Origin of the sequence: Planobispora rosea (genome assembly GCF_014648175.1) — a bacterium.
In the GTDB taxonomy this organism is placed as follows: Bacteria; Actinomycetota; Actinomycetes; order Streptosporangiales; family Streptosporangiaceae; genus Planobispora; species Planobispora rosea.
On sequence record NZ_BMQP01000051.1, the window covers coordinates 1 to 56,726 of the forward strand.

A 56,726-nucleotide genomic window follows, 5' to 3' on the forward strand; every position below is an offset into this window, starting at 1 on the left:
CGCGGTCGCCGTGCCGGAAGGCGACGGCCTCCAGCTCCAGGTCATGGCCCACCGGCCGGATCGGTTCACGCGCTTCCGGCAGCGGCTCGGTGCGCAGCACCGCGTCGAGCCGGTCCAGCTCGGAGCGCGCGCTGCGGAGTTTGCCGCCGATGTCCGCCAGCGACAGGACCGGATCGGCGCAGCGGGCGGCCAGCACCAGGATCGTCAGCACCTCCGCCGCGCCGATGTCCCCGCCGAGCGCGAGGTAGGCGCCCAGAACCAGCAGCGCGGTGAACATCGCCTGCACCACCAGTGCCAGACCGATCATGCCGGGCAGCGCCGACAACACGGTACGGCGGGAGGCGCGCTGAAGTTCCCGCAGCGCGTCGTCGAGCAACGCGAAACGTTCACCGGTCCGTCCACCGGCGCGCAGCACCGGCTGGGCCTGGAGGTACTCGACGACCCGGTCGGTGGCCTCGGTGTCGCGTTCGTGGCGGTCGGCGTCGGTGACCGCCGCCGACCGCGCCGTCCAGATCTGGACGGCCGCCACGACGGGCAGGGCGGTCAGCGCGGCCAGCCCCAGCTGCCAGTTGAACGCGAGCATCACCGCGACGATCGTCAGCGGGGTGACGCAGGCGGAGACGAACGGCGCCATCAGGTGCGCCGCCACCCCCATCGCCTGCAGGAGTCCCTGACCTGCCATGACGGACACCTCACCGACCCGGCCGGGGCCGTACCAGCCCAGGGGCAGCCGGGCCAGGTGCTCGCCGAGCCGGTGGTACATGCTGCGCAACATCGTGGTCCCGACCCGCATGCCGGACAGGTCGCTGACATAGCGCAGCACCGCGTAGGCCGCGACCGCGGCCCCGAACGCCGCCAGCCACAGCCCGGCCTCCCCGGGACGGTTCCCCAGCAGCGCCCGCAGCACCGGGACCAGCAGCGCGTAGGACAGGCCCTCGGCCACCGCGGTCATCGTCATCAAGGCCACGATGCGGCGCATGGCCCGGGCGTACTCGGGACCCAGCACGCGCAGCAGCATCCGGATCATCGGGGCTCGTCTCCTCGCTGAACACCTGCGGGGGTCTCGATCCGCCCGCCGGTCTCCTCGCCGGTCTGCTCGGTGCTCTCCTGGCAGGTCCCCCCGGCGGCCGCCGGCCGGTGGGATCCCCACTGGGATCGCCACAGCGCGGCGAACCTCCCGCCGCGCGCCAGCAGTTCGGCGGGCCCGCCGCGCTCGGTGATCACTCCGTCCTCCAGCACCACGACGGTGTCGGCGTCGGAGACGGTCTCCAGGCGATGGGCGATGACCAGGATCGTGCGACCGCCCTTCAACGCCGCCAATGCCCGCCGTACCGCCCGCTCGGTCTGCGGGTCGGCGAAGGAGGTCGCCTCGTCGAGCACCAGAACGGGCGTGTCGGCCAGCAGCGCGCGGGCGAGCGAGATCCGCTGCGCCTCACCGCCCGACAGGCCGGCCTCCTCGCCGATGACCGTGTCGTATCCGCGCGGAAGCTCAAGGATCCGGTCGTGGATGTGCGCCAGCCGGGCGGCGCGGACCACGTCGTCGCGGTCGGCGTGGGGGACCGCGAGCGCGATGTTGTCGGCGACCGACGCGCGCAGCAGGTGGACGTCCTGCAAGACGAAGGAGACCTTCCGGTAGAGCTCCCGGCTGCCGATCTCACGCAGGTCGACGCCGCCCAGCACGACCGACCCGCACGTCGGGTCGGAGAATCTGGGCAGCAGCCGCACCAGGGTGGACTTGCCGCTTCCCGACGGCCCGACCAGCGCGGTCACCGTCCCCGGCTCGAGCACCAGGTCGACGCCGCGCAGTACCTCGTGACCGGCGTCGTAGCCGAACCGCACACCGCGCAGCTCCACCCGGTGTCCCCGCGGCGCGACCGGGTGCGCCGGCTCCGGCAGCGGCGGCACCGCGAGCACCTCCCGGGTCCGGCCGAGCGCGCGCCGGGCGGCCTGCATGTCGTCGAAACCGTGGCCGAGGGCCGCCACCGGAGCGGTCAGGCCCAGCCCCAGCAGCAGGAAGGGCAGCAGGTCCGCCGGGGCCATGCCACCGGACCCGATCAGGGCCGTACCGCCGGCCAGCACGACCAGCAGCACGAACGGCGGTGACAGCGCCAGCTGCATCCCGGCGGCGACCAGGGACACGCCCCGCACCCACCGCACGAAGACACCGACGAAATCATCCGCCGCCGCAAGGAACCTGCGGTGGGCGCGCCCGGCCCCGCCGAACGCCTTGACCACCGCGATGCCCTGCACGAACTCGACGACCGAACTCGCGATCCGCCCCATGGCCGCATCGAACTCCTCCTGCTCGCGCAGCCGGGCGGGGAGCATCAGCAGCGGCACCAACGACACCGCCGCGACCACCGGGATCAGCGTGATCAGCGTGAGCCGCCAGTCGACGGTGAACAGGTAGACCAGCGACACCAGCGGCACCACGAACGCGGAGACGAGCTCCCCGGGAGCGTGGGCGATGAACGGGTGCACCGCGCTGACGTCCTGCCCCACCACCTTCGCCAGCTCACCGGTCCGGCGCCGGGAGAACCAGCCGATCGGCACCCGGCCCAGCCGCGCGGCCAGCCGCCGCCGCAAGGCCAGCTGCACCCGGGCGTCGAGCAGATGCCCGATCCCGGCCGACGCCGCCGTGAACAGCAGCCGGACGAACAGGCCGCCCGCACCCGCCGTCACCACCGCCCAGACGTGACCGTGATCGGCCGGGCCCGGTGCCAGCAGCGCGCGCCCCAGTTCGACCACGGCCAGCAACGGCGCCAGGCCCGCGACAGCACCGATCACCTGCAGGACGACGACGACGGCGAACCTCCGCGCGTGCGGGCGCAGCAGCCCCGCCACCCCGGGGTCCGCATCCTCGCCGCGCACCGCGGCAGACCTCATCCGGCCAGCGCCCGGCGCAGCACCGCGCCGAGCTCGGCGATCTGCCGCTGCGACACCTCGGCCGACAGGATCGCCTGCGAACCGTGGAAGGTGCCGGGCCACTGGTGCAGCTCGACCGGCACGCCCGCCTGCAACAGCCGCAGCGCGTAGCCGATGCCCTCGTCGCGGTTGGGGTCGAACTCCGCGGTGGCGACATAGGCGGGCGGCAGTCCGGACAGGTCGGCGGCGCGCGCCGGGGCGGCGTACGGCGTCGCGGGCGCGGAGCCCAGGTAGTGCCCCCACGATGCGGTGACCTTGTCGCGATTCATCCAGGGGGTGTCGGTGAAGTTCCGCTGCGACCACGTCTGCTGCCGGTCGTCGAGCCCGGGCTGGTTGAGCAGCTGGAAGCGGATCGGCGGCCCCTGCTCGTCGCGCGCCCGCAGCGCCACCGCGGCCGCGAGGCTCCCGCCGGCGCTGTGACCCCCGACCGCGATCCGCTCCGGATCGACGCCGAGCCCGGCCGCGTTCCCGGCGACCCAGGCCAGCGCGGCGTAGACGTCGTCGAGGGCGGCCGGGAACGGGTTCTCGGGGGCCAGGCGATAACCCACCGAGACCACCACCGCGCCGGAGCCGTCCGCGAGACGCGCGGCCCACGGATGCTCGGTGTCCAGGTCGCCCATGACGAACCCGCCGCCGTGCAGCCAGACGACGGCGCCCTGCGCCAGTTGGGGGCGGTAGATGCGCACCGGCACCGGCGGATCGGCGGGCACCGTACGGTCCTCGATCTCCATTCCCGCGACGTCCGGTAACGGAACCGCGGTGGCCAGCTCGGCGAGACCCTTGCGCGAGGTGACGGGATCGGTCAGATCAGCCCGGGGGAACAACGGGACGAATGCTTCCAGTTCGGGATCCATGCCGGCCATCCTCCCGGCCGTCACCACCGAGATCATCCGCCATTCGTCGGGCATCCCGCACCGATCACGCACCGATCGGCGCGATCTCCTGGCCCGGAAAGCCCTAACCTGGGGCCATGGAGGCTCTGGCCGCACGGTTGTCACGCCTGGACTCGCAAGCCGGGGGAGTGATCCGCGTCGTCATGTTCTACGACACGCTGATGCGCCGGCGAGTGGACCTGCCGGCCCTGGTCCGGGCCTCGGCCGGGCTGGCCGAATGCGTGGCCGGGATCCGGCTGTCCGGCACGGGCCGGACCATGCGGTTCTCACCCGACGGCCGGCAGCTCACCGACCCGCCGGCCGCAACCCCCGCGACCGCCGCGGCGTTCCCGGCCTCCAGTACGGCGCCGATCGTCCTGGACGACGAAGAGATCGGCACGGTGTGGCTGGAGCGCCCCGGCCCGCCCAACACGCTTGACGAGGTACTGCTGGACCGCCTGGCGATCGCCGCCGCCGCGGTCGTCGAGCGCTACGGCCCCGCCCGCACCACCATGGCCGACCCCGCGCTCGTCGAACTGGTGATCAGCCCCGGCAGCGACGAGGCCGCCCGGGCCCGGGCGCTGCGGCTGCTGGGCTTCGCCGCCGACCTGCCGGTCCGCGTCGTGGCCGTGCGCTCCGCGCTGCCGCTGGATCGCATCGGCGCGCTGATCTGCCCGGCCCGCCCGGTCAAGGCCGCCCCGCTGGCCGACGCCGGAGTCCTGCTGGCCACCACCGTGGATGCGGCCCGCTTCCCCGCGGGCGTGCACGCCGGCCTGGGCGCAGCCGACAGCCCCGACCGTTCCTGGCACCAGGCCCGCACCGCGCTGCGCTTCACCACCGCCCGCCGGCCCGTCGTCTCCTACGACGCTCTGGGCGCGCTGGCGCTGCTGGCCCAGCTGCCCCGGCAGGCCGCACACGACAACGCCGACGTGACCGCCATCGCCCGCCTGGCCGACAACGCCGAGGAACTGCAGACGCTGGAGGCCTACTGCGAGAGCGGCTCCCTGCGCCGCGCCGCCGACCTGCTTCACCTGCACCACAGCAGCGTCGCCCGCCGCATCGAACAGATCGGCAAGACCCTGGGCATCGAGCTGACCGAACCCACCGGACTGGTCCGGGCCTCGATCGCCCTGACCGCGTGGCGGCTGCTCGACGACTGACGCCGGGTTCATCGCCCCGTCCAGCGCCGACCGGCCCGTCGTCGTCAACCGGCCCTTCGCCCTCCGGCCCCGGCCATGCCCGACGGCACCCGGCGGCCCGTACCGGGCGATGGGGGAGAAGGGGAGAGGTTCGAAGGTTCAGCGTTCAGCGTTCAGCGCGAGGTATGCACGGAGTTCGCCAGCCGCACCACATCCTGGGCGCCGTCCTCCAGAAGCCTGGCCGACAGGTCGGACAGGGCCCGTCCCGCCGCGAGTTCGTCGCCGATGTCCGGGACGGCGCTGTCACCGGGGTTGCGGCGGGCATGCGCCACGCTCTCATGGCGGGTGCCGTCGTCGGCGAGCAGGGTCGCCCTCGCCGTGGTGACGGTGTCGGAGTCGTCCTCGGTGATGGATATCTCCACGTTCCACTGCTTGGTCTGCATCACGAACACCTCCTATCTCCCAGGGTCCCCTCCGGCCTCGGACAGAGAAACCCCCTTGAACCCGACACAGTTCGACTTTTCATTACTTTTCACCTTCAGTCCGGCGCCCCGAAGCCCATTCGAAACACAACGGCACACCGGACCCCCGCCCCCGCCGCAGACACCCCGCAGACACCCGGCGAACTCAGTCCTGATCAGTGAGCGCCGCCACGACATGCCGGTGAACACGATCCGCCGCCGACGCAGACACATCCCGGAACCGCAAACCCACCTCGGCGCTGTCCTCGTGCACCTTGCGATGAACGACGTCGGCACCGAGCGTCAGAGGACCCTCACCCGGCAGCGGAATGCCGACCTCGACGACATCACCCTGACCCAGCGGCGTACCACGGCCAATGGAGAAATGCGCCCCGGACTCACTCAGGTCAAGCATCTGAGCCGGATACTCACGACCACCCGAACGGATCCACGTCCTGCCACCGATCGCCGCACGCGGAGCATTACGCCTTTCGAGCTGCTCGGTCAGATGCGCCATCGTCGAAATCCGGTCGATCGCCCGATCCAGATACTCCTTGAGCAGATCGACACTCGAATGCTGCCGCCGCGTCATCACCCCCACCTGCGACGTCGCCTCACCCAGATCACCGACACCACCGGTCATCTCGGTGAGCGACCTGGCCATCGCCAGAGCGTTCTCCTCCAGAGAATGAACGATCGCAGTGATCTCAGCAGTCGACCGGGTCGTAGCCGAGGCCAACTCCTTGACCTCGTTGGCCACCACACTGAAACCCCGACCCGCCTCACCCGCCCGGACCGCCTCAATGGTGGCATTGAGCGCCAGAAGATGAGTCTGCGCAGCCACCTCCGAGATGAGCCGGGCGATCCCGTCCACCCTGGACAGGCTCACCTCAAGCTGCTCGACCGTGTCATTGGCCCTGCGCGCCTGCTCGGTCACGCAACCGGTGACGGCATCGGTCACACCGACCCGCTCCTCGATCGTCTCAGCGGCGCTGCGCAACTCCTCAGTCCTGTCAGCCACCACCCGCAACTCACCCATGATGATCGCCACACTGTCATTGATCATCTCCTGGGCACGCTGATGCGCCTGCTGCTCGTTGAGCCGCCGCTCAGCGTAGAGGGCACGCAACTGCTCCTCCCTCGCATCGGCGGCACGCTCCAGCTCCGCCCCCTGAGCGGCGATCATGTCGAGCAAGCCGTCGACGACCCGCCCCAGCGCACCGATCTCACCCCGCCCACCGGACCCCACACGCAACGTACGGTCACCCGACGCCACGGCAGCCTCAACGACCCGCAACAGGGACCCGATCCGGCGCCGGTCCCGCCGCCGCACCAGCAGCAGCACCACGACAGACGACAGCACCGCCCCGAACAGGAACACCGCCCCGAACAGGACACCGGGTACCGCGCCGGCGAACTGCCCCCGGGCCACCAAGCCCGACGGCACCACAACAAGAACGACCAGCCCCACCAGGAGGGAACCGGCACACAGACGACCAAGCTTCACGCCAGCTCTATCGGACGATCCCGACCGGCCCTGAGCCAAACCCACCGCAACCACCCAGGCCCGCCCGGCTCCACCGCCACCGGCCGGGGGAGAGGACCGGCGACCTCCCTCCAGGCGGCGGCATCGGCGGCATCGGCGGCATCGGTCGTGACCGCGATGTTCACCCACCTGCTGACCGCGTCGTGACGAGCGATCACGCAGCCCTCGCCGGGGGAGCACGCCGGGGAAGGCTGCACTGCCTCCCAGCCCGCACTCAAGGGGAAGCCTGCGCACAGAGAAAATCCATCCGAGAGCGATACCGGACAGAATTCACCTTCTGTCTGGTATCGGATGTAATGTCGCTTTTGTCAGATGTCAGAGTCTGCGGACGAGACGGGACGCGGCCCGCTGGCTCATACCGGTCTCACCCCGGATCAGGAAGACCGCGTCGTCGAACTGACCGGAGACCTTCAGCTCCCGCGCCTGGCTCACCAACTCGGGCCCCAGAGCGCCGCCGAGGAGACTGTTGCGGGGCCGGTGAGCCAGCCGTACCGCGAGCCAGATCAAAGCGATGATCAGGATGAGGACGACAGCGGACACTATGACGATCCTGATCGTGTCTGACATGCCTTGAGGATAGCCTCGTCGATCGTCCGGTGTCTGCAGTCCCAGGAGTCTGTCCGGCGGGGTCGGCGGCGCGCGTGTCGTAGGCAGCCCGCGTGGAGGGCATGGAGGGCGCGGGGTGTGCGGGTGCGGTTTTCTCCGGCGTGTCGTGACCCCTCTTCCCGGATCCCCACACGGCTTTGATGCATAATCGCACTTATGCATCATTCAGGATCCGCCCTCCCCGCCCACCCAGGAGACCCCGATGGAGCGTGACCCGCTGGTACTCATGCGCCTGCCCGAAGCCCTGGCGGACTTCCTGTCGTCCCTGCGCACCAAGAAGCTCTCCCCGCACACCGTCGCCGGATACGAGCGCGACCTCAGGACCGTCACCGAGATCGTCGCCTCGGCCGCGGGTGTCCCGCCCGCCGAGCTCGAGGTGCGCCGGCTCACCGGGCGGGCCGTCCGTACGGCGTTCGCGGAGTTCTCCGGACCGCGCTCGGCGGCCAGCGTCAACCGCGCCTGGAGCGCCTGGAACCAGTTCCTGACCTTCTGCGTCGCCGAAGGGCTGCTGGAGGGCAACCCGATGGCCGCGGTGCCCCGGCCCCGCCAGCCCGCCAAGGCGCCCAAGCCGCTGCTCGGCGACGGGACCGCCTCGCTGACGTTGCTGGAGCGGATCGCGGCGGGTGCGCGCGAGGCCCGGGATCCGTGGGTGGAGCGGGATCTCGTGGTTCTGGCGTTGGCGCTGGTGACGGGGATGCGTTCGGCGGAGTTGCTGAGCTTGACCGTCGGGTCGATCGGCGGCTCCCCCGGCGATCGGCGGATTCAGGTGGTCGGCAAGGGTGGCAGGACCCGGTCGTTGCCGATCGAGGCGCCGGTTGAGCGGCTCGTCGAGCGCTATCTGCGCAGCCGGTGTGAGCGGTTCGGGCTGGCGGACCTCCCCCGGTCGGCGGCGTTGCTGGTGGACACGCGCAATGAGCCGTTGCGGCGGGGCGGGCTGCAGTATCTGGTGCGTCAGTGTTACCGGTACGCCGGTGTTCATGATCGGGTGCAGCGGGGGACGTTGGTGCACGCGTTGCGGCATGAGTTCGCGACGCGGCTGGCCGAGCGCGGTGCGTCGGCGCATGAGCTGATGGAGCTACTGGGCCACTCCTCCATCGTCACGGGCCAGGCCTATGTGGCGTCGACGGCGCGGGAGGTGCGGCGGGCCGCGCAGGGCAATCCCGCCTACGGGGTTCTGGCGGAGTACGCGCGGGAGGATGGCGGTGGTGCGGTGGGTGATGCGTCTGCGGGGTGAGCGTGTCGTCGGGTGTCCGTACTGCGGTGCGTGCTGCGGTGGGCTCTTCGCGCTGACCACTCCCCTCCCCCGGCTGCGGCGGGCTTTCGGCCGGTAATCTTCAATCGTTGTCGGCTCCGGGGTGTCCTGGTGCGGGAGGCGGGAGGAGGGTGTTCGATGAGCCGCCGGGAGGCGGGGCTTCGTCCCATCGATCTGGCGCGGATGGCGGGTGTCTCGACGCAGCAGATCCGTAACTACGGTGAGGTGGGTGTCCTGCCTCCGGCTCCGCGGACGCCGGCCGGTTACCGCAGGTTCGACGCCCGGCACCGCCAGGCTTTGATCACTTATCAGGCTCTGGTGAGGGGGTACGGCACGGACACCGCTCGGGCGATCATGCAGGCCGTTCACGCCGGGGATGTCCCCCGGGCGGTGACGCTGGTGGACGCGGGACACGCGGCGCTGCATGAGCAGAGGTTGTCGCTTCAGGCGGTCAGTGAGGCGCTGGAGGTGGTCGCGCGGCAGGACCCCGAGGCGGAGGGGCCGGTGCGGTCGGGTATGCGTGTCGGTGATGTCGCGGCTCACCTGGGTGTGCGTGCTTCGGCTCTGCGGGTGTGGGAGGCGGCCGGGTTGCTGCGGCCGGGGCGGGAGCGGGCTACGGGGTATCGCTGTTTCAGTCCGTCGGATGTGCGGGATGCGCGGATGGTCAGCATGTTGCGGCAGGGACGCTACTCTCTGGCGCAGATTCTGCCGATTCTCGAGGGGCTGCGCCGTACGGGGAGCAGCGAGGCGTTGCGGGAGGCTGTGGCGCGGCGTCAGGCTGGGTTGACGGAGCGGGCGGTGGCGATGCTGGAGGGTTCGGGTCGTCTGCACTGTTATCTCGAGGGTGGGGAGGGTGTGGTGTGACCTGCGGGCGGGTCGGCTGCTCCCCCGTCGTCGATTTTGTTCTTTTTAGGTGTTTTTCCTAAGTGATTGCCTTTACAACGTAGATTAATTTTGTCTCTTCTGTGATTTCCCGCCGCGGTGAGGGAAAGGCTCACATGGGACCCTCTTCACCGGGCAGAGGATTCGCCATGAGGAACTTCTTCAAGGTCGTACTGGTGCGGTGGTTGTCGCGCACTCCCCTGGGCCTGGCCCTGCTGGGCGTCGGCTGGTGGTTCCGGCGCAGGAAGCGGCGCGGGCAGGCGACCCTCTCCCCCGAGGGCGCCGCTGCCCGCAACCGCCGGGGCCGGGGCCGCATCCGGGTCCGCAGCCGGACGCGGTAGGCGGCAGGACGCGGCGGGCGACGCGACGCGATAAATCGTTTGCGGGATTGTCAGAGGCGTCTGTTACGGTCGCGGGCGTGTCCGAACAATCCCCGCACTCTCTCATCCATGCGCGTGGCCTGGTCAAGCGTTTCGGTGACTTCACCGCGGTCGACGGCATCGACCTGGACGTGGCGCCCGGCGAGGCGTTCGGTTTCCTGGGGCCGAACGGTGCCGGGAAGTCCTCCACGATGCGGATGATCGGCTGTGTGTCCATGCCGACAGCCGGTGAGCTGCGGATTCTGGGAATGGATCCGGTGCGCGACGGTTCCCGGATCCGGGCGCGGCTGGGGGTGTGCCCGCAGCTGGACAACCTGGACCCGGATCTGAACGTTCGGGAGAACCTGACGACGTACGCCCGTTACTTCGGGCTGTCGAAGGCGGAGGCCCGGCGCCGGGCCGAGGAGCTGCTGGACTTCGCGCAGCTGCGGGACCGGGCCACCAGCAAGGTCGAGCCGCTGTCGGGCGGGATGAAGCGCCGGCTGACGATCGCGCGGGCGCTGGTGAACGAGCCGGATCTGGTGCTGCTGGACGAGCCGACGACGGGGCTGGACCCGCAGGCGCGGCACCTGCTGTGGGAGCGGCTGTTCCGGCTCAAGCAGCGGGGCACCACGCTGGTGCTGACAACGCACTACATGGACGAGGCCGAGCAGTTGTGCGACCGCCTCGTGGTGATGGACGGCGGGCGGATCGTGGCCGAGGGGTCGCCGCGCTCGCTGATCGAGACGTATTCCACGGCCGAGGTGGTGGAGCTGCGTTTCCCCGACGAGGTCGACTACACGGGCAAGCTCGAGGGCATCGGGCGGGTCGACCCGCTGCCGGACCGCATCCTGCTGTACGCCGATGACGGGGACGCGGCGGTGGCCGAGGTGCACCGGCGGGGGCTGACGCCCTCGAGCGTGCTGGTTCGCAGGTCCTCGCTGGAGGATGTGTTCCTGCACCTGACCGGCCGGACGCTGGTGGACTGACGGTGGCGCATCCGACGGTGGCCGTGCTGGAGCGGCACCTTCACCTGTACCGGCGGCTCTGGCGTGCCTCGGTGTTCTCCTCCTTCATCCTGCCGGTGCTGTTTCTGGTGAGCATCGGGGTCGGGGTCGGCAACTACGTCGGCGAGATCGGCGGTGTGAGCTACCTGGCGTGGATCGTGCCGGGCGTGATGGCCTCCACGGCGTTCCAGATGGCGATCGGTGAGTCGACCTACTCGGTGCTGGGCGACTTCAAGTGGGTGCGGGCCTATCACGCGATGCGCGCCACGCCGGTCGGGGTCCGTGACATGGTGGCCGGCTGGATGTTGTACATCCTGCTCCGGGTGGAGATCGCTGCGGTGGTGTTCCTGGGGGTCACCGGCCTGTTCGGGGCGTTGCGTTCCCCGTGGGCGGTGGTGACCCCGCTGGTGGCGGCGCTGGTGGCGGTCGCCGCCGCGGCTCCGGTGACGGCGTTCGCGGCGAGCATCGACAACGACAGTTACTTCGCGCTGCTGTTCCGGTTCGTGATGATCCCCTCGACGTTGTTCGCGGGGGTGTTCTTCCCGGTCGACCAGCTTCCGGAGATGGTCCGGCCGCTGGCGTACGTCTCGCCGCTGTGGCACGGGGTGGAGCTGAGCCGGGCGGCGACGCTGGGGGCCGCTCCCCCGTGGCCGGTCGCGGTGCATGCGGGCTGCCTGCTGCTGTTCGCCGCCGCGGGGCTGGCCTGGGCGGTCTCCGCCTTCGGTAAGCGACTTCAGGATTAGGGGGCCGGGGCATGGTGACGGTGATGCTGGCGGTGGCCCGGGTCTCCCCCTCCCGGGTGGGCGCGGTGATCAACCGCAATGTGGGGGCGTTGCGCAGCGGCCCGTCGTACTGGCTGGTCCTGCTGTCGGGGTTCTTCGAGCCGGTGCTGTACCTGCTGTCGATCGGTGTCGGGGTGGGGGCGCTGGTCGGCGACCTGGCGCTGCCGGGCGGGCGGGTGGTGGAGTACGCCGTGTTCGTGGCTCCGGCGATGCTGGCGGTCTCGGCGATGTCGGGTGCGCTGGCGGAGACCACGTTCAACTTCTTCTTCAAGATGAAGTACTCCAAGACCTTCGAGGCGATCCTGGCGACGCCGGTGAAGCCGTTCGAGATCGCGGTGGGCGAGCTGGCGTGGGCGCTGGTGCGCAGCGCGGCCTACACCGGGGCGTTCCTGGTGGTGATGGTGGCGCTGGGGCTGACCAGCCCCGGGTGGGCGCTGGCGGCTCTTCCGGCGACGTTGCTGGTGGGGATGGCGTTCGGCGGGGTGGGCATGGCGATCAGCACGCTGATGCGCGGCTGGCAGGATTTCGACATGCTCACGACCGGGCAGTTCGCGTTGTTCCTGTTCTCGGGGACGTTCTCGCCGGTGCGGGACTACCCGGCCGTGTTCGAGGCGGTGGTGGCGGTGACGCCGCTGTTCCACGCGGTGGAGCTGGTGCGGGGGCTGGCCATCGGGGAGCTGGGCTGGGGCCTGCTGGGGCATGCGGCGTATCTGGTGGTGATGGGCGCGGCGGGCCTGGCGTTCGCGGCGCGGCGGATCCAGCGGACGTTGTGCGTGTAGGCCGCCGGTTGCGCGGGTGTGCCGCCGCCCGCCGGGAGGGGCGGCGACCGGTTCTCACGCGCCGGTTCTCACGCCGCGTGGACTGGGGTCGAGTACCCGGCCGGGTCCTTTAAGGGGGCTCAGCCGTCCGAGCTCGCAGGCGACGGCGGTACCTCGGCGACGAAGAACAGGAAGCTGATCTTGGTTGAGAAGGCGTGGAAGTCGTCGGGGAACAGCTCGCGGGCGGCCGGGTCGGGCTGCGGCTCGCTGATGACGGCCAGGCGGAGGCCGGCGGCGGTGAAGGCGTCGGTCATCGCGTGCAACGGCCGGCGCCAGAAGGTCATCGGGAAGGACTGCCCGTTGAACGTCCACAGGTCGGTATAGCTGGTGGTCGCGTGGTAGTCGGGCCGGGGGTCCTGGAGCGCGTAGTCCGCGAACGGGTGGTTCACCGAGGCGATCAGCCGGCCGCCGGGCCGCAGCACGCGCCGCATCTCGGCCAGCGCCGGTCCCCAGTCCTGCAGGTAGTGCAGCACCAGTGAGGCGATGACGTCGTCGAAGGCGCCGTCGGCGAACGGCAGGGGGGCGTTCAGGTCGGCCACGTGCAGGTCGGCGTCCGCACCGAGGCGCTTCCTGGCCAGCGCCAGCATCCCGGCGCTGGCGTCGATGCCGGTGACGGCCGCACCGCGCTCGCGTAGCGCGGCGGTCAGGGGGCCCGAGCCGCAGCCGGCGTCCAGGATCCGGCGGCCGGCCACGTCTCCGGCCAGGGCCAGGATCGCGGGCCGCGTCAGGTACGCGTTGATGAAGCTGTTCTCGGTCTCCGCCGCGTACGCCTCGGCGAAGCCGTCGTAGTCGTTCACCTGGGCCGCCGGATCGACCGGCCGGGGCGCGGTCGAACCCCAGAAGGGCCTCGGTGGTACGGGATTGCCGGGTCCGTCGGTTACGTGTTCCATCGCCGCAGCCTAACGATCTTCGGTCGCGCTTGCGGATGTTTCATGGGATTTTTCCCGATGCCCGGACGCGTCGCACGCCGACACCATCACCGGGAAACCGTCTCCATGGCGCGGGCAGGCTCCACCTCGATGGTCGCCGCCCTCGGCGACGCTGCCGAGGACCCCTTCACGGCGGCAGGGTGAAGGGCTCCGCCGACACCACGGCGGAGACGGGGACGGGGCCGTAGATGTGCGGGAAGGTCTCCGCGCCGTCCCGGATGTGCCGGTCGTCCCGGGGGCCGGGCGGCGCCTCGAAGCGGACGTCGAGACCGGTGGGGTCGATGGTCAGCAGGGTGAGCGGGTCGGTGACGCCGCGGTAGTAGCGGCGGGCGACGCCGTCGAGCTGGGCGTGGTCGGCGCAGGCGTGGATGAAGCCCTCTTCCTCCAGGGTGCGTCCCCGTGTGGAGACGCGGTACTCCCCCGTTGCGCGCGCGGCGTCCCAGTCCGCGGTCAGGGCCAGGTGAAGGACGGTCATGCGCCCCGCTGTGCCCGGGGGTGTGCCCGTCCCCTGTACGGCTCGCCTGACCAGATCACCGATCAGGAGGAAGAAGGAGAGGGCCAGGCAGAAGAACCCCACCCTCAGGGAGGTCGTGAAATTGTGCGGGCTGACCGTGATGGACGGGCCCAGCAGGCGGGCCGTTGCGATGATCGCATAGGCCGGGAAGGCGACGCCGATGAACAGGAAGGGCGTCACCAGGATCCGCAGGACTTCTCGGGGCCTGCGTCCCACCTGGATCACGGCTCTGAGCAGCAGAAGGATCATCAAGGCGATCAGGATCCAGTCCACGGCGTTCATCGCGTGATCGTAGAACATCCGCGCACGCGCCTCACCGGCTGCTCCGGGCGGGGCGCTACCGCGGTCGCGGGGTCCGGCCCGGCCGCGGCGCCGTTCACCGCCAGAGGGCGGTGATGAACAGCGCAGCGCGGTCTTCATGGATGCTCACCCGGGCCATGCGGTGGGGCGGTGTGGGCGCACGGGCCGGCGGAGAGGACGCCCGGCGGGAGGTCCCTGCCTGCTGGCTGTCGTGCGGCTGTCGGTGCACGGCGTGCACCGGGACGGCGGGCACGCGGAGGCCCTGGCCCGCTCGATCGCCCAGCCGCAGTGGCGGGCCCGGGCGCTGGTCGTCCTGGTGCGGGCATACGCCCGAGATGCTGAGCGACGAGATGCTGAGCCGGCGGCGTGCTGTACCGTCGGGCCGATGAGGTTCGCGACCTTCAACGTGCTGCACGGCCGGCCGACCGAGAACGGGCGGCCGCTGCCCTTCCCCGCAGCGGCCGCAGAGCCGCTCGCCGAGGCCGTCGCGTCGACGGACGCCGACGTCCTGGCGCTGCAGGAGGTCGACCGTTTCCAGGAGCGGTCAGGACAGGCCGACCAGGCGGCGATCGCCGCCCGGAGGGTGGGCGCACGGGATTGGCGCTACGCCTCGGCCCTGCACGGCCGCTCGGTGCCGGACCGCGGGTGGGTGCTCGACCTGGCCCAGCCCGGGTTGCGCGTGTACGGGCCGCAGGAGGCCGCGGCCCGCAGCGGCGGCCCGTCGCACGGGATCGCCTTGCTCAGCCGGGTCCCGGTGCTCGCCTGGCGGGCGCGGCGGCTGCCGGCCGCCCCCGTGCGCCTGCCGCTGCGGGTGGTCGGGCGGCCGGGGCTCACCATGGTGCCCGATCAGCCGCGTGCCGTACTGGCCGCGGTCCTGCAGGGCCCGCGCGGTCCTTTCACCGCGGTGGCGGCGCACCTGTCGTTCGTCCCGGGCTGGAACGCGGTCCAGCTGAGCGCGATCCGCCGCTGGATCGCCGGCCTGCCGGTGCCCCACGTGCTGCTGGGCGACCTGAACCTGGTGGGTCCCCTGCCCCGGATGGTGCTCAGCGCGGCCGCCCGGCTGGAGGACCCCGTCGGCAGGAGGCGGCCGGAGGGCCGCCGCTGGCGTGCTCTCGCCCGTACGCCGACCTACCCCGCGCACCGTCCGCGGGTGCAGTTCGACCACGTCCTGGCGACGGGTCTGTCCCCGGACGCGGTGCGCGGGACGGGCACGCCGTCCACGCCCGTCTCCGATCATCGGCCGCTCGTCATCGAGCTGGCGTTGTGACCGGGTGAACCGGCCGGGACCGGCCGGTGGTGCGGCCGGTTCCGGCCGCACGGGGATCAGCGGCGGTTGCGCCATTCGTGGTGCAGGATCGCGTAGATCAGCTCGTCGGTCCATTCGCCTTTGACCCACTCGTTCTGCACGAGGTGGGCTTCGCGGCGCATGCCCAGGCGTTGCAGGACCCGCGCGGAGGCGGTGTTGCGGGCGTCGAGGCGGCCGGTGATGCGGTGCAGGCCCAGGCCGTCGAAGCCGAGCTCCAGCAGGGCGCGGCCGACCTCGGTGGCGTAGCCCTTGCCGTGGTGGCCGGGATGCAGGACGTAGCCGATCTCTCCGGCGCGGTGGGTGCGGCTGTGCCAGAACAGCAGACCGTCGCCGATGACCTCGCCGGTGTCGGCGATCTCCACGGCGAGGGACAGGGCCTGGCCCTCGTCCAGCAGCGCCACCTGAGTGATCTTGGTTTCCAGGGCCTCGCGGGCCTGCTCGCGGTCGCGGGGCTCCCAGTACAGGTAGCGGGTGACCTCGGGCAGCGACTGCATGGCGTACACGGCGTCCAGGTCGCCGGGGGTGAAGGGACGCAGGATGAGCCGGTCGGTCCGGATCGGGTAGGAGGGTTTCAGCACGCGGCCAGCCTAGAACAGGGCAAAAGCGGCCGGCGATGCAATAAATTCCGTGCCGGGCGGGGCCCGGTCCGGTCGTCGGCCGGGCGGGACGCGGGTCGCGTGCGGCGGACCGGAGGGGTGTCGGACTCAGGGGCGGGGACGGGCCTGGGCCCGGTAGCGGCCGGGGGACTGTCCGTGGGCGCGGCGGAAGGCGCGGGCGAACGCGAACTCTGATTCGTAGCCGACGCGGCCGGCGATGACCGACAGGGGTTCGGCGCCCTCCTTCAGGAGGACCGCGGCGGTGATCATGCGCCAGCGGGTCAGGTATGCCAGGGGCGGCTCGCCGGCGAGGGTGACGAAGCGGCGTGCGAACGCCGCCCGGGACAGCCCGGTCGCGGCGGCGAGCCGTGCCACGGTCCAGCGGTGCCCGGGAGCCTGGTGCATGAGCGTCAGGGCGCGCCCGATGCGGGGATCGCGCAGTGCGCCGAACCAGCCCGAGGCCGGGGGGCCGTGCTGTTCCTGCCAGGCGCGCAGGATGTAGACCAGCAGGACGTCCACGAGCCTGGCGGTGACGCCCCGCGCCCCGGGGCCGGGCCGGTCGAGTTCGGCGGCGAGCAGCCGGACGGCGGAGCCGAGGGGGCCGCCGTAGGTCGCGTGCGGCGCGGGCAGGTGCAGCAGCCTGGGGAGCGCGGAGAGCAGGGGGTGGGTCAGGCCGGCGCCGAAGTCGTAGACCCCGCAGATGATCACTGTTTCCGCGCCGGCGCCGCCCACCGAGGCGGTGTTCGGGTGGTCGTGGGCGGCCAGGACGCCGGTGAAGGGCACCGCGGCTCGTCCGGGCCGGTCGGCGGCGCAGTAGGGGGCTCCGTCGGGCAGCAGCGTCACATCGCCTTCCCGCAGGTGTACGGGCTCGGTGTCGCCGTCCAGCCGCAGCCAGCACTCCCCGCGGACGACGATGTGGAAGTTGGCGGCGCCGCCGCCGTCGAAGTGCAGGCCCCACGGCGCGCGGGCGGTCAGGCGGCCGGAGACGCCGCCGCCGATCCGGGTCATCGTGAGCACGTCGTCGAGCACGTCCACGGGGTAACGGTAGCCCAGGGAAGTGAGACGATCTGCTAGGAATCTGAGCGTTCTCGTCATGGATCGTCGCAGGGCCGCTCCGTAGCCTCGACACCGGATGCCGCGCCGGCACAGGCGCGGCCGGGTGTGGGAGGAAACGCATGAGTGGATCGCCGGTTCCCGTCCGGACTCCGTTGCCGCACGTCCTGGAGGGCAGGACCGTCGTGCTGGTCGGCGGCAGTTCCGGGATCGGCCTCGCGGCCGGGCTGCTGCTGCGCGCCGTGGGCGCCCGGATGGTCGTGGTCGCCCGTGACGAGGCGCGGCTGGCCGCCGCGGCCGCGGCCATCCGCGCGGCGGCGCCCGGCCCGGGCGGCCCGGGCGATCCGGGCGCCGCCGTCCTCACCCGGGCGGCCGACGCCTGCGACGAGGAGGCGTTGCGGCGCGCGCTGGACCCGGTCGATTCGATCGACCATGTGCTGGTCACGGCCGGGACGCTGGTGATGGGCCCGCTGGCGGAGCTCGACCGCGGGGCCGGGTCGGTCGTGGTGGACAGCCGGTTGTGGGCCGCCTACTCCGCGGCCCGCGTCACCGAGTCGCGGCTTCCGGCCGGCGGGTCACTCACCTTCGTCTCCGGTGACTTCGTCCGGCGCCCGCTGCCGGGGACCGCGCTGGCCGCCGCCGGGCTGGGCGCGGTCGAGGCCCTGACCCGGGGTCTGGCCGTGGAGCTGGCGCCGCGGCGGATCCGCGTCAACACGGTCCGCGCGGGCGGCACCGACACACCGCTGACCCGCTCCTTCTTCGGCCGCGGCGCCGATCCGGACTCCGGGGCCGCGGCGGCGGCGATCGCGGCCGCCGGTGCGGCGACGCCGCTGGGGCGGCTGGCCGGCCCGCAGGAGGTGGCCGCCGCGGCCCTGTTCCTGATGGCCAACCCGTACGTGACCGGTAGCGTCCTGACCGTCGACGGCGGCCAGACCCTCGGATGAGGTCAGCTCGGATGAGGTCAGCTCGGATGAGGTCACTCGGATGAGGTCACTCGGATGAGGTCAGTGGACGCCGCCGGCGAGGTTGAGGACGAGCACGCCGCCGATGATGAGGGCGATACCGGCGATCTTGGCGAGGTTGAGGCTCTCGCCGAGGAACAGCACACCGATCGCGGCGATGGCGGCGGTGCCCGCGCCGGACCAGACGGCGTAGGCGGTGCCGACCTCCATCTGGAGTTTCAGGGCCTGGGCGAGCAGGTAGAACGCGGTGCCGTAGCCGGCCACTACGAGCAGCGACCAGCCCTTGTGGGAGAAACCGTCGCTGAGCTTGAGCGCGGTGGTGGCCAGGATCTCCGCGATGATCGCACCTGCCAGCATCAACCAGGCCATATGTGAAGTTCTCCCCCGAAAGTTCTCTTATCGCTGTCCAGTGTAGGAGTCAGGGCATTCCACAGGCGGGATGCCCCGACCCGCCGTACTCCCCCGGATCGCGCGAGCGGGGCCCGGCAAGCGCACCGGGGTCGGTACGCTGACGAATGGCGGTCCGGCGCCCGCTCCTGCGAAACGGCCCGGAAAACAGGCAAGCCCTTGCGGGCCGAGTCGAAAGCGTGTTCCACTGATCGGCATGGGATGGCACTCCCCCGCGCTGCTGCCCGAGGTCCCCGACACCCGGCCGCGGATCGAGCGCACCGCGGTGACCCGGGTGCACGGCGCGTTGACCTGCTACGAGGTGCGCGCGCGCAAGGCGCTGGAGGCGGTCCCCGGCGGCTGGGCGGTGAGCCCGTACCGGGGCTGCGCCCACGCGTGCCGTTACTGCACGGCCCGGCGCGGCCACCGCTACCTGGGCCTGGACGCCGGGACCGACTTCGACTCGCGGATCGTCGTGCGCACCGACATCGTCCGGCGGCTGCGCACCGAACTGAGCCGCACCTGGGACGGCCGGCCGGTGGCGGTCGGCCTGACCGGTGACTGCTACCAGCACGCCGAGGAGATCTACCGGTTGATGCCGCCCCTGGTGACCGCGCTGGGCGAGGCGGGGGCGGCCTTCACCGTGCACACCAAGAGTCCGCTGGTGCTGCGCGACGCCGACCTGCTGGCCGCGACCGGCGGGGCGAGCGTGATGGTGTCGGTGGCGTTCGTCGACGACCAGGTCCGCCGCATGGTCGAGCCGGGGGCGCCGAGCGCGCAGAAACGCCTGGAACTGGTGGCCGCCCTGGCCGAGCGTGGAGTGGCGTGCGGGGTGGCGATGGCGCCGATCCTGCCGCTGCTCACCGACTCCCCCGACCAGCTGACCGCCACCGTGCGCCGCATCGCCGGCGCGGGGGCGACCGGCCTGCTCCCACGGGTGCTGCGGCTGCCGCCCGGCGCGCGCGAGTGGTACCTGGCCTGGCTCGCCGAGCGCCACCCGGGGCTCGTCGCCCGCTACGAGGAGCTGTACGGCAAGAGCCCCGACGCCGACACCGGCTACGTGACCCGCGTCACCGAGCAGGTGCGGGCCCTGGCCGCCCGCTACGGCCTGCACTGCGGCCCGCCGGAGACGGCCCCCGCCACGGCCGCCTCCCGGCAGCTGTCGCTGCTGTAGAGCGACCCCGCAGCCCCCGCGCGCGGGAGAACCGGCCGGAAAACCGGTCGACAGGTTGATCTTCAGCCGCCTACCGTACGGCCCATGCATAAGTTCGGCAACGACGAGATGGTCGAGCGGTTCCTCTCCGACGGCTTCGTCAGAATCGAAGAGGCGTTCCCGCGCGAACTCGCCGAGCGGGGCCGCGAGATCCTGTGGCGGCAGATCGGGCTGAGCCCCGACGACCCGTCAGGGTGGACGAAACAGGTGGTGTGGGCCTACGACGAGAGCTTCGACCCGGTCTTCGACCAGGCGGCCAACACCCCCCGGCTGCACGAGGCCTTCGACGCGCTGGTGGGGCCCGGCCGGTGGGCGCCGCGCCGCGAGGTGGGCATGTTCCCCATCCGCTTCCCCGTCGACCCGCCGGACGACGACCGGGGCTGGCACATCGACGGCAGCATCGACCGCGGCGACGGCACCTACGCCGTCAACCTGCGCTCACAGGATCGGGCGCTGCTGATGCTCTTCCTGTTCTCCGACGTCGGCCCGGACGACGCGCCGACCCGCATCAGGGTCGGCTCGCACCTGGACGTGCCCCGGGTGCTGGAGCCGTTCGGCGAGCAGGGCGCGGAGTTCTTCACGCTGAGCCCGCTGGTGGACGCCGCCAGCGCGCACCGCCCGGTGGCGCACGCCACGGGACGGGCCGGGGACGTGTTCCTGTGCCACCCGTTCCTGGTGCACGCCGCCCGGGAGCACACCGGCACCAGCCCCCGGTTCATGTCGCAGCCCGCCCTTCCGCTGAAGGAGCCGCTGGTGCTCGACCGCGCCGGCGGCGACTACTCGCCGCTGGAGCAGGCCGTACGGTTCGGCCTGCAGACCAGCGGCGGACAGGATCGCCAGGCGGAGTGAAGCAGGGCCGGGACCCCGGGGCCTACCTGAGCCCAGGGTCCGCCCGAGTCCGGCCGGGCGCTGCGAGCGCGAACCAGATCCCCGCCGCCCCGCACACCGCCGCCGCCACGAGCAGCGCGAGCGCCGACCCGCCGGTCGTGCCCATGCCCACGGCGGCGCCCATGGCGGCGACGATGCTGGACTGGTCGCGCCGCCTGCTGGAGCAGGCCGAGCAGGCACACCGCGAGGTCACCGGGCAGGCGCAGCGGCTGCGGCTGGGCGCGCTGGAGACCCTGGCCGCCGTCTACGTCCCGCAGGTGCTGGCCCGGCTCGCCGGGCGCCGGCCCGGCATCGAGGTCCAGGTCCATCCCACCGCCCGGCGGGACGACCTGCTCGCCGACGTGGCCGCCGGACGGCTGGAGGCCGCGCTGCTGCTGGACACCGGAGAGGTCCTGGGAACCCTGGGGTTTTCTGCGCCGCCCGCGCCCCTGGCCTTCCTGGACATCGGCACCGTCCCGCTGGTCCTGGTCGCCGCCCCGGGCCACCGGCTGAGCGGGCGCCCCGCCCTGTCCGCCGAAGACCTGGCCGGTGAGAGGCTCCTGGTCAACGCGCCCGGATGCTCCTTTCACATGGCCGCCGACAAAGTCTTCGCTCCCACCCTGCAGCGCATCCCGGCCGGCGGCGTCCAGGTGATGCGGGCGTGGGCGGAGCAGGGCCTGGGCATCGCGCTGCTTCCGGAGTTCGCGGCATCGGCCGCGCTGCGTTCCGGCACGCTCACCGAACTCGGCCTGCCCGTGCCCGCCCTGAGCCTGCGGCTGGTCTGGCGAGGCGACCGCGAAGCCCTGCCCGGCCTGCGGGACCTCCTCTACGCCGCCGTCCCGTGACCGGGATCACCGGAGGCGAAAGCCCGGCGCGGGAGAAGCTCCCGCCTCAGCCCTGGCCAGGCACCCCAGAGGGTCAGGCATCGTTCAGGGCGCTGCCCTTCTTCCACTCGTTGAACGACAGCTGCCAGTAGCTCCAGCCGTTGTTCCACTCCACCTCGCGATCGGTCCCCTTGATGATGATCACATCGCCGCGCTGGACGGTGTCGTAGAACCACTTGGCCTGGTCGGGGCGGGCGTTGATGCAGCCGTGGCTGACGTTGCGGCGCCCCTGGGCCCAGACGTTGTTCTTGGCGTGGACGTACTCGCCGCTGTTGGAGAACCGTACGGCGTGGTTGATCATCACGTCGTAGTACTCCGGGTGGCCCTTCGGGAAGCCAGGGGAGATCATCCGCTCGGGGTTGGATTTGCCCATGGCCAGGTGGACGCCGCTGGTGGTGGTGTAGGCGCGGGTGGTGGCCATGCCGGCGCTGATGAGCATCTTCTTGACCACCTTTCCGTCCCGCTTGACGATCATGGTGTGCTTGCGGGTGTCGACGGTGGAGATCTGGGCCGCGCCGATGCGGATGGTCTTGGTGAAGTCCTCGACCCCGTACATGTTCCTGGCGCCCTGCACCCCTTCGAGGCGGGCGGTGAAAGTGACCTTCTGGTGGGCCTTCCAGAACTTGGCGGTCCGGTAGATGACGGTCTTGTCGTCGATCCACCGCCACGCGCCCTCGGCGGGCTTGTCGGAGGTGACCTCCAGGGCGCGCTCGACGTTGGCCTTGCCCGCCTTGGAGGGGATCGGGTTGTTGAAGGTGACGATGATCGGCGCCCCCACCCCGACCTTCTCCCCCTTGACCGCCGGGGTCACGTCCGCCACGGCCAGCTCGACCTCAGGCTTGAGCGTGGTGAAGGAGCTGCTGGCGGTGGTGCCGCCGGCCGCGCGCGCCGAGACGGTGTAGTCGCTGGCGGGCTTGAGCGGAGCCTTGGAGACCCACTTGGTACGGCCCGCGTCGAACTCCCCCTCCAGCTGCTCGCCATCGCTCTCCACGGTGACCTGCTCCAGCGGCCCGCCCGCGGCGGTGACCACGACCTTCTTGTCCGGGCGGACGGTGGAGCTGCCCTCCGCCGGGCTGATCTTTATGACCGGGGCGGCGGGAGTCGCCTGGGCGTCCTTCCCGCCGTCCCCGGTCGCGGCAGAGGGCGCGCCCGCCGGTTCGTCGGAGCAGGAGGCGGTCAACATGACGGCGGTCACGACGGCGAGACCGGCGACCGGCACCCTCAAGCGTCGGCTCTCAACGTTCAGCACGAACCTCTCCCCCACTGTGCAAACTCATCCAAAAACACTAATAGGAGATGCGTATGCACTGCCCGGGGTTCAGCCCAGTTATGTCACGTTTGTATAACTTCTCCTGGTCAGCCTCGTGCCGACACCGAGTGAACCTGGTAATGGCGCGCGGCCACGACAACGGCGACCCGCCACCGCCTCACCCCTCCCGCAGCCGGTGCGTCAGGCTCGTGTGCCGCCGCCCCGCACCACGCGTACGCACCGCCTGCCCCAGCGCCCGGCGCGAACCGACGATGACGACCAGCTTCTTGGCCCGCGTGACGGCGGTGTACAGCAGATTGCGCTGAAGCATCATCCACGCGCTCGTCGCCAGCGGGATCACCACCGCCGGATACTCGCTGCCCTGGGAACGATGGATCGACACCGCGTAAGCATGCGCCAGCTCATCCAGCTCATCGAAGGAGTACTCGACGTCCTCGTCCTCATCGGTGCGCACCGTCAACTTGTGATCATCAGGCCGGACGTCGACCACCACACCCACCGTGCCGTTGAACACCCCCGCCGCACCCTTGTCATAGTTGTTGCGCAACTGCGTGACCTTGTCACCGATCCGGAACACCCGCCCGCCGTAACGCCGCTCCGCCAGCCCCTCCCGCGAAGGAGTCAGCGCCTCCTGCAACAGGAGGTTGAGATTGCCCGCCCCCGCCGCACCCCGGTGCATCGGCGCCAGCACCTGCACATCACGACGCGCGTCGAGCCCGAACTTGCGGGGAATGCGCCGCGCCACCACATCCACCGTCAACGCCGCGATCTCCTCCGGCTCCTCGCACGGGAACAGGAAGAAGTCCTTCATGCCCTCCAGCACCGGCGGCAGCCCCGTGTTCACCCGGTGGGCGTTGGTCACCACCCCCGACTCCTGCGCCTGCCGGAAGATGTGCGTCAGCCGCACCCGGGGGATCTCCTCCTCCGCGGCCAGCAGATCACGCAGCACCTCCCCCGCCCCCACCGACGGCAACTGGTCGACATCCCCCACGAACAGCAGATGCGCACCCGGCGCAACCGCCTTGACCAGCTTGTTGGCCAGCAGCAGATCCAGCATCGACGCCTCGTCCACCACCACCAGGTCGGCGTCCAGCGGATTGTCCCGGTCGAACGTCGCATCACCCCCCGGACGCAACTGCAGCAACCGGTGCACCGTGGTGGCCTCGTGACCGGTCAGCTCCGACAGCCGCTTCGCCGCCCGCCCCGTGGGCGCCGCCAGGATCACCTTCGCCTTCTTCGCACGGGCCAGCGTCACGATGGAACGCACCGTGAAGCTCTTACCGCAGCCCGGACCGCCCGTCAGCACCGCGACCTTCTCCGTCAACGCCAGCCGTACGGCCTGCGCCTGCTCCGCCGCCAGATCCGCACCCGTCCGGCCCCGCAACCACTCCAGCGCCACCTCCCAGTCCACCTCCTGGAAAACGGCCATCCGATCATGAGAGGACCTCAGCAGCGCACGCAGCGAACCGGCCAGCGACAACTCCGCACGATGGAACGGAACCAGATAGACCGCCGGAATGACGTTGTCACCCGCCGGCAGCTCCTCCCGCACCACCCCCTCCTCGGCCACCAGCTCCTCCAGGCAGGAGGCCACCAGCTCCGCCGGAACCTGCAGGATCTTCACCGCGTCGGCCACCAGATTGGGCGCCGGCAGATAGCAGTGACCGTCGTCGGCCCCCTGCGACAACGTGTACCGCAGACCCGCCTTGACCCGCTCGGGGCTGTCGTGCGGGATGCCCACCGCCTGCGCGATCGTGTCGGCCGTCTTGAACCCGATCCCCCACACGTCGTCGGCCAGCCGGTACGGCTCGTTCCGCACCACGGAGATGGAGGCGTCGCCGTACTGCTTGAAGATCCGCACCGCGATCGAGGTGGACACCCCCACCCCCTGCAAGAAGATCATCACCTCCTTGATGATCTTCTGCTCCTCCCACGCCACCCCGATCATCTTCGTCCGCTTCGGCCCCAGACCCGGCACCTCCACCAACCGCTCCGGAGCCGTCTCAATGATCTCCAACGTGTCGGTCCCGAAATGATCGACGATCCGCTCGGCCATCTTCGGCCCGATCCCCTTGATCAACCCCGAACCCAGATAACGCTGGATGCCCTGAACCGTCGCCGGCAGCACAGTGCTGTAGGACCACACCTCGAACTGCCTGCCGTACCGCGGATGCGAACCCCACCGCCCGGTCAGCCGCAACGACTCACCGACCTGCGCCCCCAGCAGCGGCCCCACCACCGTCAGCAGCTCACTCCCCGACCGCTCCGTGGCGACCCGGGCGATGGTGTAACCCGTCTCCTCATTGGCATAGGTGATGCGTTCGAGCACCGCTTCCAGCACGGTGCCGGGGGGACGCTGCGCCTCCGGAGTGGTCATGGCGGGTATTGTGCCGCACATCCCCGACATCCTCCCCTCCCGCTCCTCTCGCGGAGGCCGCCTCCCCCACCTGGTTGCTTTTCTTTCCTCATCGTCGTTGGTTGTGTAACAAACCACTTCCTTTACAATGTAGATCAATTATTTTTCCGGCGACGGGACACCCGGTCACCCATCGCGGAAAGGAACCTTCCGCGATGGGTGACACCGTCCTCGTATGAGCACCTCGCCCACGCTGAGCATGAAGGCCCTCAACCGGATCACCCTCGACCGGCAGCTGCTGCTGCGCCGCGGCGAGCTGTCCCCCCTCGCCGCCATCCGGCACCTGACCGGCCTGCAGGCCCAGGCCGCGGACGCCCCCTACCTCGGGCTCGCCGCCCGCCTGTCGCGCTTCACCCAGGACGACCTGACCAGCCTGTTGTACGGCAGGCAGGCCGTGCGCGCCTCGGTGCTGCGCGGCACCCTGCACCTGGTCGCCTCGGCCGACTACCGGTGGCTGCGCCCCCTGATGCAGCCCGTCCTGGCCCGGGGCCGGCAGGCGGCCTTCGGCCGGGTCACCGCCGGCGTGGACCTGGCCGAGCTCACCGGCACCGCCCGGCGGCTGCTGACCGGGCGCGTCCTGACCCGCCCGCAACTGGGCCGGATGCTGGCCGAACGCTGGCCCGGCGTCCCCCCGCAGGCGCTGGGATGGTCGGCGCAGGCGCTGCTGCCACTGGTACACGTCCCGCCGCAGGGAACCTGGGGCAGGGGCGGCGCCACCCCCTTCGCCCTGGCCGAGGAGTGGCTGGACGAGCCGATGGAGGCCGAGCCGCCGGTGGAGCGGATGATCCGCCGCTACCTGGCGGCCTTCGGCCCGGCCGGGGTCATGGACGTGCAGGCCTGGTCGGGACTGACCCGGCTGCGCGAGGTGATGGCCCGCATGGACCTGCGGCCCTTCCGCGACGAGCACGGCCGGGAGCTGTTCGACCTGCCCGACGCCCCGCCGCCGCCCGACCCCGGGACACCGGCCCCCGCGCGCTTCCTGCCCGAGTTCGACAACCTGATGGTCGCCTACGCCGACCGCACCCGGATCATGACCGACGAGCACCGCCGGCGTGTGTGCGTCGGCGCGATGGTCGCCGCGACCATCCTGGTCGACGGCACCGTCCACGGCACCTGGAACCTCGCCGCCGGCCGCCTGGCCGTCCAGCCGTTCACCCCCCTCACCCCCCGGGCCGAAGCCGAGCTGACCGAGGAGGCCGGCCGCCTGCTGGACTTCGCCGGCGCCCACGACCTGCGGTTCCTGCCACCCGTGTGATCACGCCTCGAACCCGGCGGTCCCCGGGTCTTTCCAGCATCATCTCGGCGGGATAGGAACGGAGAAGCGCCCAAGATCCACGGGGAGGCGCGCCGCCGACAGGTGAACGGGGAGATCGACATGACCAGACAGGTGATCATCGAGGCCGTCGAGCAGCCGGGACTGACCGCCGAGCAGGTCCGGCGGGTGGCCGCCGAGCACCCGGCCGTGCTGGCGCACCTGGAGACCGCCGACGCCGACCGGCTCATCCTGGGCGAGGCGGCCGCCCTGGGCCGCGAGCCGGACGGGCGGGCGCCGTTCCGGGCGAGCGTCTTCGACCCGGTCTCCAACCGGGGGGTGGAACTGCGCGGCACCGTCGGCCGCCCCGAGCACGCCGAGGTCGTGCCCAGCGCCTACCGGCCCACCCCGGGCCCCGGGGAGCTGCGGGCCGCCGCGGAGATCCTGCGCGCCGACGGGCGTTTCCCCACCGGCGAGGACGTCATCGTCTACCGGCCCATGCCGCCCCTGGCCGACCTGGAGAACCCCGACGGCACCACCACGCGCCGCCCCACCCTGGGCGTCTACACCCCCGGCGGGCCCGTCAGGCACCGCATCGTCGCCGTGGACGTGGCCGCGCGCACCGTCGACTGGTCCCCGGCCGGGGTGAGCGCGGCCATGCACCCCGACCACCCCGACGACTGCGAGTCACGCCTGCCCACGCCGGTGGAGAGCCTGCGCGACCGGGGAGGACCGGACGCGGTCCGGCTGCGCGTGCTCGACGGCGGCACCGAGCTGTGGAACCTGATCGTGGTACGGCCCCGCGCCTCGGCGCCGCAGAACCCCGGCGACGGCTCCGGGGTGGAGCTGCGCGAGGTCCGCCACCGGGGCAGGCTCGTCTTCCGCCAGGCGCACGTGCCGATCCTCAACGTCCAGTACGAGGAGGACGGCGTCACCTACCGCGACTGGCAGAACGAGGAGACCCGCTTCTCGGCCGCCGGCGCCGACCCGGTCGGCTGGGGCTGGCGGATCTGCGACCGGGCGCCGAAGACCATCCTGGAGCGGCCCGACAACGACGCCGGCAACTTCCAGGGCGTCGCCTTCCACGACGGCGGCGGCGGCGAGGTGCGGATCGTCAGTGAGATCGCCGCGGGCTGGTACCGGTACGTGTCGGAGTGGCGCCTGGCCGACGACGGCACGGTCCGGCCGCGTTTCGGCTTCGCCGGGGTGCGCAACCCGCGTACCTGCATGCGCCACCGCCACCACGTCTACTGGCGCTTCGACTTCGACGTCGAGGGCTCCGACAACGACGTGATCGAGCAGTTCGACGGCACCGCCGAGGCCCCCGTCGCGACGCAGATCGTGCGCGAGACCACCCGCCGGCGCCGCCCGCCGGCCCGGTTCTGGCAGGTCACCGACAAGTCCAGCGGCCGCGGCTACCGGATCGTGCCCGGCCCGCACGACAACACCACCGACCCCTACGGCATCGCCGACCTGTGGTTCCTGCGCCGCCGGGCGAGCGAGCTGTACGACGGCAACCCCCACGACGACAACCGGGCGATGCTGGGCCGGTTCGTCAACGGTGAGAGCGTCAGCGGCACCAACGTCGTCGTCTGGTACGCCGGGCACTTCCGCCACGACCAGAACGCCCCCCACCCCCATCAGGGCCACATCGTCGGCCCCGACCTGATTCCGGTCCGCTGACACCCCGCCGGCGGGTACCGATCTTCGGATAGGGCTGTCGCCGGAGCGGGCTCGGCGGGACGCTGTCTACTGCGGCGTCCACCGCGGCCGTGAACCCCGGCCGGGAGACCCCGGCCGGGACGGCGGCGGGCGGGACGGCGGGAACAGTCAAGGAACGGTGAAGGAGCGGCCGGTGCACGGTGACCACGAGCAGATGCTGGGCGGCCTGATCACCGCCCATCACCTGGCTGCCCTGGAGGACCTGCCGGCCCTGATCGCCGGATACGCCGGCCTGACCGGTTTCACCGAACCGGTGCTGTACGTGGCCGACCTGCAGAACCAGTTCCTGGTGCCGCTGCCCGGCCAGTGCGACGCCGGCGGCGGGCCGCTGGGGCCCATCCGCGTCGACACGACCATGGCCGGGCGGGCCTTCCGCTCCCTGGAGATCATCCAGGCCCGGCACACCGGCTGCGGGCCCTCCCCGACGCTCCCCGGGCAGGGCCCGTGGCGGTTGTGGGTGCCGCTGCTGGACGGCACCGAGCACATCGGCGTGCTCGTGCTCACCGCCGCCAGCGACGACGAGGCCACCCGGCGGCAGGCCGCCCGGCTGGCCTCCCTGGTCGCGCTGATCCTGTCCAGCAAGCGCGCCACCAGCGACACCTACGCCCGCCTGGTGCGCACCAGGCCGATGCAGCTGTCGGCCGAGGTGTTGTGGACGCTCCTGCCCGTCAGGACGTTCGCCACCGAGCGGGTGGTGGTCACCGCCGCGCTCGAGCCGGCCTATCTCGTGGGCGGGGACGCCTTCGACTACGCGCTGGTCGGCGACACCCTGTACCTGTCGATCTTCGACGCCATGGGGCACGACACCGCCGCCGGGCTGACCGCCACCATCGCGATGGGCGCCTGCCGCAACAACCGCCGCCAGGGCGCCGACCTGCTGGCCACCAGTGAGGCGATCGACGCGGCGATCGCCGAGCAGTTCGGCGGCACCCGCTTCGCCACCGGTATCCTGGGCCGCCTCGACACCCGGACCGGCCTGCTGACCTGGGTCAACCGCGGCCACCACCCGCCGCTGGTCCTGCGCGGCGGGCACGTGGTGGCCACGCTGCAGGTGGAGCCCAATCCGCCCATGGGCTTCGGGATGGCCGCCCTCCGCCAGCCGTCCCACTACCAGCTCGAGCCCGGCGACCGGCTGTTGTTCTACACCGACGGCGTCATCGAGGCCAGGAACCCCGCGGGCCAGGTGTTCGGCCTGGAGCGCTTCGCCGACTTCGTCATCCGCCGCGAGGCCGACGGCGTCTCGGCCCCCGAGACGCTGCGCCGCCTGATCCAGACCCTGCTGGAGCACCAGCGGGACCACCTCGACGACGACGCCACCGTGCTGCTGGTCGAATGGCACAGCCAGCGGCACCGCCAGCTCCTGCTGTGAGGACGGGATTATTCGGTTGAGCGCGCCGCCTCGCGGGTCCTAGGCTCACGGCCATGATGGTCATGTTCTTCAGCCTCAGCTGAGTTCCGTCGGCGAGACGAGGAGAGCCCCGTCGCCGACGAGGCGGGACGGCGCCGTGCCGTCCCGGGCCGACGCGGGAGAAGAACGATCATCATGCGCGTTCGCGCGATTTCTCTCACCGCTCCGCGTCCCGGCGCCCTCGCCGTCCCATGACGGCGGCGGGCCTGGTGGCACGGTGCGTTCACGGGCTGGAGCCGACGGTCGCCGCCGAGATCCTCCGGCGCGGTCTCGGTGCGGTCACCCGTCTCGGGCACCGCGAGGTGCACTTCCACACCTCCCGTCCCGGTGCGCGGGCTGTCGCCCTGCGCACCGCCGACGACGTCTTCCTCCTCGCCGCGCAGTGCGCCGACGTCGGCACGGCCAGGCGGGACGCCGGCGCGCTCGCCCGTCTCGCCGAGGCGGCCGACCTCGGCTCGCTGGTACGGCTGCGCCGCGAACACGGCGGCCCCGGCGCGCTCACCGGTGTCGAGGTGTCGGCGTCGTTCCTGGGCAGGCGCGGCTTCACCCGCTACGACGTCGAGGACGCCGTCGGGCATGCCCTGGCGCGGCGGCTGGGGACCGGATACCACTCGCGCCGGACGGGGGCCGCGCCCCCGCCCGGCCACAGCGGGTGGCGGGTGACCCTGGACGGCGAGCGGGCCACGCTCATGCTGCGGATCGCCGAACGGCCCCTGCACCGGCGCGACTACAAACGACGGTCCGTCCCGGGGACGCTGCATCCCCCGCTGGCCGCCGCCATGGCGCAGATGGCCGGCATCGGCCCCGGCCATACGGTTCTCGACCCCTGCTGCGGCGCCGGGACGTTGCTGGTCGAGGCCGGCAGGCAGCAGCCCCGCGCCCGGCTGCACGGCTTCGACCTGGACCCGCAGGCCGTGCACGCGGCCGCGGAGAACGCGGCGGGCCTGCCCGTCGTCCTCGGGCGCGCCGACGCCGAGCGTCTGCCGCTGCCGGACGGCGGCATCGACCGGATACTGAGCAACCCGCCCTGGGGCGGCCAGGTCGCCGGCCGCGGCCTGCTCACCGTCTCCCTCTCACGGTGGTGGGCGGAGCTCGGCCGGGTCCTCGCGCCCGGCGGGACGGCCGTGCTCCTGCTCCCCGGCACCGGCGACCTGCCCGCCGGCCTCGACCGGGGGCTCGTGCCCGTGCACCTGCAGCGTGTCCGGATCTCCGGCGCGCAGTCCTTCCTCGTCCAGGCGGTCCTGGAGGAGCGTGCCCGGGACCGCCGTCACAGGCGCACGACGCTGCCGAGGTGATCGACGCCGTCGGCGGTGTCGGCGGCGAACCACAGGCCGCCGGGCGGGAACCGGGGAATGACGGGAACGGTCAGTGACGGGGGGCGGGATGGCGGGAGGCACCGGGGAGCGCTATGCTCAACCCTTCCAAGGTTCTCCGAGCAGATAAATAACCCACTATGCAGGAGAGTACCAAAGAAATGTCGCAGCGTCAAGTCGTCCACCCCGAGAGCGCACTCGCCGTGGCCCTCCGTACCGAGCAGGCCCGCCTCACCCGCCTCTACGACCGCCTCGACGCGGCCCGCGAGCAGGCCCGGACCGCGTTCGCCGCCACGCTGGGGCGGAGCGAGGCGGGCGGGTCGCGGCAGGCCCGGGTCGAGCGTGAGGTCTCCGCCGGCGAGCGGTCCCGCCGCCTGGCCCAGCTGACCGCCGTCGAACGGGGCCTGTGCTTCGGCAGGATCGACGAGACCGACGGGGAGACCCGCTACATCGGCCGGATCGGGCTGCGGGACGCCGACGGTGAGATCCTCCTCACCGACTGGCGCGCCCCGGCCGCCCGGCCCTTCTACACCGCCACCCCGGGCGACCCCGGGCCGCTGGTGCGCCGCCGCCACCTGCACACCCGCGACCGGACGGTGGTCGGCATCGACGACGAGGTGTTCGACCTGGACCGGCTGGGCGAGGGCGACCGGCGCGCCCTGGTCGGCGAGGCCGCGCTGCTGGCGACGTTGCGGCGGGGCCGTACCGGCCGGATGGAACAGGTGGTGGCCACCATCCAGACCGAGCAGGACAGGGTGATCCGCTCCGGCCTGGCGGGGGCGCTGGTCGTGCACGGCGGGCCCGGCACCGGCAAGACCGTCGCGGCGCTGCACCGGGCCGCCTACCTGCTGTACGCCCACCGGGACGTGCTGGAGCGGCGCGGCGTGCTCGTCATCGGGCCCAACACGCTGTTCTCCCGCTACATCGGCCAGGTGCTGCCCTCCCTGGGCGAGACCGACGTGGTGGTGGCCACGCTCGGCGAGCTGTACCCGGGAGTGCGCGCCACCGCCGCCGACTCCCCCGCCGCCGCGGTCGTCAAGGGCGACGCGCGCATGGCCGGCGTCGTCGCCGCCGCGGTGCGCGACCGCCAGCGCCTGCCGGACGGCGACCTGGAGGTGACGATCCCGGTACGGACCTCGCTGCGCGACGGGGTGGAGGTCGTGGTGGAGGAGATGACGATCAGCGCCTCGCACGCCGCCTGCGCCGCCGCCCGGGACCGGGCCAGGGACTCGGGCCTGCTGCACAACACGGCGCGGCGGCTGTTCACGCTGGATGTGCTCACCGCCCTCGCCCTCGACCAGGCCGCACAGCTGGACGCGCTCGGCGCCCTCACCGCCGAGGAGGAGGCCGAACTGGAGGCGCTCCTCGCCGAGGCCGACGCCGGCGTCGGCGCCGACACCAGCGGCGACGCCGGCGGCGCGGAGGACGACTTCGGAGGGGACGTCCCGACCGCCGAGGAGGCCGCGGAGGAGGCCGCCGTGCAGGCCGCCGAGGACCTGCGTCACGCGCGCAGGGTGCTGTGGACGTACCCGGCGGTGCGCGAGGCGGTGGAGGCGCTGTGGCCGTACCTCACCCCGGAGCGCCTGATCGGTGAGTTCCTGGCCGACCCGGCCGCGATCGCCTCGGCCGCGCCGCACCTGTCGCCCGCCGAGTGTGCGGCCCTGCTGCGGCCGTACGGCGCGCCGTGGACGCCCGGTGACGTCCCGCTGCTGGACGAGGCGGCCGAGCTCCTCGGCGTCGACGAGGTCGAGGAGCGGGCCGCGCGCCAGGCCGAGGCGGAGCGGCGCAGGCAGCAGGAGGCGTACGCCCGGGGCGTGCTGGAGTTCACCGGCCTGGTGGACAGCGGGCTGGTGGAGACCAGGCTGGTGGAGGCCGGGATGCTGGCCGAGCGCCACGAGGATCCCGGCCTGGGGACGACCACCGCCCAGCGGGCCGCGGCCGACCGCACCTGGGCCTACGGGCACGTCATCGTGGACGAGGCGCAGGAGTTGTCGGCGATGGCCTGGCGGACGGTGATGCGGCGGGTCCCGGCCCGCTCGCTGACGGTCGTCGGCGACCTGTCGCAGACCGGTTCGGCCGCCGGGGCCCGCTCGTGGGGCGAGATGCTCGACCCCTACCTGGAGGGCCGCTGGCGTGAGGAGCGGCTGACGGTCAACTACCGCACCCCGGCGCAGATCATGGCGGTCGCCGCCGACGTGCTGGCCGCGGTCGCCCCCGGACAGGAGCCGCCGGAGCCGGTGCGCGAGGACGGGGAGCCGCCGCGCGCGCTGCGACTGGAGGCCGTGGGCGGGATCGCGGGCCTGCCCGCCCTGGCGGAGGCGGAGCTGGCGGCGGTCAGAGCCGGCCTGGCGGACGGAGGGCGGCTGGCGGTGATCGTCCCCGAGACGCGGTACGCCGAGGTGTCCGCGCTGTTCCCCTCCGGCGCCGAGGACGTGCTCGACCGCCCGGTCGCCGTGCTGACGCCCGCCGCGGCCAAGGGGCTGGAGTTCGACGCGGTGCTGGTCGTCGAACCCGCCGAGATCCTCGCCCGGGGTCCCGCGGGCGGCCGCGACCTCTACGTCGCGGTCACCCGCGCCACCCGGCGGCTGACCGTGGTGCACGGCGGCCCGCTGCCGGAGATGTTGTCCCGGCTGGCGCAGGACCGCTGACCGGAGCCGCACCGTCCGTGCGGCCATGCGGCCGGTGCGGCCGTGCGGCCGGTGCGGGCGCAACCGTTCCCCGCCATGCGCACGAAGTTCCTCATAGCGATCAAAGGAGCTTCACACATGGTGACGATGATCCCCACGTCCGGCGGCGTGCCCGCCCCGACCGGCGGCCGGTCCGACGGCCCCGCCGCGCGCGGGACCACCTGATGCGGTCCGCCCCGCCGGCCGTCGTGATCGGCGCCGGGCTCGGCGGCCTGTCCGCCGCCGTGCACCTGGCGGCGGCCGGGCGCGAGGTGACGGTCGTCGAGGCCGGCCGGGAGCCGGGCGGCTGCTGCGGTACGGCGCTCGCGGGCCCCTACCGTTTCGACACCGGCCCCTCGGTGCTCACCATGCCCGGCGTGCTGGCCGACGTCTTCGCCGCCGCCGGGGAGGACATGGCGGGGTGGCTTCCGCTGCGCCGCCTGGACCCCTCCTACCGGCTCACCTACCACGACGGCTCCCACCTGGACGTCCTGGCGGACGCCGAGGCGATGGCCGATCAGGTCCGCGCGCTGTGCGGCCCGGCCGAGGCCGCCCGCTACCGGCGCTTCCGCGCCCTCCTGGGCGAGATGTTCCGGGCGGAGTGGTCGTCCTTCATCGACCGGGACATGACCGCGCTGCGCAGCCTGGCCCGGCCGTACGCCCTGCTCAGGCTGGCCGGGATGGGCGGCTTCCGGCGGCTGGACCGGCTGGTGGCCGCCCACCTCACCGACGACCGGCTGATCAGGGCGCACACCTTCCAGGCGCTGTACGTCGGCCTGTCCCCCCGGCAGGCGCTGGGCATCTACGCCGTGATAGCGCACATGGACACCGTGGGCGGCGTCTACTTCCCCGAGGCGGGCGGCATGCACGCCATCCCCCGGGCGCTGGCGGCCCTGGCCGAGAAGAAGGGCGTCACAGTCCGGTACGGCGTGCGCGCCACCCGGGTCGAGGCCGACGGCTCCGGCGTCACCGCGGTACGGCTGGACACCGGCGAGCGCCTCACCACCCGGCACGCCGTGGTCGCCTGCGATCTGCCGCGCGCGCACGCCGGGCTGCTGCCCGAGGGCGCGCGCGACTGGCGGCTGCGCAGGCCGCGCTTCTCGCCCTCCTGCGTGGTGATGCACCTCGGCCTGGACCGGCGACTGCCGGGACAGGCCCACCACACCCTGCACTTCGGGCGGGAGTGGGCCTCGACGTTCGAGGCCCTGCGGCGGGGCAGGCCGCAGCCCGACCCCAGCCTACTCGTCACCCATCCCACGGCGGACGCCGGCGCCGCCCCGGCCGGGCACGCCACGCTCAGCGTCCTGGAACCGGCCCCGAACCTGGCGGCCGGCCGGTGGGCGCACGGCCGCACCGACCGGCTGGTGGAGCGCATGCTCGCCCGGCTGGCCGGGCTCGGCTACGGCGACCTTTCGGGCGCGCCCCGCATGGTGTGGGACCCGCCCGCGTGGGCGCAGGCGGGCCACTCGGCCGGCACCCCGTTCGCCCTCGACCACCGCTTCACGCAGACCGCCTGGCTGCGGCCCTCGGGTGCCGCCCGGCGCGTCCCCGGCCTGCACTTCGCGGGCATGCACACCGCTCCCGGCGTCGGCGTGCCGCCCGTGCTGATCTCCGGGCGGCTGGCGGCGCACCGCATCCTGGAGGAGTCCCGATGAGCCTGACCGCGAGCTACGAGACCTGCCGCAGACTGCACGCGCGCTTCGGCCGCTCCTACTATCTGGCCACGATGCTCCTGCCGGCCTGGAAGCGGCGGCACGTGCACGCGCTGTACGGCTTCGCCCGCTACGCCGACGAGATCGTCGACGCCTTCGACATGGCGGGCGACCGGGCCGCGGCGCTGGAGCGGCTGACCCGCCGGCTGTCGGCGAGCCTGGCCGGCGAGGCGGTCGACGACCGCGTCCTGCCCGCGTTCACGCACACGGTGCGCTCCTTCGGCATCGACCGCGGCGACGTCGACGCCTTCCTGCGGTCGATGCGCGCCGACCTGTCGGTCGGCCGGTACGCCACCTACGCCGACCTGCTGGACTACATGGAGGGGTCGGCCGCGGTCATCGGCACCATGATGCTGCCGGTGCTCGAACCGCTGCCCGGCATGGAGGGGCCGGCGCGCGAGCCCGCCCGTCAGCTCGGCCTGGCCTTCCAGCTCACCAACTTCCTGCGCGACGTGCGGGAGGACCTGGCCCGGGACCGCGTCTACCTCCCCCAGGAGGACCTGGAACGCTTCGGCGTCGGGGAGGCCGACCTCGCCCGGCCGCACGTCTCCCCGCGGCTGCGCGACCTGCTGGCCTTCGAGGCCGGGCGCGCCCGCGGGCACTACCGCGCCGCGCTGGCCGGCGTCGGGATGCTGACGCCCTCCTCGCGGCCCTGCGTGCTCGCCGCGTACGAGCTGTACGGCGGCATCCTGGAGGAGATCGAACGGGCCGGGTTCGACGTCCTGGCCCGCCGTGCCCGGGTGCCGCGCCGCCGCAGGCTGGCCGTCTTCACCCGGCACCTGCTCGCGGCCTCGGCGGCGGGACGGGCCGACCGCCGGGTGCGGGCGGAGGTGCCGCGATGGGTGTGAGCGGGACGGACGGGAACGGGACAGGCGGGAACGGGAAGAGCGGGCGGCCCTCCCCGGTCGTCGTCGACGCCATGGGCGGGGACCACGCCCCCGCCGCGGCGGTGCGCGGCGCGGTCCTCGCCGTCCGCGAGCACGGCGTGCCGGTGGTGCTGGTCGGCCAGGCCGACCGGGTCCGGCGGGAGCTGGACAGGCACGGCGCGGCCGGTGAGATCGACGTCGTGCACGCCCCCGACGCGGTCCCGATGACCGAGCGCGGGAGCGCCGCCGCGGCCTGCGACTCCTCCAGCCTGGCGGTGGGATGCGACCTGGTACGGCGGGGCGCCGGCGCGGCGTTCGTCTCGGCGGGCTCCACCGGCGCCGTGGTGGCCTGCGCCGTGCGCGGCATCGGCCGGGCCGAGGGGGTGCTGCGGCCCGCGCTGGCGGTGGCCCTGCCCACGCTGGCCGGGGGCGCCGCCGTCCTGGTCGACGCGGGCGCGACCGCCGATCCGACGCCGCCGATGATCGCCCAGTTCGCCCTGCTCGGCGCGGCGTACGCCCGCCTCGTGCTCGGCGTCCCCGACCCGTCGGTCGGGCTGCTGACGATCGGCTCGGAACCGGGCAAGGGCAACCGGCTGGCCCGTGGCGCGGCCCGGCTCCTGCCGGAGCTGCCGATCCGCTTCCACGGCAACGTCGAGGGCCACGACGTGCTGTCCGGAGCCGTCGACGTGATCGTCACCGACGGTTTCACCGGGAACGTCGTGCTGAAGAACGTCGAGGGCACGGTGCGCACGGCGCTGACTATGGTCGCCGCGGCGGGTCTCGCCGCACCGCAGCGGCTGCGCGAGGTGGCCCGCCGCTACGACCCGGAGACGCACGGCGGCGCCGCGCTGCTCGGGCTGAGCGGCACGGTCGTCGTGGCGCACGGCTCCTCCGGGGCCGCCACCGTCGCCCGCGCCTGCGTGGTCGCCCGGGACCTGGCTCGGGGCGGGGCCTGCGAGCCGCTCGTCCCGCAGGCCACCGCCCGCCCGGCGGACGGCTCACCCGGGCGACCCGCCCCGGAGGCCGTCCGGTGAACGGCTCACCCGAGCGGGTCGCCCCCGTCCCAGGTTCCCTCGCTGGCGTACGGCGCGAACCTCGCGAACAGCTCCTCGGAGTACCACCCCTCCGCGCGCACGCGGCCGACCACCCGCGCGTGCGCCGCCCCCCGGTAGGCGAACGCGCGCACCGCGGCGGCGTCCCGCCACAACGAGAAGGTGGCCTGCCTGGCCAGCGGCCACTCCCCCACGCCGACCGAGGCCAGGCAGCCCTCCTGGCGCCGCAGCGCCTCCTGCACCGGGGCGACGGACCGGTAGAAGGCGGCCAGGCGGGCGGGCCGGATCGAGGCCCTGGTCAGCACGGCGACCGGCCCGCAGGAGGGGACGGCCGCCGCTCTCGCGGGGCCGAACGGGTCGGTCCCGCCCCACCGGCCCCGCGAGAGCAGCGGAGCCAGCCGTACCTGCCAGTGCTCGCGCGCCTCCCGGCGCCAGCGCGCCGGGACCGGTGAGCGCAGCAGGAACTCCTCCAGATCCCGCTCCCGGCGCCACACCGCCAGCAGGGCCCAGCGCCGCAGGTCGGCGCCGAGCGTCATGGACGGTCCCCGCCCGGTGCCCAGGAGTCTCCAGAACAGCAGACCGGAGGTGCGCCGCAGCACCGGCCGGTCGAGGGCCATGTACCGCATGGCCGCGACATCCGCATACCTGATGAGGTGGAACGAAGCGATGTTTCCCGGGTGGTTCCCCGCGTTCGTGGCGGTCATCGGCGGTTACCTTCTCGGCTCGGTGCCGGTCGCGGTGCTGGTCGCCCACGCCCACGGATTCGATCCGCGGCGCGTGGGCGACCGCAATCCCGGCTTCTGGAACATGAAGGAGCAGCTCGGCCCGCGGGCCGCGGCTCCGGTGTTCGCCGGCGACATGGCCAAGGGCGTGCTCGCCGGGCTGCTCGGGTCGCTGGCGTCCTGCGGGGCGCTGGGTCCCCCGGGGCCGTTCGGCTCCTTCGGGGCGGCCGGTCCCGCCGGCCCGTCCGGATCGTGGCCCCTGACCGGTGGGACCGGCACCGTGGCGGTGTACGCGGCCGTGGCCGCGGCCATGATCGGCCACGCGTGGCCGGTGTTCGCCGGGTTCCGGGGCGGCCGGTCCATCCTCACCTTCGCCGGCGGCTTCGCGGTGATCTGCCCGCCCGCGTTCCTGCTCGGCCTGGTGGTGCTCGCGGTGACGACGGCGTGCGCGCGTTCGTTCGCGATCGGCGCCAGGGCCGCGGTCTTCGGCCTCCCCGTGCTGCAGTTGTTGTTCACCCCGGTGGAGCAGGTGGCGGCCACCGGGGCGCTGATGTGCCTCATCGGGCTCCGGTTCGGCCAGGCGGCGCTGGCGGAGCGCCGCCGGTGACACCGCGGACGGCACCGCGGGCGGCACCGCGGACGGCACCGTCGGTGATGCCGCCGCTCCCGGACGCGGACGCGGTGCCCGCCGGGTAGCGGCGTCCCCGCCAGGTGCGGACCGGGCGCAGCGTGGCCAGCGTCAGCCGTACGGCGGTCGCGGGATCGAGCAGCGGCGACGACCACAGGCCCGGGCCCGGGCGGGTGTAGCTGCCGCGCAGCGCGCCGGTCAGCAGCAGCCGCACCCCGAGCAGCGCCAGGTCGAGCCGGGTCGGCCGGCCGAGCACCAGCCGCGCCGCGGGCAGCGCGCACGTCAGCCAGACCACCGCCAGGTCGGCGGCGAGCCGGCCCGCGCCGGTCACGTCCCGCAGGGGGAGCGAGCGGCCCCACTCGCGCCAGACCTCACCGGCCGACTCGTGCATGTCCACCTCCAGCAGGCCTCCCGCGTCGAGGAAGCCCACCGCCCAGCCGTCGGCGGCCAGGGTCCTGGCGAGCGCGACGTCGTCGGTCATGTGCCCCCGGATCCTGCCGAAGCCGTCGGCCGCGGCCATCCGGTCCCGGCGGAAGGCCGTGCACTGGCCGTTGGCGAGCGTCAGGTGCGGCGGCGGCGGGACGCGCGGGCCGATCGGCCCGAACCGGTAGACCAGCGTGGCCAGGAACGAGGCGTGCAGCGCCTGTTCGGCGGCGCCGTCGCAGACGAACCGGGGTCCGGCCGTCACCAGGTCGTAGTCCTGCAGGGCGGCGGCCATCGCGGACAGCAGGCCGGGCCGGGGCCGCGCGTCGGCGTCGAGGGTCACCACCACCTCGCCCCGCGCCGCCGCCGCGCCCTGGCGCAGCGCCCACTGCTTGCCCACCCAGCCCGGCGGGAGGGGCGCCCCGGCCAGGACCGTCGCGCCGAGGGAGGCGGCCAGGCGCGCGGTGCCGTCGCGGGACTCGTCGTCGACGACGATCACCTCGCCGGCCGCGGGGTCGGCGAGCACGGCGCGCAGGCAGGGGCCGATACGGGCCTCCTCGTCGCGGGCCGGGATCACCACGGATATCTCCGGTGTCCGCGGACCGGCGGGCGACGGCGGCGGGGACGGCGAAGCCACGGGTGACGGGGGCGGGGACGGCGGAGCCACGGGTGACAGCGGCGGCAGCCGGTCCCGGCCCCGCGCGAGCCGCGCGCCGACCGCCACCGCGGCCGCGGCCTGGGCCGCCGTCACCGCCGCCGCCACGACCCTGGCCGCCGCCGGTACGGCCGCGGCTCGGGCCGCCGCCGGTGCGGGAACCCGTACGGCAAGCAGCCTCATCGGCGCCGTCCGGTGACCGGGAAGTCCTCACCGACCAGGGAGGCGACGATGCGCCCGCCCATCGCCACCATCGGCAGGCCGCCGCCGGGGTGGACGGAGCCGCCCACCAGGTAGAGCCCGCGGTACGGGCCCCGGTTGCCGGGACGGCGCAGCGGCGCCAGCGCCCCGTCGTAGGCGGTCCCGTAGATCGCCCCGTTCCAGGCGCCGTACCGCTCGCGCAGGTCGGCGGGGGTGAACAGGTCGACGAACCGCAACCGGCCCGCCAGGTCGTGGCCGCGCGAGGCCAGCCGCTCCAGCACCAGGTCGCGGTAGGTCTCGGGCGTCACGGGCCACCGGGACGGGTCGCGCGCGGGCACGTTGACCAGCATCACCCAGTTCTCCGCGCCGGCGGGCGCCTGTGAGGGGTCGTCCACCGCCGAGCAGCCGATGTAGACCGTCGGGTCCCGGGGCGGGCGGCGGCGCTCGAAGATGTCGGCGAACTCCGCGGCGTAGTCGGCGGAGAAGACGACCGTGTGGTGCGCCAGGCCCTCGGTCCGTCCCTCCACCGCGGCCAGCAGCAGCAGCGCCGACGAGGACGGGCCGAGCCCGGCGATGCGGCGCAGCCGGCCGCGGTGCGGCGACAGCCGCGCGTACAGGGCCGTCGCGTCGGTGTTGGCCACCACCGCGTCGGCGCGCACGGTCTCGCCGTCGGCCAGCCGTACCCCGGACACCGCGCCGCCCCCGGTGAGGATCGCGCCGACCTCACGGGAGAGGAACACCTCCACCCCGGCTTCCTTGAGGAGCGCCGCCAGGTCGTCGGCGAGGCGGGCGAGCCCGCCGGGCAGGTACCAGCCGCCCAGGTCGTGCTCGATCGCCGGGATGCAGCCCAGCGCGGCGGGCGCCCGGTACGGGCTCGACCCGGCGTAGGTGGCGTAGCGGCCGACGTACTGGTGGAGCCTGGGGTCGCGGAAGTGGCGGCGGGCCAGGCCGGCGAGTGTGCGGCCGGGCGCGACCGCCAGCAGGTCCGAGATCCCCGCCCCGGGCGCGGGGCGGGTGAGCGGACCGGCGAAGAACGTCCGCCGCGACGCCTCCAGGCAGCCGCGCGCCCACCCGTGGAAGGCGCGCCAGCGCGGCCCCTCCCCCGGCGCGAGCCGGTCCACCTCGGCGGCCATCCGCTCCGGGTCCCGGTGCGCCGCCAGCCGGGAGCCGTCGGCGAAGCGGTAGTCGCACAGCAGGGCGGGCTCGACCGGTTCCCGTACCACGCCCAGTTCGGCGAAGACGTCCGGGAACGTGAGCAGCGAGGGCCCGAGGGAGAAGGCGAAGCCGTCGCGCCGGTGCTCGGCCAGCTTCCCGCCGAGCCGGGGCAGCCGCTCGTACAGGCGCACGCCGTACCCCCGCCGGGCCAGCAGCAGCGCGCTCACCATGCCTCCCACGCCGCCGCCGACCACGACCACCTCAGTCATCGGCACCTCCCCGCCGGTACCGCCGGCAGGTCCACGCCAGCACGGCGAAGACTCCCATCGGCACTCCTCCCACGATCGCCACGAACGGGTCGCGGGGCTCGAACACCGCCGCGAAGCCGATCGTCTCCATCACCGTCATCACCGTGTACAGACACAGCAGACCGGCCGACCCGGCGACGCGCCGCCCGGCGACGGCGTGGATCACCGCCATCAGCAGCGCCGACACCAGCAGCCAGCCGGCGAAGTTGCTCAGCGGAACGCCCCGGTACACCCCGGGCCCGGCCCAGGCCCACGCCCCCAGCCGGAGCATCTGCGGGTCCAGGAACAGGTCCCACGCGGTCAGCGCGACCGCGCCCGAGAGGATCCGCACCCACCCCTGCCCTGGCGCCACCGCGTAGGCGGCCAGGCCCATCCCGGCCCACGCCAGCGCGACGACCACCGGGACGCCGTCCACCTGCGGCCACAACACGCCGGTGTAGCCGTACTCCCCGAACGGGAAGCCCGTCCTGGTCCCGATCCACTCGGCCGCGAACCCGACGGCCGCCGCGGCGCCGAACGCGGCGGCGGCCGAGGACGGGGACGCGGCCGCCGCGGTGAAACTCACCGCGCAGCCGGCCAGCAGCACGACGACGAGGCCGACCAGCGCGACCGAGCGCGGTTGCAGCCCGGAGGCGACCTGGGCGGCGGTCATCGCCGCCAGGAGAGCGGCTCCCGCGACCGCCGGGATCCGCCGCACCGGCCGCCGGGCATCGATGGTCCGTATGTCTTCCACATTGAGAACCTTCGTAGCGGCGGCGCGATCAGACGCATGCCGCGCACACGACTCCGGCCCGGGGCGGGCTGTGGCTGGCTGTGCCCCGATCCGCCGGCGCCGCCTCGGCTCATCGCGCCAGCACCCCTTAGCCTGGGGCGATCCAGTCGTCCTTGGGAGGGATCTCGTCGATGTCGCCGGTTCTGGAGAGTACGGCCCGCGCGCTGCTGCGCAGGATCGCGGTGGAGCAGGCCGGGTCGCGGCTGCCGTCGCTGGCCGCGGCCGTGGTGCGTGACGGGCGGATCGCCTGGTTCGGCGCGCGCGGCCGGGTCGGGGGGGCCGCGCCCACCGAGGCCACCCAGTACCGGATCGGATCGATCACCAAGAGCATGGTCGCCGTCGTCGTCATGCGGCTGCGCGACGAGGGCCGCCTGGACCTGCTCGACCCGGTCGGCAAGCACATCCCCGGCACGCCCGTGGGCGAGGTGACCGTCGCCCAGCTGTTGTCGCACACCGCCGGGCTGACCGCCGAACCGCCGGGCCAGTGGTGGGAGCGCACGCCGGGCATGCCGTTCGAGGAGCTGCTGGCGCTGCTGGGCCCGGAGACCTCCCGGCACCGGCCCGGCCGCCGCTACCACTACTCCAACCTCGGCTTCGGCCTGCTGGGCGAGCTGGTGGCCCGGCACCGCGGGACGGACTGGGCGCGCGCCGTGCGCGAGGAGATCCTGGAGCCGCTGGGCATGCGCGACACCACCACCCGGCCCCGCGCCCCGCACGCCACCGGCTACGCCGTGCACCCGTGGGCGGACGTGCTGCTGCCCGAGCCCGAGCACGACGCGGTCGCCCTGGCCCCGGCCGGGCAGATCTGGTCCACCCCGGCCGACCTGGCCCGGTGGGCGGCGTTCGTGGCCGGTGACACCGGGGGCGTGCTGGCGGAGTCGACGCTGGCGGAGATGCGCGAGCCCGCGACCGTCGACGACGGCGACGCCTGGACCGGAGGGTACGGCCTGGGCCTGCAGCTGGCCCGCGCGGGCGGCCGCCGCCTGGCCGGGCACACCGGGTCCATGCCGGGCTTCCTGGCCTCGGTCTGGGCCGACCCGGCCGACCGGACGGGTGTGCTGTTCCTGGCCAACGCCACCTCCGGGGTGAGCCGGACGCTGCTGACCGACCTGCTGGCCGTGCTGGACGAGCACGAGCCGCGGTTGCCGGCCGAGTGGGCGCCCGCGGAGGTCGATCCGGGACTGCTGGAGCTGACCGGTCCCTGGTACTGGGGGCCGGCCCCCTACGTGCTGCGGCTGCTGGGCGGCCGGGACCTGGCCCTGATCCCGCTGAACGGCACGGGCCGCACCTCACGGTTCGCCGCCCGGGCCGACGGCACCTGGCTGGGGCTGGACGGCTACTACGCCGGGGAGACGCTGCGCCTGGCGCACCGCCCCGACGGCACGCTCAGCCATCTGGACCTCAACACGTTCGTCTTCACCCGCACCCCCTACGACCCGGCGGCCGAGGTGCCCGGCGGCGTGGATCCGGACGGCTGGCGGAGCTGAGCGGCGGGCCCGGGCCCAGGCGCCTGACCGCGCCCGGGCGCGGTCAGGCGTCCGGGCCCGCGGCGGCCGGGGAGGCGGTCAGCGCGTTCACCAGGGCGGCCGGCGGGCCCGTCAGGGTGCCGTGCAGCACCTCCACCCGGTGCACCACGCGCGGCGCGGCCAGCGGGACGCCCACGACGCCGGGCCCGGCCACCGGGCCCGGCGGACCCGCCGGTTCCGCTGGGCCCGCCGGGTCCGCCGGGTCCGCCGTCAGCGCGGAGGCGGGCAGCAGGGTCAGGCCGTGCCCGGCGGCGACCAGGGCCGTCACCGTGCGCAGGTCGTGGCCCTCGTAACGGAACGCGTCCCGGAAGCCCTCCTGTCCGGCGGGCAGGCCCGCCACCTCGCGCAGCCGCTCCACCGCGACCGCGGCCGGGGCCTGCACCCACAGCGCGCCGGCCAGGTCGTCCAGGGCCAGGCCCCGCCTGCGCGCCAGGGGGTGGCCCGCGGGCAGGACCACCAGCAGACGCTCCTCGGCCACGCCGACGGCGGTCAGCGGGCCCACGTCCGGCAGGCGGAGCGGGTCGCTGGGCGCGGCGATCCCGTCGAGCAGCCCCACCTCGGCCGTGCCGGAGGCGACCTGCTCGGCGACGTCGCGGCGGTCCAGGGTGCGCAGCGTCACCTCCAGGCGCGGCCCGCGCAGGCGGCGGGCGAGCGCGGGCGGGCAGGCCAGCGGGGAGGCGGCCACGACCAGGCGGCGCGGCGGTCCGGCCGCGGCGCGCAGCACGTCGGCGCGGGCGGCGCGGTGGCGCAGCAGCAGCGGCTCCGCGTGTTCCAGCAGGCGTCGCCCGGCCGGGGTGGGCACCACCGGCCGGCGCTGCAGCAGCGGCGTCCCCAGGTCCGCCTCCAGCGCCGCGACCTGCTGCGACACCGCCGACTGGGTGTAGCCGAGTTCACCGGCCGCCGCGGAGAAGGACCCCAGGCGGGCGACGGTGACGAATGTGCGCAGCAGATGCGGATCCACAGTTCATCAGTATCTCTTATCGACTCAGCAAGAATCATCGTTGGCGCTTACCTGTGGTGGACCGTCAGGATGACGGGCATGACCACCGCCACAGTCGCCCTGGTCGGCGACCGATCTCCCGGCGTCCAGGCCCACACCCGCGTCCCCGCCCTGCTGACGGCGCTGCACGAGCGCGACGGGCTGACGCTGGACGCCTACTGGATTCCCACCCCCGACGCCGGTGACCTCGCCGGGTTTGACGCGATCTGGATGCTGCCCGGCAGCCCGTACCGGAGCGAGGCCGGGGCGGTGAACGCCGCCCGCACCGCCCGCGAGCACGGCATCCCGTTCCTGGGCACCTGCGGCGGATTCCAGCACACCCTGCTGGAGTACGCCCGCCACGTCCTGGGCCTGGCCGTGGCGCACGCCGAGAACGACCCGGACGCCGAGGAGTTCCTGCTCGTGCCGCTGGAGTGCTCGCTGGCCGGCCACGAGGACGAGGTACGGCTGGCGCCCGGCTCCCTGGCAGAGCGGATCATCGGGGCGGAGCGGACCGTGGAACGCTACTCCTGCAACTTCGGGCTCGACTCCGCCTACCTGCCGCGGCTGGAGGCTGGCGGGCTGCGCTTCACCGGCCGGGACGAGGCGGGGGCCGTACGGATCCTGGAGCTGCCGGACCACCCGTTCTTCCTGGCCACGCTCTTCCAGCCGGAGCTCGCCGGGGACGGCACCCGCCCGCATCCGATCATCACCGCCTTCGCCTCGGCCGCCGTCGCCCACGCGGCGCGGGTCCCGGCGCCCTGAGCCTCGGCGGGTCCCGGCGTTTCGGCCGGTCCGGTGCTCCGACCCGGCACCGGATTCAGCCGGGCGCCGTCCCGCGGCCGCCCTCCTCGTCGCCCGGGAGGTCGCGCAGCGTCCGCAGCGGCGAGAACATGATCGGCAGGAAGCTCACCACGAGTACCGCCGCACCCGCCCACAGTGCGGCCCGGGTGCCGGCCGCCTCGCCGATCAGCCCCGCCGCCCCGGCGCCGATCGCCAGGGCGCCGGTGAACATGAACCGCAGCGTCGCGGTGACGCGGCCCAGCAGGGGGCCGGGGGTGACGCGCTGCCGGAAGCTCACTTTGATCACGTTGGCGACGCCGACCTTGTAGGTGACCGCCATCCATCCGGCTCCGGCCAGCCACAGCCCCGGCCCGGTGCCGAGCAGGGGGATCAGGGGGGCGAACGGTACGATCGCCACACTGCTCAGCCAGATCAGGCGGCTCTCCCCGAAGCGCCGCCCGAGCCGGGCGGCGCCCGCCGAACCGAGGAGGAACCCGGCTCCCCCGGCGGTCAGGAACACCCCGAGCCACACCGGTGACAGGCCGAGCTCCCGTACGAACACCAGGGGCAGCATCGTCTGGACGATCTGGATCGCCAGGTTCGTCAGCGCTCCCTCCAGCGCGATGGCCCGCAGGATCGGGTGCCCGGTGACCATGCGCAGCCCCTGCCCGATCTCGCGCGGCAGGCTCGTGCGCTCCCCGCGGGCGATGGGGGGTTCGGCCCGGGTGATCCCGCGCAGGCACACCGCCGACCACAGGTAGCTCAGCGCGTCCGCCAGGATCGCCACCGGCGCCGACAGCAGCTGGATCAGCAGGCCGCCGATGCCCCGCCCGGCCAGCTGGTTGGCGGCGTCCATGCTGACCAGCGCGGTGTTGGCGGCCGTGAGCCGGTCCGGGGCGACCAGGTGCGGCAGGTAGCTCTGGTCGGCGATGTCGAAGAACACGGTGGCGAACCCGCAGATCAGCACCACCGCGCACAGATGGGCGAAGGTCAGCGTCCCCAGCCACCAGGCCAGCGGCACCGACGCCAGGAGCGCGGCCCGCACCAGGTCGGCTGCGACCATCACCGGCCGCCGCCGCATCCGGTCGACCCACGCCCCCGCGGGCAGGCCGACCAGCAGGAACGCCAGCGTGCTCAGCATGGCCAGCACGCCCAGCTGGCCGGGGGTGGCCGCCAGCGCGGTCACGGCGGCCAGCGGGACGGCCAGGTGACCGATCGAGGTGCCCAGCTTGCTCGCGGCGGCCGCGGCGAACAGCCTGCGGAAGTCCGGGTCGGCGAAGACCGTCCGGCCCGGCGGCGCCGCACCGGACGGTGCCGTCTCCCCGGTCTCCCCCGTCGCCCTCCCCCGGGCCCGCTCCCCGGTCTTGTCCGATGTCCTCTCCGGTGTCGTCATGCGGCCGACCTTGCCGTCCCCGCGCCGAGGCCTCTATTAATTCAGGCAGGAACGAATCCAAGTGGCCCGCTCCGCGCGGGGCGGGGAGGGAAGGTGCCGTGCTGAAGCTCGGGTTCGGCTTGGCCGACCTGGCGTGCACTAGGTTCGCGTTCTCTCCGCTGTGGGAGGTCGTCGCCAGCGTCCGGGTGCTCAAGAACCCCGGGGAGCACCCCCTGCACCGGCCCTGGGTGACGGCGGTACGGCCCCGCCTGGAGGCCTCCGGCCTGGACTGGGGAATGCTGTCCGACCTGGTGCCGGTGCCGACCCGGGTGATCCCCGCGTTCGTCTGCCCGCCGCCGGTCACCACCTCCCCCGATCTGGAGGTCGAGCTCGCCACGATGCGCTCGACCCCGCCGGGCGACGTGCGCGGTTACGGCGACAGCCCGCGCCTGACCGTCCTGCGTGAGGACCCCGCGGCCGGGCTGGAGCGGCTGGCCGACGTCATCCGGGGCTACTGGGCGATCACGCTGGCGCCGTACTGGCCCCGGATCCGCACCCTGCTGGAGGGCGACGTCCTGTACCGCGCCCGGCGGCTCGCCGAGGGCGGCGCGCACAGCCTGCTCAACGACCTGGATCCGGCCGTCCGCTGGGAGGACGACACCCTGTTCGTGGCGCACCGGCACGTGTCGGCGGTCCGGGAACTGGGCGGGCGCGGCCTGCTGCTGGTGCCGTCGGTGTTCGTCTGGCCGCGGCTGTTCTCGGTGACGGCTCCCCCCTGGCAGCCCACACTGCGCTACTCCCCTCGCGGCGTCGCCACCCTGTGGGAGCGGCGGACCACCGGCGTGCCCGAGGCGCTGGCCGCCGTGCTCGGCCGCTCACGCGCCCTGCTCCTGGCCGAGCTGGACACGCCCGCCTCCACCACCCACCTGAGCAGCCGTACCGGGATGTCGATGGGCGGGGTGTCGCAGCACCTGACGGCGCTGCGCGACGCCGGTCTGGTCAGCGCCCACCGGAGCGGCCGATATGTTCTGTACGCCCGGAGCGAGGCGGGAGAGACGCTGCTCTCGGCGGCGGCCCGGCCCGCCTGACGGCGCAGGCCGCAGCCGACGAGGACGAGTGGCCTCAGGCGGGCTGGGCCACGAGCCGGCCGACCAGGACGTTGACGCGCTCCCGCCGCACGGTGTACCCCGGGAAGGCGGCCCGGGCGGCGATCTCGGCCCGGCGCAGCGCGGGCCGGAAGTCGTAGATCCACAACTGGCCGCCGGGGCGCAGCACGCGGCGCAGTTCGCGCACTCCCGCGCCGGGGTCGTCCCAGTGGTGCTGGCTCATGGTGGACACGACGAGGTCGAAGGCGCCGTCGGGATGGGGCAGGTCGGCGACGTCGCCGACGGTGAAGCTCACCCGGTCGTTCCCGGCCGCGGCGCGCCGCGCGTAGGCGATCATGTCGGCGGACAGGTCGAGGCCCTCGGCATGGAGATCCGGGCAGTCGCGCGCGATGGCGATCGGGACCCGGCCCGGGCCGGTGCCCGCGTCCAGCACGCGGGATCCGGCGGGCAGTCCGGCCCGAGCGACGTCGGCGACGGCCCGCGTGTAGACGGGCCGGAATCCGAACAGCCGGCTCATCCGGTCATAGAACCCGGCGTGGTTGAAGAACCCGAACAGGGTGGCGTGAGCGCTCATGGCTGCCCCTCCTATAGTTGCATGGCACAACTCTCTTCTCGCCGAGCATAGGATGAATAGTTGTACGGCACAACTCATGAGACCGGATTCCCCGACGACGACCTGCGCTGCCTGATGCGGCTCATCGTCCGCGCGGGCGGGTTGCTGGAACCCCGGGAGTACGGCGGCCTGCGCGTCTCCCTGTCCGAGGTGTTCGCGCTCGGCGAGCTGGGAGACTCCGGCACGTTGTCGCAGCAGGAGCTGGCCGCCCGGCTGGGCCTGGAGAAGAGCACGGTGAGCAGGCTCGCCGCGGGCCTGGAACGCCGGGGCTGGTTGTCGCGCGAGCGCGACCCGGCCAACCGGCGCTTCTACCGGCTGGGCCTGACACCCGAGGGGTGGACGGCCGTCGAACGGATGGGCCGGGAGTTCCGCGCCACGCACGCCGCCCTGCTCGGCGCCCTCACCCCCGCCGAGCGCGAGGGACTGGCCCTCGGCCTGGCCGGGCTGATCCGCGCCCTCTCCGCACTCGGCGGAGAACACGGGCACGGGCCTGGACACGGGGAAAACGGCGGAGACGGCCGGGAAGACGGAGAAAGAGGCGGGGACGGGGGCGGAGCAGGAGAAGATTGACGACGTTGTCGGTGCCGCGCGGTACGGTCGTCCGGCACCGAGAAAGGATGCCCCCGAATCATGCGGCCTGCGGATCTGAATCGCCTGACCGTCCAGGAGTCGGCCGACCGCTACGTCGAGCTGGTCCGGGCCCGGACCTCGACGGGCGCGCTGTCACCGGCCACCGCCGAGGTCTACGCCAGGGACGTGGCGACGTTCGTGGAGCTGGCCGGGCCGGACCGGGTGCTGGACGACCTGTCCGGCGAGGACGTGGACGCGATCCTGCTGGCGTTCGCGCGCAAGCCCGACGGGCGGCGCACCCGGCCGGAGCCCGGCGATCCGGCGCGGACCCCGGTGGGGCCACCGGGCCAGCCGGGCCAGCCGGGCCAGTCGCCGTCCTCGCAGGCGCGGTTCCGGCGGTCGGTCTCGGCCCTGTTCAAACATGCGGCGCTGGCGGGCTGGGTGCAGCTCGATCCGATGACCGCGGCGACGGTGACGGCGCGGGAGCGCGGAGGGCTGCGCCCGGAGCGGCGCGCGCTGACGCGCGAGCAGGCCCAGGGGCTGATCGGCGCCGCACGGGCCCTGGGCGAGAACGGCGGCGCGCCGGCGCCGGCGCCGGGCGAGGAGGGGCGCAAGCGCCGCGACCAGCGCACCGAGCTGCGGGACGCGTTGATCGTGCTGCTGCTGTCGACGGTCGGCCCACGGGTCTCGGAACTGGTCCGGGCCAACGTGGAGGACTTCTACACCAACGACGGGGTGCGCTACTGGCGGATCTTCGGCAAGGGGGGCAGGACCCGCGACGTCCCGCTACCCGGTGACGTGGCGCGGATGCTGGAGGTCTACCTGGCCAGGGGGCGGCAGGAGTCGGCGGACAAGGCGCTGCTGCTGTCGTGGCGGGGCAGGCGGCTGGCGCGGGGGGACGTGCAGGCGGTGATCGACCGGGTGCAGCGGCGGGTCGACCCCGAACGGCGGCGATCGGTGACCCCGCACGGGCTGCGGCACACGACGGCGACCCACCTGCTGGCCGACGCGGTGGACATGGACGCGGTACGGCGGGTGCTGGGCCACAGCGACCTGGCGACCCTGGGCCGCTACCGCGACGAGCTCCCCGGTGAGCTGGAGGTCGCGATGCGCACCCACCCGCTCCTGCGCGGGCGGGAAACCCCGCCGGACGCAGGAGACGGCTCCGGACGGTGACCGGTCCCCGCGACCGTCCCCCTCCGGCGGGACGACGGCGGCCGGGTCGCCGGCTACGCCACGATCTCCCCGGCGGGCTCAGGCGGCGCGGTCGGCGGCGCTGATCTCGGCCAGCACGTCCAGGGAGACGCCCAGGGCCTGGGCGAGGGCGGCGATGGTGAAGAACGCGGGGGTGGGCACCCTGCCGGTCTCGATCTTGCGGAGGGTCTCGGCGGACAGCCCGGCGGCGGCGGCCACCTCGGCCATGCTCCGGGCGCCGCGTGCCTGGCGCAGCACGGCGCCCAGGCGGTGCCCGCGTTCGCGGTCGAGTTCGGTCAGCGGAGGTCGGACCATGCACCCGATCATAGCAACCGTGATAACAATCCCGGAACCGTGATAGTAATACCGGTATAGGTATTGGATCAGAGGGAGTGCGGACCATGGTTGAGATCAAGACCGCGGCGGAGACGGAGGCCATGGCCGAGGCCGGGAAGGTCGTCGCGGCGGCGCTGGCCGCGGTCGCCGCGCACGCCCGCGCCGGAGTGAGCCTGCTGGAGCTGGACCAGGTCGCCCGGACGGTGATGGACGAGTCCGGTGCCCGCTCGGCCTTCCTGGGCTACCGGCCCTCCTTCGCCCCCACCCCGTTCCCCGCGGTGATCTGCGCGTCGGTCAACGAGGTGATCGTGCACGGCATCCCGAGCGGATACCGGCTGCGCGACGGGGATCTGCTGAGCGTCGACTTCGGCGTCTACCTGGACGGCTGGGCCGCCGACGCGGCGACCAGCCTCGTCGTCGGCACGCCCCGCGCGCAGGACACGGAGCTCATCCGGACCGCCGAGGCCGCGCTGGAGGCCGCGATCGCCGCCTGCGTGCCGGGCGGGCGGCTGGGCGACATCGGCCACGCCGTCACCCGGATCGGCCGGGCCGCCGGGTACGGCGTCCCGGACGACTTCGGCGGGCACGGCATCGGCCGGGCCATGCACGAGGACCCGCACGTGCCCAACCGCGGCCGCCCGGGACGGGGCCTGCCCCTCCGGCCCGGCCTGGTGCTGGCGATCGAGCCGATGTTCACCGCCGGGGGCGGCGACGGCTACGTGATCGCCGCCGACGGCTGGACCATGTCCAGCGCCGACGGCAGCCGCGCCGTCCACGTGGAGCACACGGTGGCGATCACCGAGGACGGCCCGCGGGTGCTCACCCGCCCCTGAGACCGCCGGGCCGCATCAGAGGCCGGGGCGCGGGGATGACGGCGGGGTGCGGTGCGCGGACGACTGCGGGGAGGGCGGCACCGGCATGGTGACGCGCACGCAGGTGCCCTCACCCGGGGTGCTGTTGATGCGGATGCTGCCTCCGTGCACGCGGATGATCTTGTCGACGATGGCCAGGCCCATCCCGGTGCCGGGGATCGCCCGCTCCTCGGCCTCGGGCGCGCGGTAGAAGTCCTCGAAGATCCGTTCGACGTGCTCGGCGCCGATGCCGATGCCGGTGTCGCAGATCTCCACCCGGGGCGCGGGGTCGGCGCTCGCCCTCACCTCGATCGTGCCGCCGTCCGGAGTGAACTTGATCGCGTTGTCCAGCAGGTGCACCAGCACGTGCTGGAACCTGAGGGCATCGGCCCACACCGTGGCCCGGTCGGGGGCGTGCAGAATCAGCGTGTGGCCTCTGTCCTGGACGCGGTCGGCGACGACCTCCAGGGCGCGGTGGACCAGCACGATCAGGTCGACCCGCGCGGGATGGAAGACGGCGGTCTCGGCGTTGAGGCTGGCCATCAGCAGCAGCTCGTCGATCAGCTCCAGCAGGCGATCGCTGTTGTGCTCGATGACCCCGAGGAACCGCTGCTCGGTGGCGGAGTCGAGGTCACCGTCCTGGATGAGCTCCAGGTAGGAGCGGATCGAGGTCAGCGGGGTGCGCAGCTCGTGGTTGATGTTGCGCAGGAACTGGTCCTTGAGCTCCTGCACGTCCTGCAGTCCGTGGATGATCCGGTCGGCGCGGCGGACCTGGTGGTGGGCCTCCAGCAGCAGGGCGGCGTTCTCGGCCAGTACGGTCAGCATCTGGTGCTGCTCGGGCGACAGGCGGCGCGGCCGGTGGTCCATCACGCACACCGTGCCCAGGGCGTGACCGCGGCTGCTGATCATCGGCGCGCCCGCGTAGAAACGCACCCGCCACTCGCCGGCCACGATGGGGGTGTCGCGGAAACGCGGGTCGGCGTCCGCGTCGTGGACCTCCAGCAGCCGCCGGGCGGCGATGGTGTGGGGGCAGAACCACGAGTCGGCGCGGTCCATGCCGGTGGCGGTGACGCCGCTGCTGCCCTTGAAGTGCTGGCTGTCGGCGCCGACCAGGTTGACCAGGGCGATCGGGGTGGAGCAGACGCGGGCGGCCGCGGCGGCGATGGCCGAGAAGCGCGGCTCGGGCAGTTCCTCGGTGGCTTCCAGCTCCTCCAGTTCGCACAGCCGTTCGTTCTCGTCAGCCGGCATCGGTGCCGGGCTCACTACGCCCGGCCTTCGGCGAAGCGGGTGGAAGCGCCGGACCGGCCGGGCGTGGTGTCCCCATCCTCCTCGCCGGCGCCGGGGATGCGCACCGCCAGCAGGGCGGTGTCATCGTTGGCGCCGCAGGCCATGCGCTCCAGCAACCGGTCGCAGAAATCACCGACCGGCCGGCGGGCCAGCGCGGCGGCATGACGGCGCAGCCGGTCCATGCCGGCGTCCAGATCGCCGTCGGGCGCTTTGACGAGCCCGTCGGTGTACAGCAGGACGGTGCTGGCCGCCGGTAGCGGCTCGATGGCGTCGTAGCGGGACTCGTCCCGGGCCAGGCCGAGGCCGAGCAGCAGGTTCTGCCCGCTGGTCAGGTAGCGGCTGTGGCCGTCGTCGGTGACCAGCAGCGGCGGCAGGTGACCGGCGCTGACCCAGTGCAGCTGCCAGGGGCCCGCACCGGAGCCCTCGACCCGCGCCAGGACCACGGTGACGGCGTCGATGCCGGTGATGTGGACCACCGCGTCGTCCAGCCGGTCGACGATGAGACTGGGCGGCTCCTGGCGGTCCCAGCACAACGAGCGCAGCATGTGCCGCAGCCGGGCCATGTCCGCGGCGGTGGTCATGTCGTGCCCGGGCACGTCCCCGACCATGGCGGCGACGACGCCGTCGGGCAGCATCATGGCGTCGTACCAGTCGCCGCCGATCAGGGAGCCCCGCGGGGCCGGCCGGTAACGGGCGGCCAGGCGCAGGGGCTCCAGCGCGGGCAGGGGGTCCAGCAGGTGACGCTGCATGGTCAGGGCCGCGTCGCGCTGCCGGGTGCACAGGTCGGCGTTGTCCACCGCCAGAGCGGCCCGCCGGGCGATGTCGGTGATCAGTGTCAGGTCGGCGGCGTCGAACGGATGGGCCGGATCGAGGCGCGCCACCGTCAGGGCGCCCAGCACCTGGCGGGCGGCGCCCAGTGGCGCGACGATCGCCGAGGCGGCGCCGAAGGCGGAGAACAGCTCGCCGTGGGCGGCGGCCAGCGGCGAATCGGCCGCCGCGGCGATGTCGTCCGGGCCCAGCAGCAGGGCCTCACTGCCGCGCAGCACCCGGGCCAGCGGCGCCCGGGAGGAGTCGGTGAGCGGCGGCAGCGGACCCTGCCAGATCTCCTGGCCGCGGCCGCCGGAGATGTCGGCGCGGCTCTCTTCGGCGGCACGGCTCACCGGATCGCCGCCCGGAGGGACGACCAAGACCCGGCACACCTCCGCGGGCCCGGTGCGCAGTTCGACCGCGGCCCAGTCGGCCAGCCGGGGCACGAGCAGGCGTCCCACCCGCGCCAGCGCCTCATCGACCCCCGAGACCTGGCCCAGCACGGCGCCGATCTCGGTGACGGCCGCCAGCCGCCCGGTGACGTGCTCCAGCGCGGCCAGATGATCGGCCTGGCGCTGGGCGGCCGCCCGGCGCTCGTCGGCGTCGACGAACAGCACCGCCGCACCGCACAGCCGCCCGTTCCGCCGGATCGGCGAGGCCGTCCAGGCGATCGGCAGCAGTCGGCCGCTGCCGCGCAGGAAGGTGCCGCATCTCCCGTCCCCGCGGGCGGTACGGCCGTGTTCCAGCACGGCCAGCAGCTCACACGCCGAGCGCGGGAGCGGCGCGCCGTGCTCGTCACGGTGCAGCAGATCATGGGCGTCGGCGCCCACCAGCGCTTCGGCCGGACGTTCCAGCAACGTTTCGGCCCGCGGGTTGACCGCGCTGATGCGCCCCGCGCGGTCGGTCAGGTACAGGCCCGCGCCCAGGTCGGCGAATACCGCCCGCAGCACCTCCCCGTCCGGAAGCGCCCCGTCCGACGGCGTCCCGTCCGACGGCGTCCCGTCCGGCGGAGCCGGCTCAACGCGCGCGTCGTCGTCTGCGGATTCGTCCGCAGCCTCGGCCCTCTGCGTCGTCACCGCGCCGCTCCTTCGCTCCGTCTCGCCCCGGGCACCGCGCACCGCACACCGCGCCAGGATGCCCGGCACCGATCCTCATCAACGGCCGTTCGCGGACGACACGGACGCGCCGCGCTTGGGACAAATCGCATCCATTCCTGACCGGGGCGCGAAAGCGCCCGAACACCCGTGGCGGGCCGGCCCGGGGACGTCGCGGCACGACGCCGGGTCACGGCGGTTCCTCCAGCCGGATCATCAGATCGGTGACCAGTCGCTCGGGCGGCGTGGCCGCCGGGTCGGACAGATAGACCTCGCGGACGGTGCCGCGCACGGGATGCCCGCGCTCGGCACACCAGGCGAGAAGCGCGTGGTAGGCCAGGGTGATCTGGTCGTACGGCCCCACGTGCGTGACACGGGCGAAGCGCCCTGCGGGCAGCAGGTCCGCCGAGGTCCCGGCCGGGGGGCGCAGCCACGGCGCCTCCGCCGGCGCTCCGGGGATGTCACCGTCCGCCGCCGGGTCCAGGGCGACCGTGACGGGCAGGGGCTCGTCCAGCTCGACGGGGAACAGGCCGATCAGCCGGGCGGGGCCGTCGCGGGAGACCTCCGTCAGCCGCGCCACGCAGGCGGACACGGCCCGGCCGATGTCCCGCACACCGGCGGCCACGTCCCGGGCCAGGATCACCCGGCGGGCCGGTTCGACGACGACGTCGACCGGGGCGTCGGGGATTCCACCGGCCAGGACCCGCTCCAGCGTCGCGAGGGTACGGCGGCGCCGCGCCAGCTCGGCCTCCAGGTCGTCGCGGACCCGGCCCAGCGCCCGGGCGGCGCCCGTACCGGACAGCACCTCGCCGATCACGGCCAGCGGCACGTCCAGGGAGCGCAGCAGTCCGATCGAGAGCGCCTCGCGCGCCTGCCCGGCCCGGTAGTAGCGGTACCCGGTGGCCGGATCCACCCACGCCGGCACCAGCAACCCCAGGTCGGCGTAGTTACGCAGCTGCTTGACGCTGAGCCGGCACAGCCGCGCGAAGCGCCCGATCGCCATCAGGTCCCCGCCGGGTCCCCGTTCCAGATCCTCGTTCACGTCTTCAGCATGGGCCCTCCTCCGGAGGGGGGTTCCCCGCGGCGGCCGTCCGGGCGGCGGGGTGAGCGCCCCGGCGGCGCCGGACGCCGACGGCGGGCCCTCGCCCGACGCGATCTGACATCCCGTCCCTGAAGGAGGGTGAGGCGGCGCCTCACCCTCCTTCTCACTCGGCTCAGTACGGACGCTGCAGGTGGCGGCCGAGCGCCGGGTCGTACAGGCGGCCCGACACCAGGACGGTCCCGTCCAGCGTCGTCGGGTGGAACGCGCCGCCCAGCCAGCCGTAGCGGACCGGCTGGGACGGCACGCCGAACTCGTCGTACCCGACCACCGTGGCCATGCCGGTGCCGAGCTCCAGCTCGCTGCCGACGTGCCCGCCGACGGTGAGCAGCTGGACGCGCACCGGCCCGGTCGCGCCCGTGAGCGCGGCCAGCTCTCCGCCGACGCCCGCGACGTGGCGGACGACCCCGCCGTCCCCGGTGACCCAGGAGGGCCGGTCGCCGTCGGAGCCGTAGTGGTGGACGGTGCGCGCGCCCGTCTCGGTGGTCTCCGAGCGGATCCGGCCCGCCGGGTCACGGGTCCAGGTCAGGCTCCGCCCGCCGTGGGTCTGCCTGGCGGGCAGGCCGTCGGCGAAGTAGCCGATGGTGCGGTCGCCGGGCAGCGAGGTGGTGCGGCCCGCCGGATCGTAGGCGTAACCGTCTCCGGTCAGCTTGCCGTCGGGGGTGTGGGCGTAGGTGGTGATGCTCGCGGCGGAGTCGTCGGCCTCCGGGCAGTCCTCCTCCGACGACTGCACGGCCAGCCGGATGCGACTGCCGGCGCTGTCGTGGTCGTAGCGCCGCAGCGTGCACAGCGGGAAGGCCATCTCCAGCACGGAGCCGAGCAGGCCGGCCTTGTCGTAGCCGAGCTGCCGCTCGACCATGAGATCGGTCCGCATGCTCAGCAGCTCCTGACCGTGGACGTTCCGGCCC

52 protein-coding genes (1 of these 52 running past the window's edge) are annotated in these 56,726 nt (G+C 73.5%); 27 read left to right on the top strand and 25 right to left on the bottom strand.

The window, feature by feature from the left end; translation table 11 throughout:
- The 3 genes from IEZ08_RS33955 to IEZ08_RS33965 all read right to left on the bottom strand — a co-directional run.
- The coding region (locus IEZ08_RS33955; protein ID WP_189243819.1) for an ABC transporter transmembrane domain-containing protein at window positions 1-1,027 on the bottom strand (1,027 nt) is incomplete at its 3' end.
- Window positions 1,024-2,871 (bottom strand): ABC transporter ATP-binding protein, encoded by a 1,848-nt coding sequence (locus tag IEZ08_RS33960; protein WP_229803822.1) that lies wholly within the window; start codon window positions 2,869-2,871, stop codon window positions 1,024-1,026. The genes IEZ08_RS33955 and IEZ08_RS33960, both read right to left, overlap by 4 nt.
- An 11-nt stretch (window positions 2,872-2,882) precedes the next feature.
- A complete protein-coding gene (locus tag IEZ08_RS33965; protein WP_141703987.1) occupies window positions 2,883-3,779 on the bottom strand; it encodes an alpha/beta hydrolase in 897 nt (298 codons plus the stop codon).
- Window positions 3,780-3,895: 116 nt separating this feature from the next.
- On the opposite strand from IEZ08_RS33965, the gene IEZ08_RS33970 reads away from it, so the two are divergent.
- On the top strand, window positions 3,896-4,957 hold the full coding sequence (locus tag IEZ08_RS33970) for a helix-turn-helix domain-containing protein (protein ID WP_068923655.1): 1,062 nt from the start codon (window positions 3,896-3,898) through the stop codon (window positions 4,955-4,957).
- 152 nt (window positions 4,958-5,109) lie between these two features.
- Here the strand turns inward: IEZ08_RS33970 and IEZ08_RS33975 are convergent, their stop codons facing one another.
- The 3 genes from IEZ08_RS33975 to IEZ08_RS33985 form a co-directional block, all read right to left on the bottom strand.
- Window positions 5,110-5,379 (bottom strand): dsRBD fold-containing protein, encoded by a 270-nt coding sequence (locus IEZ08_RS33975; RefSeq protein ID WP_068928816.1) that lies wholly within the window; start codon window positions 5,377-5,379, stop codon window positions 5,110-5,112.
- Between the two features lie 184 nt (window positions 5,380-5,563).
- Entirely contained in the window at window positions 5,564-6,904 is a 1,341-nt protein-coding gene (locus IEZ08_RS33980) for a methyl-accepting chemotaxis protein (protein WP_141703989.1), read from the bottom strand.
- A gap of 354 nt (window positions 6,905-7,258) precedes the next feature.
- Entirely contained in the window at window positions 7,259-7,510 is a 252-nt protein-coding gene (locus IEZ08_RS33985) for a hypothetical protein (RefSeq protein ID WP_068923657.1), read from the bottom strand.
- 241 nt (window positions 7,511-7,751) lie between these two features.
- Here IEZ08_RS33985 and IEZ08_RS33990 point away from each other — a divergent pair, with 241 nt between their 5' ends.
- The 6 genes from IEZ08_RS33990 to IEZ08_RS34015 all read left to right on the top strand — a co-directional run bounded on the left by IEZ08_RS33990 (window position 7,752) and on the right by IEZ08_RS34015 (window position 12,610).
- Window positions 7,752-8,783 carry a tyrosine-type recombinase/integrase gene (locus tag IEZ08_RS33990; RefSeq protein ID WP_084780110.1) on the top strand — a complete coding sequence of 344 codons (1,032 nt, stop codon included), beginning with the start codon at window positions 7,752-7,754 and terminating at the stop codon, window positions 8,781-8,783.
- Between the two features lie 156 nt (window positions 8,784-8,939).
- A complete protein-coding gene (locus IEZ08_RS33995; RefSeq protein ID WP_068923658.1) occupies window positions 8,940-9,665 on the top strand; it encodes a MerR family transcriptional regulator in 726 nt (241 codons plus the stop codon).
- 167 nt (window positions 9,666-9,832) lie between these two features.
- Window positions 9,833-10,024: a DUF6203 family protein gene (locus IEZ08_RS34000; protein ID WP_068923659.1), complete on the top strand. Its 192-nt coding sequence runs from the start codon at window positions 9,833-9,835 to the stop codon at window positions 10,022-10,024.
- 77 nt (window positions 10,025-10,101) lie between these two features.
- On the top strand, window positions 10,102-11,031 hold the full coding sequence (locus IEZ08_RS34005) for an ABC transporter ATP-binding protein (RefSeq protein ID WP_068923660.1): 930 nt from the start codon (window positions 10,102-10,104) through the stop codon (window positions 11,029-11,031).
- A 2-nt stretch (window positions 11,032-11,033) separates the two neighbouring features.
- Complete coding sequence (locus IEZ08_RS34010; RefSeq protein WP_203863611.1) at window positions 11,034-11,792, top strand: ABC transporter permease; 759 nt, start codon at window positions 11,034-11,036, stop codon at window positions 11,790-11,792.
- Window positions 11,793-11,803: 11 nt separating this feature from the next.
- Window positions 11,804-12,610, top strand: a complete 807-nt coding sequence (locus tag IEZ08_RS34015; RefSeq protein WP_068923662.1) for an ABC transporter permease — start codon at window positions 11,804-11,806, stop codon at window positions 12,608-12,610.
- 119 nt (window positions 12,611-12,729) lie between these two features.
- Here the strand turns inward: IEZ08_RS34015 and IEZ08_RS34020 are convergent, their stop codons facing one another.
- Together IEZ08_RS34020 and IEZ08_RS39975 are read right to left on the bottom strand one after the other, a co-directional pair.
- Window positions 12,730-13,539, bottom strand: coding sequence for a class I SAM-dependent methyltransferase (locus IEZ08_RS34020; RefSeq protein WP_189243821.1), 810 nt, complete (start codon window positions 13,537-13,539; stop codon window positions 12,730-12,732).
- Window positions 13,540-13,705: 166 nt separating this feature from the next.
- Complete coding sequence (locus tag IEZ08_RS39975; protein WP_229803824.1) at window positions 13,706-14,374, bottom strand: DUF952 domain-containing protein; 669 nt, start codon at window positions 14,372-14,374, stop codon at window positions 13,706-13,708.
- 229 nt (window positions 14,375-14,603) lie between these two features.
- Here IEZ08_RS39975 and IEZ08_RS34030 point away from each other — a divergent pair, with 229 nt between their 5' ends.
- Window positions 14,604-15,659 (top strand): endonuclease/exonuclease/phosphatase family protein, encoded by a 1,056-nt coding sequence (locus tag IEZ08_RS34030; protein ID WP_203863610.1) that lies wholly within the window; start codon window positions 14,604-14,606, stop codon window positions 15,657-15,659.
- Between the two features lie 56 nt (window positions 15,660-15,715).
- Here the strand turns inward: IEZ08_RS34030 and IEZ08_RS34035 are convergent, their stop codons facing one another.
- Together IEZ08_RS34035 and IEZ08_RS34040 are read right to left on the bottom strand one after the other, a co-directional pair.
- Window positions 15,716-16,276, bottom strand: coding sequence for a GNAT family N-acetyltransferase (locus IEZ08_RS34035; RefSeq protein WP_068923664.1), 561 nt, complete (start codon window positions 16,274-16,276; stop codon window positions 15,716-15,718).
- A 126-nt stretch (window positions 16,277-16,402) separates the two neighbouring features.
- Window positions 16,403-17,329 carry an AraC family transcriptional regulator gene (locus tag IEZ08_RS34040; protein WP_203863609.1) on the bottom strand — a complete coding sequence of 309 codons (927 nt, stop codon included), beginning with the start codon at window positions 17,327-17,329 and terminating at the stop codon, window positions 16,403-16,405.
- Between the two features lie 140 nt (window positions 17,330-17,469).
- On the opposite strand from IEZ08_RS34040, the gene IEZ08_RS34045 reads away from it, so the two are divergent.
- A complete protein-coding gene (locus IEZ08_RS34045) occupies window positions 17,470-18,291 on the top strand; it encodes an SDR family oxidoreductase (protein WP_068923666.1) in 822 nt (273 codons plus the stop codon).
- A gap of 60 nt (window positions 18,292-18,351) precedes the next feature.
- Here IEZ08_RS34045 and IEZ08_RS34050 read toward each other — a convergent pair whose 3' ends face one another.
- Window positions 18,352-18,678 (bottom strand): DMT family transporter, encoded by a 327-nt coding sequence (locus IEZ08_RS34050; protein WP_189243823.1) that lies wholly within the window; start codon window positions 18,676-18,678, stop codon window positions 18,352-18,354.
- Window positions 18,679-18,913: 235 nt separating this feature from the next.
- On the opposite strand from IEZ08_RS34050, the gene IEZ08_RS34055 reads away from it, so the two are divergent.
- From IEZ08_RS34055 to IEZ08_RS34065, 3 genes are all read left to right on the top strand, one after another.
- Window positions 18,914-19,870 (top strand): radical SAM protein, encoded by a 957-nt coding sequence (locus IEZ08_RS34055; protein ID WP_068923668.1) that lies wholly within the window; start codon window positions 18,914-18,916, stop codon window positions 19,868-19,870.
- 84 nt (window positions 19,871-19,954) lie between these two features.
- Entirely contained in the window at window positions 19,955-20,758 is an 804-nt protein-coding gene (locus IEZ08_RS34060; RefSeq protein WP_068923669.1) for a phytanoyl-CoA dioxygenase family protein, read from the top strand.
- Window positions 20,755-21,621 (top strand): substrate-binding domain-containing protein, encoded by an 867-nt coding sequence (locus IEZ08_RS34065; RefSeq protein ID WP_068923670.1) that lies wholly within the window; start codon window positions 20,755-20,757, stop codon window positions 21,619-21,621. Before IEZ08_RS34060 ends, IEZ08_RS34065 begins: the two co-directional genes overlap by 4 nt.
- A gap of 73 nt (window positions 21,622-21,694) precedes the next feature.
- Here IEZ08_RS34065 and IEZ08_RS34070 read toward each other — a convergent pair whose 3' ends face one another.
- Window positions 21,695-22,909: a L,D-transpeptidase gene (locus IEZ08_RS34070; protein ID WP_229803825.1), complete on the bottom strand. Its 1,215-nt coding sequence runs from the start codon at window positions 22,907-22,909 to the stop codon at window positions 21,695-21,697.
- A gap of 178 nt (window positions 22,910-23,087) precedes the next feature.
- Window positions 23,088-25,307 (bottom strand): SF1B family DNA helicase RecD2, encoded by a 2,220-nt coding sequence (recD2, locus tag IEZ08_RS34075; protein ID WP_068923671.1) that lies wholly within the window; start codon window positions 25,305-25,307, stop codon window positions 23,088-23,090.
- A 214-nt stretch (window positions 25,308-25,521) separates the two neighbouring features.
- Here recD2 and IEZ08_RS34080 point away from each other — a divergent pair, with 214 nt between their 5' ends.
- From IEZ08_RS34080 to plsX, 8 genes are all read left to right on the top strand, one after another.
- Window positions 25,522-26,601, top strand: a complete 1,080-nt coding sequence (locus IEZ08_RS34080; protein ID WP_189243824.1) for a winged helix DNA-binding domain-containing protein — start codon at window positions 25,522-25,524, stop codon at window positions 26,599-26,601.
- A 120-nt stretch (window positions 26,602-26,721) separates the two neighbouring features.
- On the top strand, window positions 26,722-28,281 hold the full coding sequence (locus tag IEZ08_RS34085; protein ID WP_141703993.1) for a hypothetical protein: 1,560 nt from the start codon (window positions 26,722-26,724) through the stop codon (window positions 28,279-28,281).
- Between the two features lie 172 nt (window positions 28,282-28,453).
- Window positions 28,454-29,689 carry a PP2C family protein-serine/threonine phosphatase gene (locus IEZ08_RS34090; RefSeq protein ID WP_189243825.1) on the top strand — a complete coding sequence of 412 codons (1,236 nt, stop codon included), beginning with the start codon at window positions 28,454-28,456 and terminating at the stop codon, window positions 29,687-29,689.
- Window positions 29,690-29,937: 248 nt separating this feature from the next.
- Window positions 29,938-31,023 (top strand): methyltransferase domain-containing protein, encoded by a 1,086-nt coding sequence (locus tag IEZ08_RS34095; protein WP_203863608.1) that lies wholly within the window; start codon window positions 29,938-29,940, stop codon window positions 31,021-31,023.
- 179 nt (window positions 31,024-31,202) lie between these two features.
- Window positions 31,203-33,689 (top strand): HelD family protein, encoded by a 2,487-nt coding sequence (locus IEZ08_RS34100; RefSeq protein ID WP_189243827.1) that lies wholly within the window; start codon window positions 31,203-31,205, stop codon window positions 33,687-33,689.
- Window positions 33,690-33,892: 203 nt separating this feature from the next.
- Entirely contained in the window at window positions 33,893-35,362 is a 1,470-nt protein-coding gene (locus tag IEZ08_RS34105) for a phytoene desaturase family protein (RefSeq protein WP_189243828.1), read from the top strand.
- Window positions 35,359-36,267 (top strand): phytoene/squalene synthase family protein, encoded by a 909-nt coding sequence (locus IEZ08_RS34110; protein WP_068923676.1) that lies wholly within the window; start codon window positions 35,359-35,361, stop codon window positions 36,265-36,267. The genes IEZ08_RS34105 and IEZ08_RS34110 overlap by 4 nt, the downstream gene beginning before the upstream one ends.
- Window positions 36,258-37,319 carry a phosphate acyltransferase PlsX gene (plsX, locus tag IEZ08_RS34115; protein WP_084780112.1) on the top strand — a complete coding sequence of 354 codons (1,062 nt, stop codon included), beginning with the start codon at window positions 36,258-36,260 and terminating at the stop codon, window positions 37,317-37,319. The genes IEZ08_RS34110 and plsX overlap by 10 nt, the downstream gene beginning before the upstream one ends.
- A 5-nt stretch (window positions 37,320-37,324) precedes the next feature.
- Here the strand turns inward: plsX and IEZ08_RS34120 are convergent, their stop codons facing one another.
- Window positions 37,325-37,963 carry a spheroidene monooxygenase gene (locus IEZ08_RS34120; RefSeq protein WP_068923677.1) on the bottom strand — a complete coding sequence of 213 codons (639 nt, stop codon included), beginning with the start codon at window positions 37,961-37,963 and terminating at the stop codon, window positions 37,325-37,327.
- A 40-nt stretch (window positions 37,964-38,003) separates the two neighbouring features.
- On the opposite strand from IEZ08_RS34120, the gene IEZ08_RS34125 reads away from it, so the two are divergent.
- On the top strand, window positions 38,004-38,666 hold the full coding sequence (locus tag IEZ08_RS34125; RefSeq protein ID WP_068923678.1) for a glycerol-3-phosphate acyltransferase: 663 nt from the start codon (window positions 38,004-38,006) through the stop codon (window positions 38,664-38,666).
- On the opposite strand, the gene IEZ08_RS34130 is transcribed toward IEZ08_RS34125, so the two are convergent.
- Genes IEZ08_RS34130 through IEZ08_RS34140 form a run of 3 tightly spaced genes read right to left on the bottom strand, consistent with a single transcriptional unit; the run spans window position 38,617 to window position 42,162 of the window.
- A complete protein-coding gene (locus IEZ08_RS34130; protein ID WP_189243829.1) occupies window positions 38,617-39,948 on the bottom strand; it encodes a glycosyltransferase family 2 protein in 1,332 nt (443 codons plus the stop codon). The two genes, IEZ08_RS34125 and IEZ08_RS34130, sit on opposite strands and share 50 nt — an antisense overlap.
- On the bottom strand, window positions 39,945-41,390 hold the full coding sequence (locus IEZ08_RS34135; protein ID WP_068923679.1) for a phytoene desaturase family protein: 1,446 nt from the start codon (window positions 41,388-41,390) through the stop codon (window positions 39,945-39,947). The genes IEZ08_RS34130 and IEZ08_RS34135 overlap by 4 nt, the downstream gene beginning before the upstream one ends.
- A complete protein-coding gene (locus IEZ08_RS34140; protein ID WP_229803827.1) occupies window positions 41,383-42,162 on the bottom strand; it encodes a carotenoid biosynthesis protein in 780 nt (259 codons plus the stop codon). Before IEZ08_RS34140 ends, IEZ08_RS34135 begins: the two co-directional genes overlap by 8 nt.
- Window positions 42,163-42,332: 170 nt before the next feature.
- Here IEZ08_RS34140 and IEZ08_RS34145 point away from each other — a divergent pair, with 170 nt between their 5' ends.
- Entirely contained in the window at window positions 42,333-43,688 is a 1,356-nt protein-coding gene (locus tag IEZ08_RS34145) for a serine hydrolase domain-containing protein (protein ID WP_189243830.1), read from the top strand.
- A gap of 43 nt (window positions 43,689-43,731) precedes the next feature.
- Here the strand turns inward: IEZ08_RS34145 and IEZ08_RS34150 are convergent, their stop codons facing one another.
- Window positions 43,732-44,688 (bottom strand): LysR family transcriptional regulator, encoded by a 957-nt coding sequence (locus IEZ08_RS34150; RefSeq protein ID WP_189243831.1) that lies wholly within the window; start codon window positions 44,686-44,688, stop codon window positions 43,732-43,734.
- 78 nt (window positions 44,689-44,766) lie between these two features.
- Between IEZ08_RS34150 and IEZ08_RS34155 the strand changes: the two genes are divergently transcribed.
- The gene (locus IEZ08_RS34155; protein WP_068923681.1) at window positions 44,767-45,471 is read left to right on the top strand and encodes a CTP synthase C-terminal region-related (seleno)protein; all 705 of its coding nucleotides are present in this window, start codon (window positions 44,767-44,769) and stop codon (window positions 45,469-45,471) included.
- 55 nt (window positions 45,472-45,526) lie between these two features.
- On the opposite strand, the gene IEZ08_RS34160 is transcribed toward IEZ08_RS34155, so the two are convergent.
- The gene (locus tag IEZ08_RS34160) at window positions 45,527-46,882 is read right to left on the bottom strand and encodes an MFS transporter (protein ID WP_189243832.1); all 1,356 of its coding nucleotides are present in this window, start codon (window positions 46,880-46,882) and stop codon (window positions 45,527-45,529) included.
- Window positions 46,883-46,980: 98 nt separating this feature from the next.
- Here IEZ08_RS34160 and IEZ08_RS34165 point away from each other — a divergent pair, with 98 nt between their 5' ends.
- A complete protein-coding gene (locus IEZ08_RS34165; RefSeq protein WP_229803829.1) occupies window positions 46,981-47,949 on the top strand; it encodes an ArsR/SmtB family transcription factor in 969 nt (322 codons plus the stop codon).
- Between the two features lie 34 nt (window positions 47,950-47,983).
- On the opposite strand, the gene IEZ08_RS34170 is transcribed toward IEZ08_RS34165, so the two are convergent.
- Window positions 47,984-48,541 carry a class I SAM-dependent methyltransferase gene (locus IEZ08_RS34170; RefSeq protein ID WP_068923683.1) on the bottom strand — a complete coding sequence of 186 codons (558 nt, stop codon included), beginning with the start codon at window positions 48,539-48,541 and terminating at the stop codon, window positions 47,984-47,986.
- Window positions 48,542-48,601: 60 nt separating this feature from the next.
- Between IEZ08_RS34170 and IEZ08_RS34175 the strand changes: the two genes are divergently transcribed.
- Window positions 48,602-49,150, top strand: a complete 549-nt coding sequence (locus IEZ08_RS34175; protein ID WP_189243834.1) for a MarR family winged helix-turn-helix transcriptional regulator — start codon at window positions 48,602-48,604, stop codon at window positions 49,148-49,150.
- A 60-nt stretch (window positions 49,151-49,210) separates the two neighbouring features.
- The gene (locus IEZ08_RS34180) at window positions 49,211-50,326 is read left to right on the top strand and encodes a tyrosine-type recombinase/integrase (RefSeq protein WP_189243835.1); all 1,116 of its coding nucleotides are present in this window, start codon (window positions 49,211-49,213) and stop codon (window positions 50,324-50,326) included.
- Between the two features lie 78 nt (window positions 50,327-50,404).
- Here the strand turns inward: IEZ08_RS34180 and IEZ08_RS34185 are convergent, their stop codons facing one another.
- Complete coding sequence (locus IEZ08_RS34185) at window positions 50,405-50,659, bottom strand: helix-turn-helix domain-containing protein (protein WP_068923686.1); 255 nt, start codon at window positions 50,657-50,659, stop codon at window positions 50,405-50,407.
- A gap of 86 nt (window positions 50,660-50,745) precedes the next feature.
- Between IEZ08_RS34185 and map the strand changes: the two genes are divergently transcribed.
- Window positions 50,746-51,513, top strand: a complete 768-nt coding sequence (gene map / locus IEZ08_RS34190; protein WP_068923687.1) for a type I methionyl aminopeptidase — start codon at window positions 50,746-50,748, stop codon at window positions 51,511-51,513.
- A 15-nt stretch (window positions 51,514-51,528) separates the two neighbouring features.
- Here the strand turns inward: map and IEZ08_RS34195 are convergent, their stop codons facing one another.
- The 4 genes from IEZ08_RS34195 to IEZ08_RS34210 all read right to left on the bottom strand — a co-directional run.
- On the bottom strand, window positions 51,529-52,779 hold the full coding sequence (locus tag IEZ08_RS34195) for a sensor histidine kinase (protein ID WP_068923688.1): 1,251 nt from the start codon (window positions 52,777-52,779) through the stop codon (window positions 51,529-51,531).
- Between the two features lie 14 nt (window positions 52,780-52,793).
- On the bottom strand, window positions 52,794-54,701 hold the full coding sequence (locus IEZ08_RS34200) for a SpoIIE family protein phosphatase (protein ID WP_084780117.1): 1,908 nt from the start codon (window positions 54,699-54,701) through the stop codon (window positions 52,794-52,796).
- A 208-nt stretch (window positions 54,702-54,909) separates the two neighbouring features.
- Entirely contained in the window at window positions 54,910-55,761 is an 852-nt protein-coding gene (locus IEZ08_RS34205; protein ID WP_229803830.1) for a MerR family transcriptional regulator, read from the bottom strand.
- Window positions 55,762-55,933: 172 nt separating this feature from the next.
- On the bottom strand, window positions 55,934-56,726 hold the 3' portion of the coding sequence (locus IEZ08_RS34210) for a DNRLRE domain-containing protein (RefSeq protein WP_189243836.1). Its footprint extends 4,457 nt past the window's final position; the window shows 793 of its 5,250 coding nt (coding positions 4,458-5,250); its start codon lies beyond the right edge, outside the window; it ends in the stop codon at window positions 55,934-55,936.

Coding starts and splice junctions, on each gene's coding strand:
- IEZ08_RS34145 (WP_189243830.1), top strand. CDS start 42,333: ATGTCGCCGGTTCTGGAGAGTACGGCCCGCGCGCTGCTGCGCAGGATC.
- IEZ08_RS34045 (WP_068923666.1), top strand. CDS start 17,470: ATGAGTGGATCGCCGGTTCCCGTCCGGACTCCGTTGCCGCACGTCCTG.
- IEZ08_RS33985 (WP_068923657.1), bottom strand. CDS start 7,510: ATGTCAGACACGATCAGGATCGTCATAGTGTCCGCTGTCGTCCTCATC.
- IEZ08_RS33975 (WP_068928816.1), bottom strand. CDS start 5,379: ATGCAGACCAAGCAGTGGAACGTGGAGATATCCATCACCGAGGACGAC.
- IEZ08_RS33995 (WP_068923658.1), top strand. CDS start 8,940: ATGAGCCGCCGGGAGGCGGGGCTTCGTCCCATCGATCTGGCGCGGATG.
- IEZ08_RS34135 (WP_068923679.1), bottom strand. CDS start 41,390: ATGACTGAGGTGGTCGTGGTCGGCGGCGGCGTGGGAGGCATGGTGAGC.
- IEZ08_RS34125 (WP_068923678.1), top strand. CDS start 38,004: ATGTTTCCCGGGTGGTTCCCCGCGTTCGTGGCGGTCATCGGCGGTTAC.
- map (WP_068923687.1), top strand. CDS start 50,746: ATGGTTGAGATCAAGACCGCGGCGGAGACGGAGGCCATGGCCGAGGCC.
- IEZ08_RS33965 (WP_141703987.1), bottom strand. CDS start 3,779: ATGGATCCCGAACTGGAAGCATTCGTCCCGTTGTTCCCCCGGGCTGAT.
- IEZ08_RS34180 (WP_189243835.1), top strand. CDS start 49,211: ATGCGGCCTGCGGATCTGAATCGCCTGACCGTCCAGGAGTCGGCCGAC.
- IEZ08_RS39975 (WP_229803824.1), bottom strand. CDS start 14,374: ATGAACGCCGTGGACTGGATCCTGATCGCCTTGATGATCCTTCTGCTG.
- plsX (WP_084780112.1), top strand. CDS start 36,258: ATGGGTGTGAGCGGGACGGACGGGAACGGGACAGGCGGGAACGGGAAG.
- IEZ08_RS34055 (WP_068923668.1), top strand. CDS start 18,914: ATGGGATGGCACTCCCCCGCGCTGCTGCCCGAGGTCCCCGACACCCGG.
- IEZ08_RS34195 (WP_068923688.1), bottom strand. CDS start 52,779: ATGCCGGCTGACGAGAACGAACGGCTGTGCGAACTGGAGGAGCTGGAA.
- IEZ08_RS33970 (WP_068923655.1), top strand. CDS start 3,896: ATGGAGGCTCTGGCCGCACGGTTGTCACGCCTGGACTCGCAAGCCGGG.
- IEZ08_RS34100 (WP_189243827.1), top strand. CDS start 31,203: ATGTCGCAGCGTCAAGTCGTCCACCCCGAGAGCGCACTCGCCGTGGCC.
- IEZ08_RS34185 (WP_068923686.1), bottom strand. CDS start 50,659: ATGGTCCGACCTCCGCTGACCGAACTCGACCGCGAACGCGGGCACCGC.
- IEZ08_RS34170 (WP_068923683.1), bottom strand. CDS start 48,541: ATGAGCGCTCACGCCACCCTGTTCGGGTTCTTCAACCACGCCGGGTTC.
- IEZ08_RS34155 (WP_068923681.1), top strand. CDS start 44,767: ATGACCACCGCCACAGTCGCCCTGGTCGGCGACCGATCTCCCGGCGTC.
- IEZ08_RS34160 (WP_189243832.1), bottom strand. CDS start 46,882: ATGACGACACCGGAGAGGACATCGGACAAGACCGGGGAGCGGGCCCGG.
- IEZ08_RS34085 (WP_141703993.1), top strand. CDS start 26,722: ATGACCAGACAGGTGATCATCGAGGCCGTCGAGCAGCCGGGACTGACC.
- IEZ08_RS34000 (WP_068923659.1), top strand. CDS start 9,833: ATGAGGAACTTCTTCAAGGTCGTACTGGTGCGGTGGTTGTCGCGCACT.
- IEZ08_RS34120 (WP_068923677.1), bottom strand. CDS start 37,963: ATGCGGTACATGGCCCTCGACCGGCCGGTGCTGCGGCGCACCTCCGGT.
- IEZ08_RS34105 (WP_189243828.1), top strand. CDS start 33,893: ATGCGGTCCGCCCCGCCGGCCGTCGTGATCGGCGCCGGGCTCGGCGGC.
- IEZ08_RS34060 (WP_068923669.1), top strand. CDS start 19,955: ATGCATAAGTTCGGCAACGACGAGATGGTCGAGCGGTTCCTCTCCGAC.
- IEZ08_RS34110 (WP_068923676.1), top strand. CDS start 35,359: ATGAGCCTGACCGCGAGCTACGAGACCTGCCGCAGACTGCACGCGCGC.
- recD2 (WP_068923671.1), bottom strand. CDS start 25,307: ATGACCACTCCGGAGGCGCAGCGTCCCCCCGGCACCGTGCTGGAAGCG.
- IEZ08_RS34080 (WP_189243824.1), top strand. CDS start 25,522: ATGAGCACCTCGCCCACGCTGAGCATGAAGGCCCTCAACCGGATCACC.
- IEZ08_RS34130 (WP_189243829.1), bottom strand. CDS start 39,948: ATGAGGCTGCTTGCCGTACGGGTTCCCGCACCGGCGGCGGCCCGAGCC.
- IEZ08_RS34050 (WP_189243823.1), bottom strand. CDS start 18,678: ATGGCCTGGTTGATGCTGGCAGGTGCGATCATCGCGGAGATCCTGGCC.
- IEZ08_RS34015 (WP_068923662.1), top strand. CDS start 11,804: ATGGTGACGGTGATGCTGGCGGTGGCCCGGGTCTCCCCCTCCCGGGTG.
- IEZ08_RS34020 (WP_189243821.1), bottom strand. CDS start 13,539: ATGGAACACGTAACCGACGGACCCGGCAATCCCGTACCACCGAGGCCC.
- IEZ08_RS33990 (WP_084780110.1), top strand. CDS start 7,752: ATGGAGCGTGACCCGCTGGTACTCATGCGCCTGCCCGAAGCCCTGGCG.